The organism is Chthoniobacterales bacterium, from assembly GCA_035274845.1.
Lineage (GTDB): Bacteria > Verrucomicrobiota > Verrucomicrobiia > Chthoniobacterales > UBA10450 > AV80.
In genome coordinates, this window is record DATENU010000004.1 from 1 (window position 1) to 57,671 (window position 57,671).

Annotated in this window: 41 protein-coding genes (1 of these 41 running past the window's edge); 19 read left to right on the plus strand and 22 right to left on the minus strand. The window is 59.5% G+C overall.

Annotated elements, in window-relative coordinates; translation table 11 throughout:
- On the minus strand, window positions 1-3,945 hold a 3,945-nt coding region (locus VJU77_01180; GenBank protein ID HKP01948.1), incomplete at its 3' end, for a hypothetical protein.
- A gap of 23 nt (window positions 3,946-3,968) precedes the next feature.
- Between VJU77_01180 and VJU77_01185 the strand changes: the two genes are divergently transcribed.
- Window positions 3,969-4,127, plus strand: a complete 159-nt coding sequence (locus tag VJU77_01185; GenBank protein HKP01949.1) for a hypothetical protein — start codon at window positions 3,969-3,971, stop codon at window positions 4,125-4,127.
- A gap of 791 nt (window positions 4,128-4,918) precedes the next feature.
- Here VJU77_01185 and VJU77_01190 read toward each other — a convergent pair.
- Genes VJU77_01190 through VJU77_01215 form a run of 6 tightly spaced genes read right to left on the minus strand, consistent with a single transcriptional unit; the run spans window position 4,919 to window position 17,593 of the window.
- Window positions 4,919-5,728 (minus strand): outer membrane lipoprotein-sorting protein, encoded by an 810-nt coding sequence (locus VJU77_01190; GenBank protein ID HKP01950.1) that lies wholly within the window; start codon window positions 5,726-5,728, stop codon window positions 4,919-4,921.
- Window positions 5,729-5,777: 49 nt separating this feature from the next.
- Window positions 5,778-6,893: an ABC transporter permease gene (locus VJU77_01195; GenBank protein HKP01951.1), complete on the minus strand. Its 1,116-nt coding sequence runs from the start codon at window positions 6,891-6,893 to the stop codon at window positions 5,778-5,780.
- 1 nt (window position 6,894) lies between these two features.
- Window positions 6,895-7,653, minus strand: coding sequence for an ABC transporter ATP-binding protein (locus VJU77_01200; GenBank protein HKP01952.1), 759 nt, complete (start codon window positions 7,651-7,653; stop codon window positions 6,895-6,897).
- Window positions 7,614-8,588: a fatty acid desaturase gene (locus tag VJU77_01205; protein HKP01953.1), complete on the minus strand. Its 975-nt coding sequence runs from the start codon at window positions 8,586-8,588 to the stop codon at window positions 7,614-7,616. Before VJU77_01205 ends, VJU77_01200 begins: the two co-directional genes overlap by 40 nt.
- A gap of 1 nt (window position 8,589) precedes the next feature.
- The gene (locus tag VJU77_01210) at window positions 8,590-9,933 is read right to left on the minus strand and encodes a condensation domain-containing protein (GenBank protein ID HKP01954.1); all 1,344 of its coding nucleotides are present in this window, start codon (window positions 9,931-9,933) and stop codon (window positions 8,590-8,592) included.
- A complete protein-coding gene (locus VJU77_01215; protein HKP01955.1) occupies window positions 9,926-17,593 on the minus strand; it encodes an SDR family NAD(P)-dependent oxidoreductase in 7,668 nt (2,555 codons plus the stop codon). The genes VJU77_01210 and VJU77_01215 overlap by 8 nt, the downstream gene beginning before the upstream one ends.
- A 216-nt stretch (window positions 17,594-17,809) precedes the next feature.
- Between VJU77_01215 and asnB the strand changes: the two genes are divergently transcribed.
- Window positions 17,810-19,807, plus strand: a complete 1,998-nt coding sequence (gene asnB / locus VJU77_01220; GenBank protein ID HKP01956.1) for an asparagine synthase (glutamine-hydrolyzing) — start codon at window positions 17,810-17,812, stop codon at window positions 19,805-19,807.
- Between the two features lies 1 nt (window position 19,808).
- Here the strand turns inward: asnB and VJU77_01225 are convergent, their stop codons facing one another.
- A complete protein-coding gene (locus VJU77_01225; GenBank protein ID HKP01957.1) occupies window positions 19,809-20,573 on the minus strand; it encodes a hypothetical protein in 765 nt (254 codons plus the stop codon).
- 170 nt (window positions 20,574-20,743) lie between these two features.
- On the opposite strand from VJU77_01225, the gene VJU77_01230 reads away from it, so the two are divergent.
- A complete protein-coding gene (locus VJU77_01230) occupies window positions 20,744-21,313 on the plus strand; it encodes a hypothetical protein (protein ID HKP01958.1) in 570 nt (189 codons plus the stop codon).
- 45 nt (window positions 21,314-21,358) lie between these two features.
- Here the strand turns inward: VJU77_01230 and VJU77_01235 are convergent, their stop codons facing one another.
- Both VJU77_01235 and VJU77_01240 read right to left on the minus strand, forming a co-directional pair.
- Window positions 21,359-22,765: an amidase gene (locus VJU77_01235; protein HKP01959.1), complete on the minus strand. Its 1,407-nt coding sequence runs from the start codon at window positions 22,763-22,765 to the stop codon at window positions 21,359-21,361.
- A 44-nt stretch (window positions 22,766-22,809) separates the two neighbouring features.
- The gene (locus VJU77_01240) at window positions 22,810-23,694 is read right to left on the minus strand and encodes a hypothetical protein (protein ID HKP01960.1); all 885 of its coding nucleotides are present in this window, start codon (window positions 23,692-23,694) and stop codon (window positions 22,810-22,812) included.
- Window positions 23,695-23,798: 104 nt separating this feature from the next.
- Between VJU77_01240 and VJU77_01245 the strand changes: the two genes are divergently transcribed.
- The 4 genes from VJU77_01245 (at window position 23,799) to VJU77_01260 (ending at window position 26,381) form a co-directional block, all read left to right on the plus strand.
- Entirely contained in the window at window positions 23,799-24,479 is a 681-nt protein-coding gene (locus VJU77_01245) for an RNA polymerase sigma factor (protein HKP01961.1), read from the plus strand.
- Window positions 24,480-24,646: 167 nt separating this feature from the next.
- Window positions 24,647-24,880: a hypothetical protein gene (locus VJU77_01250; protein HKP01962.1), complete on the plus strand. Its 234-nt coding sequence runs from the start codon at window positions 24,647-24,649 to the stop codon at window positions 24,878-24,880.
- Complete coding sequence (locus VJU77_01255; protein ID HKP01963.1) at window positions 24,877-25,503, plus strand: hypothetical protein; 627 nt, start codon at window positions 24,877-24,879, stop codon at window positions 25,501-25,503. Before VJU77_01250 ends, VJU77_01255 begins: the two co-directional genes overlap by 4 nt.
- Complete coding sequence (locus VJU77_01260) at window positions 25,488-26,381, plus strand: S8 family serine peptidase (GenBank protein HKP01964.1); 894 nt, start codon at window positions 25,488-25,490, stop codon at window positions 26,379-26,381. The genes VJU77_01255 and VJU77_01260 overlap by 16 nt, the downstream gene beginning before the upstream one ends.
- A 444-nt stretch (window positions 26,382-26,825) precedes the next feature.
- Here the strand turns inward: VJU77_01260 and VJU77_01265 are convergent, their stop codons facing one another.
- Window positions 26,826-26,999, minus strand: coding sequence for a hypothetical protein (locus tag VJU77_01265; GenBank protein HKP01965.1), 174 nt, complete (start codon window positions 26,997-26,999; stop codon window positions 26,826-26,828).
- A 15-nt stretch (window positions 27,000-27,014) separates the two neighbouring features.
- Between VJU77_01265 and VJU77_01270 the strand changes: the two genes are divergently transcribed.
- The gene (locus VJU77_01270) at window positions 27,015-27,662 is read left to right on the plus strand and encodes a GTP-binding protein (GenBank protein HKP01966.1); all 648 of its coding nucleotides are present in this window, start codon (window positions 27,015-27,017) and stop codon (window positions 27,660-27,662) included.
- Between the two features lie 116 nt (window positions 27,663-27,778).
- Entirely contained in the window at window positions 27,779-29,674 is a 1,896-nt protein-coding gene (locus VJU77_01275) for a TRAFs-binding domain-containing protein (protein ID HKP01967.1), read from the plus strand.
- Here the strand turns inward: VJU77_01275 and VJU77_01280 are convergent.
- Complete coding sequence (locus VJU77_01280) at window positions 29,671-30,372, minus strand: hypothetical protein (protein HKP01968.1); 702 nt, start codon at window positions 30,370-30,372, stop codon at window positions 29,671-29,673. The genes VJU77_01275 and VJU77_01280 overlap by 4 nt on opposite strands.
- A 244-nt stretch (window positions 30,373-30,616) precedes the next feature.
- Between VJU77_01280 and VJU77_01285 the strand changes: the two genes are divergently transcribed.
- Window positions 30,617-30,868 (plus strand): DUF4190 domain-containing protein, encoded by a 252-nt coding sequence (locus VJU77_01285; protein HKP01969.1) that lies wholly within the window; start codon window positions 30,617-30,619, stop codon window positions 30,866-30,868.
- 26 nt (window positions 30,869-30,894) lie between these two features.
- Here VJU77_01285 and VJU77_01290 read toward each other — a convergent pair whose 3' ends face one another.
- The 3 genes from VJU77_01290 to VJU77_01300 are packed head-to-tail and all read right to left on the minus strand — an operon-like array spanning window position 30,895 to window position 36,920.
- Window positions 30,895-34,101, minus strand: coding sequence for a CHAT domain-containing protein (locus VJU77_01290; GenBank protein HKP01970.1), 3,207 nt, complete (start codon window positions 34,099-34,101; stop codon window positions 30,895-30,897).
- A gap of 48 nt (window positions 34,102-34,149) precedes the next feature.
- The gene (locus VJU77_01295) at window positions 34,150-36,258 is read right to left on the minus strand and encodes a CHASE2 domain-containing protein (protein HKP01971.1); all 2,109 of its coding nucleotides are present in this window, start codon (window positions 36,256-36,258) and stop codon (window positions 34,150-34,152) included.
- Window positions 36,255-36,920: a hypothetical protein gene (locus VJU77_01300; GenBank protein ID HKP01972.1), complete on the minus strand. Its 666-nt coding sequence runs from the start codon at window positions 36,918-36,920 to the stop codon at window positions 36,255-36,257. The genes VJU77_01295 and VJU77_01300 overlap by 4 nt, the downstream gene beginning before the upstream one ends.
- 121 nt (window positions 36,921-37,041) lie before the next feature.
- On the opposite strand from VJU77_01300, the gene VJU77_01305 reads away from it, so the two are divergent.
- Together VJU77_01305 and VJU77_01310 are read left to right on the plus strand one after the other, a co-directional pair.
- The gene (locus tag VJU77_01305) at window positions 37,042-37,245 is read left to right on the plus strand and encodes a type II toxin-antitoxin system HicB family antitoxin (GenBank protein ID HKP01973.1); all 204 of its coding nucleotides are present in this window, start codon (window positions 37,042-37,044) and stop codon (window positions 37,243-37,245) included.
- Window positions 37,246-37,247: 2 nt separating this feature from the next.
- A complete protein-coding gene (locus VJU77_01310) occupies window positions 37,248-37,460 on the plus strand; it encodes a type II toxin-antitoxin system HicA family toxin (protein HKP01974.1) in 213 nt (70 codons plus the stop codon).
- 400 nt (window positions 37,461-37,860) lie between these two features.
- On the opposite strand, the gene VJU77_01315 is transcribed toward VJU77_01310, so the two are convergent.
- Together VJU77_01315 and VJU77_01320 are read right to left on the minus strand one after the other, a co-directional pair.
- Complete coding sequence (locus tag VJU77_01315) at window positions 37,861-40,023, minus strand: response regulator (protein HKP01975.1); 2,163 nt, start codon at window positions 40,021-40,023, stop codon at window positions 37,861-37,863.
- The gene (locus VJU77_01320) at window positions 40,008-46,892 is read right to left on the minus strand and encodes a HAMP domain-containing protein (GenBank protein HKP01976.1); all 6,885 of its coding nucleotides are present in this window, start codon (window positions 46,890-46,892) and stop codon (window positions 40,008-40,010) included. The genes VJU77_01315 and VJU77_01320 overlap by 16 nt, the downstream gene beginning before the upstream one ends.
- Window positions 46,893-47,290: 398 nt before the next feature.
- Between VJU77_01320 and VJU77_01325 the strand changes: the two genes are divergently transcribed.
- From VJU77_01325 to VJU77_01340, 4 genes are all read left to right on the plus strand, one after another.
- Window positions 47,291-47,569: an RNA-binding protein gene (locus tag VJU77_01325; protein HKP01977.1), complete on the plus strand. Its 279-nt coding sequence runs from the start codon at window positions 47,291-47,293 to the stop codon at window positions 47,567-47,569.
- A 58-nt stretch (window positions 47,570-47,627) separates the two neighbouring features.
- Entirely contained in the window at window positions 47,628-47,846 is a 219-nt protein-coding gene (gene infA, locus VJU77_01330; GenBank protein HKP01978.1) for a translation initiation factor IF-1, read from the plus strand.
- Window positions 47,847-47,891: 45 nt separating this feature from the next.
- Window positions 47,892-48,065, plus strand: coding sequence for a hypothetical protein (locus tag VJU77_01335; protein HKP01979.1), 174 nt, complete (start codon window positions 47,892-47,894; stop codon window positions 48,063-48,065).
- Window positions 48,066-48,320: 255 nt separating this feature from the next.
- Window positions 48,321-49,007 (plus strand): hypothetical protein, encoded by a 687-nt coding sequence (locus VJU77_01340; protein ID HKP01980.1) that lies wholly within the window; start codon window positions 48,321-48,323, stop codon window positions 49,005-49,007.
- Between the two features lie 90 nt (window positions 49,008-49,097).
- On the opposite strand, the gene VJU77_01345 is transcribed toward VJU77_01340, so the two are convergent.
- The 5 genes from VJU77_01345 to VJU77_01365 all read right to left on the minus strand — a co-directional run bounded on the left by VJU77_01345 (window position 49,098) and on the right by VJU77_01365 (window position 54,374).
- Window positions 49,098-49,793: an amino acid racemase gene (locus tag VJU77_01345; protein HKP01981.1), complete on the minus strand. Its 696-nt coding sequence runs from the start codon at window positions 49,791-49,793 to the stop codon at window positions 49,098-49,100.
- Complete coding sequence (locus VJU77_01350; GenBank protein ID HKP01982.1) at window positions 49,790-50,365, minus strand: GNAT family N-acetyltransferase; 576 nt, start codon at window positions 50,363-50,365, stop codon at window positions 49,790-49,792. Before VJU77_01350 ends, VJU77_01345 begins: the two co-directional genes overlap by 4 nt.
- A 6-nt stretch (window positions 50,366-50,371) precedes the next feature.
- On the minus strand, window positions 50,372-51,199 hold the full coding sequence (locus VJU77_01355) for a hypothetical protein (GenBank protein HKP01983.1): 828 nt from the start codon (window positions 51,197-51,199) through the stop codon (window positions 50,372-50,374).
- A gap of 529 nt (window positions 51,200-51,728) precedes the next feature.
- The gene (locus VJU77_01360) at window positions 51,729-52,799 is read right to left on the minus strand and encodes a hypothetical protein (GenBank protein HKP01984.1); all 1,071 of its coding nucleotides are present in this window, start codon (window positions 52,797-52,799) and stop codon (window positions 51,729-51,731) included.
- A gap of 435 nt (window positions 52,800-53,234) precedes the next feature.
- Window positions 53,235-54,374 (minus strand): DUF4339 domain-containing protein, encoded by a 1,140-nt coding sequence (locus tag VJU77_01365; protein HKP01985.1) that lies wholly within the window; start codon window positions 54,372-54,374, stop codon window positions 53,235-53,237.
- A gap of 226 nt (window positions 54,375-54,600) precedes the next feature.
- On the opposite strand from VJU77_01365, the gene VJU77_01370 reads away from it, so the two are divergent.
- From VJU77_01370 to nadC, 3 genes are all read left to right on the plus strand, one after another.
- A complete protein-coding gene (locus tag VJU77_01370; GenBank protein HKP01986.1) occupies window positions 54,601-55,515 on the plus strand; it encodes a 5'-3' exonuclease H3TH domain-containing protein in 915 nt (304 codons plus the stop codon).
- Window positions 55,516-55,838: 323 nt separating this feature from the next.
- Entirely contained in the window at window positions 55,839-57,203 is a 1,365-nt protein-coding gene (gene guaD, locus VJU77_01375; protein ID HKP01987.1) for a guanine deaminase, read from the plus strand.
- On the plus strand, window positions 57,200-57,671 hold the 5' portion of the coding sequence (nadC, locus tag VJU77_01380; protein ID HKP01988.1) for a carboxylating nicotinate-nucleotide diphosphorylase. Its footprint extends 377 nt past the window's final position; only the first 472 of its 849 coding nucleotides appear in the window; its start codon is at window positions 57,200-57,202; its stop codon lies off the right edge, out of view. Before guaD ends, nadC begins: the two co-directional genes overlap by 4 nt.

The following is a 57,671-nucleotide window of genomic DNA, read 5'->3' on the forward strand; positions in this document are numbered from 1 at the left end:
ATTATTAAATGAGTCACTGACCCATCTTTTTACACAACGCCCCAGCGGATCGTACCCGAAGTACATCCAGTTCGAAGTGTTTTGATAAATCTTGCTCCAGATCGCCGTCGGCTGATTGAGCGCGTTGAAGCCCGCGGTCACGTACCCATCCTGCATGAGAATCCCGTTGCCCGGGAAAACCCACGGATTTGGAGGGCCTGTGTTAACGTTGTCGTCGTAGAATATGCCGCTTCCCCAATGGAGTGGATCGTAAGGGGGCGGGTGGTCATGGTCGTTGTCCCAGCTCTCGTACTGATTCAGCCCATTGCCATCGCGCCGCTTCATGTTCATCCACGCTGCGCGACTCGCCACATAGTTCAATCCCTTCCGATTTCCCAGCTCATCATACTGGAAACTGTCGGTCCGAACGGCTCCACTAGGCGTACCCTCGGGGTTGGCGGCGCGATAGGAGGCACCGGTCAATTGCCCCTCGTCATCGTACGCAAACCGATCCCCGCGTCCGTCCTCCATTTCGTTGTAATAGTTGTCAGTTCCCCGCTTCCAAGCCGTAATCCGGTCTCGGTTGTCCCGCCAATAATCCCGCTTCGCCAAGTCGTGGCCGGTTGCTACATTTCGATGCTGGACCGAGCCGATCATCCCGCGGCCGTCGTATCCGAAGCTGCTCATCACTCCGTTCGCGTAAACCTGGTAGTCCACTTTCCCATCCGCAAGGTAATAGTAATGAATTGGCTGTTGCCCTGAACTGTCCTGCACGAATTGGAGCTGTCCGCGCGCCGTATAATCACGACGCATCCATGTCCCGTTCGGATATTGCATGTGCGCCACTTCGCCGCTGGGATAGCGCAAATAGTTGATTTGCGCAGGCGCACTCATTCCGACCACGTTGTCATTTTCCCACAATACCTGGTCCGCGTCGTCGTAGCCGAATTGGATCGTGGAGACACTGTTCGCGATGCTGGTGAGCCGATTTGCGGAATCCCAAACCCGGGCAATTCCGGGGGCCAAGGGCGTCGAAGGATGGGCCTGTGGCTCCAGGCTGAAACTATTTGATACCTCCCGACCGCGCGCGTCATATTCAATCGTCTTGAGCTGGTACTTGCGTGTCTTCAACAGGTGCACCTGCCCAAACTCATATGCGGTAGCTTCGTAAGTGTTATCTGGAAAATACGTGCTCTGGGCCCGGCCCGTCAGGTCGTAGTAAAAACGGGTCTCCTGGTGCTCCACCACCTGATCGTCTTTAGTCCGATGAGTCGTTACCTTCGCTAATTTCTTCATCGGGCCCCAAGGCCAATATTCCAGATTGGTGGTTTGCTGGTGCTCATCAACAAACCGCCCGGGCTGGCCAAAAGCATCGTAATCGAGCCACTCTTGATACCGGCCGTCGGGGAACGTTACCTTCTTCTTATCTCCCGTCGGCCAGTAATCGATCGTGGTTGTGGGATAGACCGTTTGATTCCGCCGCTTCGGTTCGATTGTATCTTTGAGGCGGTTACGAGTGTCGTAAGTATAGGTAGTCACCCGGCTCAACGGATCGGTATACGTATGTTTCTGCCCGTTCTCGTCGTAGCTAAACCGGTGGGTTTCAATGTCGGCGCTGGCATACCAATTCCCGATGGGGAGGGAGCTGGGTTGAATCCACCCTGTCTGTTCGGTGACAATCCGATTCTCTAGATCGTGTTCTCGCGTTGTCGTCCGGCGCTCCCCAAGCGCGTTGAACACGGGCTCGATCTGAGCGCGCCATTCGTTCTTCGTGTGGGCGGAGGCAGGGTATTGCGGGTTTTGCCCCGGTAGCCCCCCGTCCTTTATCACGCGGTCGTATACCCAGTCCCACCGACGCGAGTACTGAGTGCCCGAACCATTCCAGTTAGGCGCGAAGAGCCACTCGGTACAAGACGTGCAACGCCGGTAGGAATCGTAGGTGTATTCCTTCCGATGTCCCATCTCATCAATGATAGCGGTGCAATTTCCGTCGGCATCGTACTCGTAGTGAACGGTGGGGTAGGTGCTACCGAGCGAGGCGTACTCGACCGTCATTACTTGCTGACGGCCATTGTACGTCATTCTGGTTGAGAACAGAGCGCCGCTCGCGCGCGCCCGCCCATCTTTCATTGTCTTTACCAGACCGGTCCATTCTGGATGGGAGTCACCCGGGCCATAATAGCTGTACTCCTTGAAGTCAGGGCCTGAGCCCGAAGGATTATCCACGCTATTGTATTCTCGGACAAGCTGGTGTTGCGCGTCGTAGACGTAGGTGTTGACGGCGTTACTAGGGAGGGTGTGGCTGGTGACCTGATTCCACTCATTGTAGAGGTAGTGTTCCGAGCTGCCGTCGGGATAAAAAATGTCCGTAACACGCCTTCGCCCGTCCCGAACGTACGTTGTTGGGAAGCCATTTTCATTCTTGGTGAAAAGAAAGTGGGGGTCCGGGTTGTGCATGATCGGGGCGAGCGGCGAAGTCCCTGCGGAGGGGTGGACCCGGTCGTACTCGTAATGGCCCCCATCCATGTAGTCGATCTGAGACGGGCTGCCACTGGCGTCTGCCCAGACGAAGTTGGTGTAATTGTGTCTGCCATCCCACGCCTTCGATGGCTCATTCCCTAGTTGCTTTCGGGAGATTGGCGACACGGTCCACGGGAAGGTGAAATTTGTCACTTTCATCAGTTCATAGCCCTGACCGGCACCGATTTCAGGATCGTTAGCGGAATGTCCAAAATAAAACTTCCGCATCCCGCCGATGCCGTTGTAGTCGAAGCGCTCGCCGCCGCAACCGCTCGTCCATTTAGACACCATAGCGCCGCTGTCGCTTTTCTCTTCGGCGATGGTTTCTGGGGTGTTGAAAAAGACGTTGTCAAAGTAACTTGGCGGAGGCGTCGGCCCTGGCCCATTACTAAAACAATAACCGCCGCCGTAATTGTACCTAATCTTCGTCATCGCTCCGGCAAAATGCGGGTCATAGGCCGTTTTCAGATTGGGCCAGGACGACTGTGGTTCGCCGGGACATGGCTCCGTATCGCCCAGGCAGTATCCGTAGGTGTAGACCGCACTCGTGGTTTGGCCTGGGTTTGGCTGATCTGGATAACTCACCGACGTCAGCACTTGATAACCGCCGACTGCGTTGTAACCGAAATTGACTTCCTGCCCAGCGGCATCACCGCCCGTCTCCACTTTTGCGATAAACGGCACTGTGTAGTCCGCATAGTTGTGCCAAGTCAGCGTCAGCCATCGGTTGTCTTGCTTTACTTTCTTGAGGTATCCTTGGTCGTATTCTAGTGTCGTTATTAGGCCATGAGGATCAATAACCTCTGTCGCTTGATAGTTTATCGGTCCTCCTGTAAAATGGACCGTGCCGCCGTCACCGCGACGTAGCCAGAAATCATATCCGTTGTAGTCCATCTCTGCCAGGTGATCGTGAACCGTTCTACCGAGCGCGGGCCAGTCCCTTTCACCACGTGCGGGATCATACGGTGGGCCCATCCGCAAGGGTTGCGCGCCTGGTCCAAAATTTACGCGGTATATCTTGAATTTGGTGGCGTGGCCATCGGGATAAGTGATGGTGATAGCCGTTATCCAGGTTCGTTGCAGTCCGCTTTCACCGTCGCCCAAGATTTCTGTGTCGTCGTACACGGCTGTCCATTTCCAGGAGTGCGACCAACCGGATTCCCCAAAGTCCACCGGCCACTCGGCCGCTTCATCGTTGTCGTCGCAATGAACTGAGTTCCAATAGCGGGTGAAATCGAGTCCGTACGTTCCGAGTGCACCGGGGACGTGCAGATCGTTAACAATGCGGGTGGCGTTGCCGCTGTGGGCATCATAGCTTCCGCCAGTCGTGACTTGGCCTTTGAGCGCACCGGTATTCCCTTCGGGATTCTGATCAGGCGTAGGCTCGGGCGCCGCTACGGCCAGAAGGCTTCTGATTCCCGTGGCGAACAAGAATAGGAGGGCCAAAACTGAAATAACGCGCGGTCTCAATGTCCACCTCCAGTCTCCTGTTCGGCCTCTATTACTGTTTCGATCGACGCTCGCACTACCGGCAGCACTGTCTTCATGCCCTGGCAGTAGAAGATGATGTGACTGCGATTTACTCCGTTCGCCAGTTGGGCAAGCACCAGGCAATCTCCATTCTCTGAAACCGTCAGAACCGCCCCGGGAGGATTGAGCGTCATCCCTCGGCCCGGCCTAACGTGAACGCTCTTGCCAGCGGCCCGCGGATCAAATTGCGCCCTCAGCCAGACTGGCTCGGTTCCCGTAACGTAAGCCTGGTCCAACTTGTTGGACCTGCGCTCGGGAATTTGAGGCGATTCGGATTCTTGTCGCCAGATTTGAACCTCGGGTTTGGACAGCTCAATTTCAGTAGCACTCGGGCCGACGGAAAGCGGAATTTCAATGATTGGCGGTGGGGGCGGAGGGACCGCTACTTCCGCTTGCGGAGCAGGGGCGTCTATTGGTTCGGCGGGAGTAACCTCTTCTTCGCCCTTGGGATTTAACGATTGCCATTCGACTTGTGGCGGCGCGGGCAGATTGTCGGGGTCGGGTGGTTCGGGTGGCATCACAGCCGGTATGGGCGGGAGCAACGGCGTCGGTTCTTGCGCTGGAGCATTCGCCCTCCATACGAAAAGGAAGAGAACGAAAAAACAATATCTAAGGTGAGAGATTCTTAACATAAGAGGTGATGGATTATTAGGCTGCGTTTCCGGGAAATTGCCCAGAGTCCGAAGAAGGAAATGGAGCGAGAGAGACACTCCCGACTGATGGGTCGGGACGGGAAATACGGATGGTCACAAAGGCCAACTTCCTGGGGAATTGGGGCTCACTGGCGGAGGGTTAAAGCAGAAGCCGCGTCAAGCTGGCAAGCTATTTCTTTCGGCCGCCGCTCGAATCCCTCCAGGCACGCTCCCGCGCTACCCTGCTTACCCGCAGCCTACTTCGCAGGGGCCTCGAGCTGTTTGAGACCCTCCGGTGTGAATTGAGCGTCCGCGTAACTGGGACCGCGCTTAATGCTCGACCCGGTTATGTGGGTGACGGAACCACGGGGCCCGGAAACCTCCAGATCGGCCGGGAGCGAGTCGCCTCCGTCGAGCAACATGCGGGTGATGTTGATGCGTCGAACGACTTTGCCTGAGCTGTCGTATTTCTCGATCTGGAGCGGCACCATCCGGCTTGGATCAATCCAGCTTTTCACACTCGCGTAAGAGGAGCTGGAGTCTTTATCGGGTTTCGATTCCAGAATCTGGCAGGCAAAGCGGCCCACGTTTTCCGTGCCGACGATCGTCTGCTGGCTCCAGGCGAAAGGACTATCGATGATGTCTTCGTAGGAAAGCTCGCTGCCAAAAAGGGGCTGACTCATCTCCCCCGCCCCAATCGATTTAAGAGTGTCGGGCAGCTTGAGGAGTGTCCCGGTGAATTTGTGTCCGGAGCGGTGGAGCAGCACCGATTCACCTTTCCGTTCTTTCGGAAAAAGAATCTGATAAACGATATCGGTGGTAGCGGCGGAAACCCGAGACTTGATCTGCACCTGGAGGGTATCGCCGCCGGCCTGCATCCGAATCCGCACGAACGACGAACCGCTCTCCTTGGCCCTGAGCTTGGCCGCCAGCTCCGAGCCATTTTCGGCCGCGCCGGCCAGGATCGGGAACGCGAGGAAAATTGCGGCGAAAATAAGGGATGTGACCCGCCTTCGCTGTGCTTCGGCGTGGCAGGCGTGTGAACGGTGACGTGTGACGTGTGACATGTTGTGACGAATGACAGTAACGCTCTGACGAGCCTTTTCTCCTTTTTCTTCAGCCATGCAAGGCGAGGCTCGGCGTCAGGCGCGAACTTCGCCAGGCCGGGTAGAAGCCGCTCAGGACGCCGACGCAGACCGAGATGCCAACGGCCATCACGATAAGATTGACGCTGAGGTCCGGCTCCAGCAGGCCCCGGATGGCGGGCGCGGATTTCATCAGCTGAACACCGACAACGCCCAGGCCCACGCCAATGATCCCACCGAGGAGCCCGAGCATGGCCGACTCCAACAAGATCATCTTCACGATCCGGGTTCGTCTCCAGCCGAGGGCCAGCAGAACCGCGATCTCCTGTTTTCGTTCAAATACGCTCATCAGCATGGTGTTCGTTACGCCCAGCACGCCGACGAGCACCGCCAGAAGCGACGTGCCCCAGCTCATGCCGTTGATCACGCGGTAGCCCTCCGTGTTCACCAGATGCTCGCTCGCGGGCTCGGCGTGGGCTTCCGGAATTTTTCTCGATATTTCGTCGCAGAGCTTCCGGATTCCCACGTCATCGGTCCCGGGAGCCACCCGCACGTCAATCGCGCTGATTTGGTCGTGGTTCCCGGTGATCTGCTGGAGCAGCGGCAGAGAAAGAATGATCGAGCCGTTCTCGACAAAGGCCCCGCCCTCGGCGATGCCGACCACAGCCAGCTCTTCCGTTTCGATCTGAACGGTGTCCCCCACTTTCTTTTTCAACACGTCCGCCGCGGAAGTGCCCAGAACCACAGCCCGCTCGTTCTGATCATTCGGCAGGCGGCCGGAAACAAGTTTCAGGTTACCCCAGGTGAACCCACCCCATTCGCGCCCCGATATCACCATCAATTCGGCTTTTTCGATGCTCATCAATTCCACCAGGCCCTGGCTCGTTCCGGCCAGGCCCGGCAGGTTCGCAATGCGATCGCGGGTCGAAGCCGGGAACGGCTTCGGAGTCAATGAACCGCGCATGTTGTGCACGACGATGTCGGTCCCGCGGGACTTCATGCCGGCGGTCCAGCTGGTGAGCAGCCCCCGGGACAAGCCGATCAACGCCACCACCGCGGCAATACCCACCGCGATGCCCAAAAGAGTCAATCCGGTCCGGACCGGCCGGCGTTGCAGACCGCGCGTGACTACGTTGAAAAATGTCATTTCAGGAACGCACGGGAAGATTCGATGGCTCACCGTCGAAAACAACCCGGCCATCTGTCATCTGAACGGCGCGCGAGGCTCGCCGAGCCACAATCCTATCGTGGGTAATCAGGATCATCGTCATGCGGCGTTCGCGCTGAAGATTGACCAAAAGATCGAGAATGAGCGCGGCGTTTTCGGTATCCAAATTCCCGGTGGGTTCGTCGGCCAGAAGGACCGAAGGCGAATTAGCGAGACTTCTGGCAATGGCGACGCGCTGACGTTCTCCACCGGAAAGTTTCGCCGGAAAATGGTCCACTCGCTTCTCCAATCCGACCGCGTTCAATAGTTCGCGAGCCCGAGCCGTCCGCTTCGCGCGCGACTCGCGACCTTCGAACATCGGAATCTGGACGTTCTCGATCGCGGTAAACGTGGGGAGCAGATGAAAGGATTGAAAGATGAAGCCGATCTCGCGGGCGCGGTAGGTCGAGGCATCATAATCGTCGAGCAACGACTTTCCCCGGTATCTCAGGGTTCCGGAACTGGGTCGATCGAGCGAGCCAAGCATCTGGAGCAAAGTAGTCTTCCCGCTGCCGCTTGGGCCAACAATCGCCACAAACTCGCCATCGCGAATCTGGAAATCCACGCCGCGCAAGGCCTGCACCTGGCCGTCGTCGTAATCCTTGGTGAGCCCGGCCGCTTCGAAGACAAACGGCAAGGCCGCGGGTGTTTCGTGATTACTCACGAGACCGGCTGCCCGTTCCGTGAGGCGTCGCGCCATTGAGCGCCGACGCGGGGATTGCCCAGGCTGCGAATCACATCCGGAAGCGCCTGCCGATAGCTGATGAAGGGAGCCACGTCGCCCGGCTCCTTTGGCTCCAGGATCGCGGTGAACTGCGGCAGGACGCGATGCGGCAGCCCGGCATTTTCATGATGCACGCCGTGATACGGCTCGTGGAGCAGCGTGTAAGCGAAGATCCGCCCGAGCCAGCTCTTCGGCACGATGCTGCGAGTGGAGCTGTTGACCGTGTTCCCCATCAGTCCCAGGTGTTCCACGTACTTCCGCCAGGTCTGGAGATTGGCCGCAATCATCGCCGGCGCCAGGTAAATCCAGACAAAATATTTCCAGACCCCAAAAAGCGCGACCGCCGTGAGGATCGCCGTCCAAGAGACGAAGGAGAGCGCGAGCTCGAACCAAATTCGGCGCCTTACCTTCCGGCTCCGAACCGGTGAGTTCTGCTCGAAGAAAACGCGAAAGAAGATAATCGGCGAATAGAACAACGCGACGGTCAATTCCAGGAAAGCGGACAGGCCGCGCTTCCAACGGGACATTCGGGGCAGGACGAAGGGCCAGAGCTCTGTGTCCTTCTCGGTGCCGAGATACATGTGGTGCCGCTGATGCACCACCCGGTAGAGATTGAACGGGAGAAAGCTGAAAATTCCGATAAGGACGCCATCGAATTCATTCAATCGCCGGCTCTTTCGCAGGAGGCCGTGGGAGGCTTCATGAAAGCCGATGAGCAATCCGTGCATGAGATGCGCAGCGACCAGGACCAGCGGTGCAGCTAACCAAAGCCATCCCTTCCAGACTGCCGCCCAGATTGCGATCTCACAGAGGGCAAGGAGGAAGACCAGCGTCTGAAAATCGACACTGTTAATGGGATGCTCCTCTCGCAGGGTCGGAGCTTTTTCGATCTCGAGGGCCAGGCTAACCATTTCAGCTCGTCAGGGCGGCAGTTTGACGTTCGGGAACGTGACAGACGTTTTCGAGCACCGTTCGGAATAAACGTCCCAGTTCTTCAATTTCAGGTTGGGAAAAAAGATTTTCGCGGAATAGCCAGACGACTTCGAGCTCATCGCCGCGTTCCGTAACTTCGCAGCCCAAATCGAACCGGGGCGTTCCGGTCGAGCGCATTCTTAGCTTCAGAGAAAGCCCGCGAATCTCGAAATCGGGCACGGGATGATTCTGCAAGGCGAACCGGACCTGAAAAATCGGGTTGTACTTTGGCGACGGACGCTCGTCCAGCGCGCGGACGAGCTCGGCAAACGGCACCGCGTTGGCAAACGAGTCGACCGTGGATTCGTGAACCGTTCGTAAATGCTCGGAGAACGGGCGGTCTCTTTCGACCTGAGCCCGCAGTGGCACAACCCCGGAGAAATATCCCATCGTCTCGCGAACATTCGGTTTCGTTCGATTTGCGACCGGTGTTCCCACGACAATGTCTTCGGCGCCGGTCCAGCGCGACAGCGTCACCTGAAACGCGGCCAGCAAAGTACTAAAAAGAGTGGCGCCACTGCGGCGAGCCAATTCCTTGACCGCTCCGCTGATCTCCACGGGCAGGAGCGCAACCAGGCGGCGCGGCCGAAAAACGACGTCGGATTCCTCCGGTATGCTCCACAGGCGCTTGATTCCGCTGAGGCGGGATTTCCAGAAAGCGATCCGTGGTTCCAGCTCGGCCGGTTGCCAGAAGGCCCTCTCGGCAGCGCCCCACGCGGAATAAGAAGTCGGAACGGACGGCAGTTTATCTTCTCCGCCCGCGCGCTGTTGGAGATAAGCGGCGCCCAGATCCTCAACCAAAACGCCCAGGCTCCAGCCATCCGCGATCGCGTGGTGAATCGCGAATACCATCAACTGGTCGTCGGGAGCACGGCGCAGAATGTCGAGTCTGTAGAGGGGACCCTGGAGCAGATCGAAGGGCTGGGAAAAGGTTTGGCGCTCGAGCTCTTCCATCTCGCCCGCGGACGTCTGCGGCGAAATGTCGCGAAACCGGATCACCGGCTGGCTGTGCTTCCGGATCAACTGCACCGGCCCGTTTTTTCCCGGCAAAAACGAAAGGCGCAAGACTTCCTGCCGATCCACCACTCGCTGAAAGATTGCCAAAGAATCCTCCTGCGAGATCAGCCCGCCAATATGAAGGACGCAGCAAATATGGTTCGAAATGTCCGAGGGCGGCGCGGGCGAGGTTTCCCACAGCTCGCGCTGGGAAAATGTCTGGGGATGGAGCTGCGCGTCGCCGCTCTCAATCCATTGCTTGAAACGAGCCTGTTTTCCCTCAGACATGCGAAATCGCCTCCACCGAAGGATCTCCTCCGCGGCCGCCAATCAGGCCGTCGATCTCTTCGTCCGAAAGAACGTCGAAATCGATCTCGTCCGCAACCCCGTTGACCTCGTTGGCGGTTTGAGGGGCAGCCATTGCGGGCGTGGCTGCGGTCGGCGCGCCACCTCCCAGGTGCGCCAGCATCAACGCCGCGATCTGTCCGATCGTGCGCGCTCGCATCAGGCTGGTCGGTGGAAGCGCGACGCCGATGGCGGCTTCGAGTGAGTTTTCAATTTCCACGCCCATCAGTGAGTCGAGACCGAGATCGGTAAGCGGTTGGTCGTCACGCAGCGTGTCCGGTTTCACGCGAAGAACGGAACCGACAACCTCCCGCACGGCCTGTGCGATCACTGCTTCCTTTTCCGCAGGCGCGGCCGACTCGATCCGGTTTCGCCAGTCACTGGTGACGCCGCCGCTGTCGTCGCCCTCGACCGCGGAAAAGATGCGCTCGTAGAGCGGGTTGGCTTGCGAGCCCCGGAAGAAACTTTTCCATTTCGCCCAATCAACGCGGATGGCGGCGACCTGGGTGCTGGCCGTGCGGAGGGACGATTCGAGAATCGAAATCACTTCGCCAGGGGACAATTCCGTGGTGCCCTGTTTGGCCAGGAACTCAGCGACGCGCTCATTGCGGGCGACGTATCCCTCACCACCGAGGACGCCCCAGTTGATCGTCAGCGCCGGCAGACCCAGCGCGCGCCGGTGGTGCGCGAGCGAATCGAGAAATGCATTCGCGGCTCCGTAATTGCCTTGCGCCGGATTCCCGAAAATCGAGGAGATCGACGAAAACATGACGAAGCAATCCAGCGGCATATCGCGCGTGGCTTCGTGGAGCAACCAGGCGCCGAGCGCCTTCGGGCGAATGACCGTGGCCATTCGATCCCGGTTCAGTTTCGCGAGCACGGCATCGTCTATCGCCATGGCGAGATGAAAGACACCACGAAGCGGCTGGCCGGCCTGGCGAATTTCAGCGAACAGCCGCGAAATGTCCTCCGTCGATCCGGCATTGGCTTTCACAACCTGCACTTCGATTCCGCGATCGCGCAGGCTCTGGACAAACGCCTCGGCTTCCGGCGTGGCCGCGCCGCTGCGACTGGAGAGGACGAGATGGCGCGCGCCAGATTGCGCCAGCCAGTTGGCCAGCACTTTGCCGAACCCGCCAAATCCGCCAGTGATCAGGTAGCAGCCGTCCGATTTGATCTCGAATTTCGGGGCGATTGGCTCGCCGCGCCGGGGCAGGAACGCTTCGGGGAAAGAGACGATGACCTTCCCGATATGCTTGCCGCCGGCCATGAGCCGAAACGCCGCATCCACATTGAAGGCCGGGAAGGAACGGAAGGGCAGAGGACGCAGCGCGCCCTGCTCCACCAGCCCGGAGATTTCTGCGAGCATCTCGCGGGTCAGCGATTCGTCGCCCGCAAAGACCGCGTCCATGGCGACGACGTGAAAGGAGGCGTTGCGCCGCAACGGCCGGAGCGGAATGCGCGAGTTCTGGTAAATGTCGCGTTTGCCGATCTCAACGAAGCGGCCGAACTCGGCGAGGCAGGACAGGCCCATGGGAATCGCTTCGCCGGCGAGCGCATTCAACACGACGTCGACGCCCCGGCGATCGGTAAGCTCCATGACGGCTTCCGCAAAATCACCGCGGCGCGAGTCGATGACATGTTTCACGCCGAGAGTTTTCAGGAGCTCGCGTTTCACCGTGCTGCCCGCGCTGGCGATGACTTCGGCCCCCAAATAATGGGCAATCTGGATCGCCGCCATGCCGACGCCGCCGGCGCCGGCATGAATGAGCACCCGCTCACCTTTGCGGACTCGCGCGACATTTTTCAGCGCGTGCCACGACGTCATGAACACGACCGGAATTGTCGCCGCTTCGTCAAAGGAAAGGTTGGCCGGAATCTTCCGCACGTTGCCCCCGCGCGCCGTGGTTTGAGTGGAGAGTCCGAACACGGCCAGGCCAAAGACGCGATCGCCCACCTTGACATGACTCACCTCCGAGCCCACTGCCTTCACCACCCCGCCCACCTCGTCTCCGAAGATTCGGGCATCCGGTGCTTCCCCCGGATAAAGCGCGAGCGCCTTGAGCACGTCGCGGAAATTCATGGCGGCGGCTTTAACATCGATCAGGACTTCGCCCGGAGCGCACTCCGGAGGAGCGAAGGGAACAAATTTCAGGGCGTCGAGATGACCGCGCTCGCGTGATTCCAGGCGCAAAGGGACACCGCGATCGAGATCGCGTTGGATCGAGGGACGCCCGCGATCGAATCTCTGGACGTAGCGCGCTTCGCCTCGGAGAGCGACTTCGCGATCGGCTTCGGTGCGCAGCAACTCGTTCCAAACCAGATCCAAATCGGCGGTGGAATTTGCCGGCGGGAGATCGATCCCGCGGCAGGTGCAGTTCGGGTACTCGTTTTGAATGACCCGCAGCAAACCAATAGCGGGAGCTTGCGTGACCGCCGTTGGTTTCTCGTCGCGTCCCGCCGGTTGCGCGCCGCGCGTCACCGCGTCGATGCGCAGTTTCGTTGTCGGCAGAACCGTTTCGAGCGCCTGGGCGAGGTGAAGGAGCGCGTCGGTCCCGAACAGGGCTTCATCATCGAAGCCTTCGTCGAGGTTCCACAGGTAGACGATCCGTTCCAAGTCGGCGTTGCCGATGAACGTTTCGAAAAGTTGCCGCCAGTCTCCGGGCGTTTCCGGTCGGATCGTGAAGCCGTCGACCTCCGACGAGCTGAAAGCAGCTCCGCGGCGAACAGTCTGGCAACGAGCGCCGGCCGCGCCCAGCCGGTCGGCCAATGATTTTCCGAAACCGCCCTCGTCCGCAAAGATGAGCCAGGATTTTTCCGCCGGAACCTGAGCGATGGACTCGGTTACGGCCGGAGCGTCGCCAGGCTTGCGTCCAAGAATTCCAATCTGGCCTTCGCCGTAGCGGCCCATCAGTCCGGGGAGCGAAGCGGTTTCGCTGAAGCCAGCCTCACGGAGAAGAGTCTCCCACTGCGAACGCCCGAGCAGCGGATGGACGCTGCGCAAATCGCGATCGGTGAACCGCCACCATCCGCTCGTCAGGCCGAAGACCGCTTCCGTCCAGAGCTGCGGCGTGGCCACGTCCATGAAGAAGAGCGAACCGCCGGGCGCTAGCAGATCGTAAAGGTTGCGCAGAGCGGCGCGCACATCGGCCGCGGCGTGCAGCACGTTCGTTCCGACCACGAAGTCGAATGAGCCGGGCTCAAAGCCCTGTTCGGCAGCAGGTTTTTCGAGGTCGAAAACCTTCGTCTCAACCTCGGGGAAGGCGGTAAGTTTTTGCAGCGCTGCCGGGAAGAAACCGGCCGAGACATCGGTGAAGGTGTAAGAGTGGAGACCGCGTTCGAGCGAAGGCAGAAGTTGGGCGGCCAGGCCGCCGGTCCCCGCGCCGACTTCCAGAATTCGCAACCCTCGGCCTTCGGGCAGCGCGCGCGCCCCTTCCTGCACTCCCGCGGCGATGGCCGCGAGCCAGTGACTCGTAAGCAGCCCGTCACCGTAAAACTGTTCGAGATGTTCTGCGCCCGCGCCGGCAAAGAGAACCTGGATCGCATCCTTTTCGCCGCGCAAGATTAAACCCAGCTCGGCGCAGGTCGCGGCGATCAGCAGAACTTCGGGCAAATGACCGGGATTCCGCTGGATGAAACCACGCTGCATTGCCGATGCGGAATCGGCCGCCTTTCCGAATGCCGCGGTCGGGCGATAGCCGCTTTCAGCTCGCTCCAGAAGGCCGCGCTCTTCCAGTTTCAAGATCAGCTGTTCGAACACCGGGCGCATTTGCTCGGCGACGCGCAAAGTGCCGGCGGTAATATCTACTCCTGGTTCCGCGCCCATCTCGCGGAGCCCGGCGCAAAGCAGGAGCGCGGCCAGATCATCCTGGGCAGCAATCACCCCGATCAACCGGTCACGTCCACGGACCGCAATCACGTCGTCCAGAGCTGCTTGCGCCACGTCCCGCAGGCGGCGCAGCGGCACAGGCTCCAAGGCGGCCGGTTTCGATGCCGCCGGTGTCCGCTCCCAATCTATATGGTACAGAACGTCGCGGGTGCCGCCCAAGGTATCGCGCCGCACGCCAGCCACGCTGATCGCGCGGAATCCGTCGATAAGGACGCACGGTTTTCCGGCGTCATCGTAGAGTCCGATCCGTCCTTCAACGAACTCAGAGTTACATTCGAGCACGCTGGCCCGGACTCGGGTGGATGCTCCGGGCGAGTGCAGGAAAAGAATGCGACCGAACCGCACCGGCAGCTTGAGCTGCGATCCGCGCGCCTCGACCGTCGCGCGCCCCGCCGAAAATACGTGCAAGGCGCCATCGAGCAGGACCGGGTGCAGCGGATATTCGCCCGCCCGTGAGGAACTCGCTTCCGAAAGCGTCACCCGCCCCGCCGAAATTCCCTGGGCCGCCGAGAGCTCGCGCACGGAACGAAACTCGTCGCCGTAACGCAGGCCGAGATCGTTCATATAACGATAGAACGCGTCGATATCGACCGGCTTCAGATTGTCGGCCGCGCGATTGCTTTCCGTCTCAAAAGTCGAAGTGGCAAAGCCGGATTCCGTGCGCTCTCCGCGCATTGAGCCCACCACATGCAACGACCAGGACGCGCCTTGATCGAAGCGGCTCTGAATCGTGAAAGTGCGATCGGCCGGCTCATACGAAATCTCGAGCTGAACCCCGGCGGCTGGGTCGGCGAGGATCAGCGGTTTGCGGATTTCAAAATCTTCGACCACGAACGGCTGACCTTCGAAAAGCTGAAGGCCGGCTTCCAGGATCAAATCGACAAATCCCGCCGCGGGAAAAATAACGTGGTTCTCGACCTTGTGATCTTTAAGGAACGCCATGTGCCGGCTATCGAGCCGGGCGGTCCAGGTGGGAGTCGCGCGCGGCAGGCGCGCGTCGAGCATCCCGCGTCCGCCCGCTCCGAGCCGGCTTTCGCGCCAGTCGGCAGCTTCGTTCCACCAGCGGCTGCGATCCCACGCGTAGGCGGGCAGTGAAAGGAGACGCCGCGAGGGCGTCATGGCTTTGAAATCGAGCGCCACTCCGGCGCGATGCAGATCCATTGCCGCCTCAAGCAGCGACTCGTGTTCGCGTTCCCGGCGCACCGAAGAGATCACAACCGGTTTCGCACCGTTCCGGCCGGCCAGACATTCCGCGATGGAATGAGCGAGGGCCGGATGCGCGCCGAGTTCCAACCAGATGTCTACGCCGAAGTCCGCGATCGCGTTGATCGCTGGGGCAAACTGCACGGGTTGCCGGACGCCACGAGCCCAATGGGTCGCGTCGCCCGCGTTCCCATTAAGACGGTTGCCGGTGACAGTGCTGAAGAGCGGAACGGTTTCGGGCTGAGGAGCAAGATCAGTCAGCGCATTTTCGAGCGCGTCCGCCGCCGGCTGCATCATCGCGTGATGAAACGGGTGATCGACCCGAACGAGCCGGGCGAAGACGCCCTGCGTCTCGAGTTCCGAAAAGATTGCTTCGATGGAATGGCGCGGACCGGCCAGGGTGAGCGAGCGCGGACCGTTGAAGGCCGCGATCGAAACCGTGGCGTCGTGCTTTTCGATCAGCGACTGAGCTTCCTGTTCGCCCAGTCCCACCGCGAGCATCCTCCCTTCGCCTCGCGCGCAACCCTCCATGAAGCGCGCGCGCAAAGCCGTGATGCGCGCGCCTTGTTCGAGCGAGAACAGACCCGCAACGCAGGCCGCCGCGATTTCACTGACGCTATGGCCGAGGACGGCGGAGGGATGCACGCCCCACGATTTCCACAGCTCGGCCAGGCCGACCTGCATCGCGAAAATGGCAGGCTGCGCAATCTCAGTGCGATGCAGTTGTGAAGCTTCTTCGGCGCGGCCGAGTTCTTCCAGAAGCGAAAAGGTCGCGACTCCTTGCAACGCCGCGTCGCATTGCTCGATGACGTGACGGAAGACCGGCTCATGCTGCATCAGTTCACGGCCCATGCCCCACCATTGCGGTCCCTGTCCGCTCATGATGAATGCGACGCGCGGCGCGTGCTCTGGCCGCGCCGTGAACGAAGTCCGGACTTTCACGCTGTCTTCCTTGATCGCGAAGGCATCGAGCTCCTGGATGAGTTCGGCGATGGAGCGCGGGACAAGCGTGAGCCGATGCGCATGGTGGTTCCGCCGGTGACCGAGGGTGTAGGCCAAATCGGGCAAGACGGGCGAATCGCCGTTGAGATTCACTCGCTCCGTCAGCCATGAAGCCAGCTTCATGGCATAACCGCGAAGAGCGTCTTCCGAGCGGGCGGAAAGCACAATCGGCCAGGCGCGGTCGTCCCAGAGATGTGAGTGATCCGCATGGGGAACCGGTGGCGGCTCGGTCAGGATAACGTGCGCATTGGCGCCTCCGAATCCGAAAGAGTTGATGCCGGCCAGGCGTTCACCATCCGTTTCCGGGAACGGCTCGAGGTCGGTCGGGACGCGCAGTTTGAGCTGATCGAAATCGATGTGTGGACTCGGCGAAGAGAAATGAACGCTGCCGGGAATTTCACGATGCTGAAGAACCAGCATCGCCTTCACCAGACCGGCGACACCGGCAGCCGTTTCAAGATGGCCCATGTTGGTCTTGACCGAACCAATGGGAAGCGGCGTCGAACGCTCCTGGCAGAGAGCCTCCGCGAGGGCGTGCGCCTCGATCGGATCGCCCACCGCCGTGCCCGTGCCGTGCGCCTCGACAAATCCGATTTGCGCTGGCGAAACCCCGGCATCTTTGCACGCGTCCTGGACGAGCCGGGCTTGTGCTTCCGCACTCGGAAGCGAGATGCCGTTCGTGTGACCGTCCTGATTGACCGCGGTTCCGACGATCACGCCCAGGATCGGATCGCCATCTGCGATCGCCTGGGAGAGGCGCTTCAGCAGCACCATGCCCGCGCCCTCACCCCGCACAAAACCGTTCGCCGACGCATCGAACGCCGCGCATCGGCCATCGGGGGAGAGCATCGAAGCCTGCGAAAATCCGATGAATCCGCCGGGCGTAATCATTACCGTTACACCGCCCGCAAGGGCCGTGTCGCCGCGCCCGGCCCGAATGTGCTCGCACGCGGCGTGAACCGCAGTCAGGGCCGACGAACACGCCGTGTCCATCGCGATACTGGGTCCTCGCAAATTCAGGCAGTAGGAAATTCGATTCGCGGCAATCGAGTGCGCGCTGCCGGTGGCGGTGTGGGGCGCGATCCCGAAATGGTCGAACGCCGTGCTTTGGATTCCCTGGTAATCGTTGTGCGAAATGCCGACGAAGACCGCGATGTCGCTCCCTTTCTCGAAGTCGAGGATAACACCCGCGTTCTCGATGGCTTCCCATGCGGTCTCGAGCAGCAATCGGTGCTGGGGATCAACGTAAGGCGCTTCCCGCGGCGAGATGCCGAAAAACTGCGGGTCGAACTTGTCGATCTGATCGAGGAACCCGCCGCGCTTAACAAACGTTTTGCCCGGGATCGCCGGCTCGCGGTCGAAGTAGCGCTCCACATTCCAGCGATCGCCTGGCACCTCGGTGACGGCGTCCCGACGTTCGACGAGCAGCTTCCAAAAAGATTCTGCGTCGTTAACGCCGCCGGGAAAGCGGCATCCGATTCCGATGATAGCGATGCGATCTTTGTGCATAAACAGCCTGCCGCCGTGAAGCCCGATGATATAACCTATTTTCTATGGCAACGAGCGAGAAATGTTCTGGAGCCCGGCCACGAGGCCGGTGGCACTGGCAGCCGATCCTCACGCGGCTATTGAGTTAACCTGTAGACAGGAAAATTCCATTAATTATTCGGCCCGACAGCGAAAAAACGATTATCGGGCCGGGGAACTTCGAATTAAGAGAACATTATGTGCGGCATTGCGGGAATGATCGATCTGGCGGGCCAGCGTCCCGTGCCCGAGGGAAGCATTCAACGGATGTCCCGGGCGCTGTTGCATCGCGGGCCCGATGAGGAGGGCTTCCTCATTCGGCCGGGACTCGGCCTGGCATCGCGTCGGCTGAGCATCGTCGGGTTGGCGGACGGCCAGCAGCCGATCTTCAATGAAGACCGGAGCGTCACGGTTGTTTTTAACGGGGAGCTGTTCGATTACGTCGAACGGCGGGACGAGCTCAGGGCGCGCGGACACCGGTTCGTCACTCATTGCGATACCGAAATCATCCCCCACTCGTGGGAAGATTACGGGGATCACATGTGGGAACACCTGCGGGGGCAATTCGCCATCGCGCTCTGGGATGAGAAACGACGGCAGCTCCAAATCGGACGCGATCGTTTCGGCATCGCGCCGCTTTTCTGGTCGCGGCAGGACGACTGGCTTCTTTTCGCATCCGAAATCAAGGGATTGCTCGCTTCCGGCATGGTCCCGGCCCGGCCCGATCGGCGCGGGATCGATCACGTCTTCACCTTTTCAGCGGTGCCCGGTCCGCGAACCTGTTTCGAGGGCGTCCAACTTCTCACCGCCGGGCATTGCCTGAGGATTACTCCCGCCAACGGGAACGGCGCGGGTCCGGTGGTGGAAGAGCGGGCGTTTTGGGAGATGGATTTTCCGGATCAGGGTTCGGAGGAACGGGGGGACGATCCGAAGCGACTTGTGGACGAATTCGAGAGGATCTTGCTCCAGGCGGTCGAGGAGCGATTGCGAGCGGATGTTCCAGTGGGCGCCTATCTTTCCGGCGGCGTCGATTCAAGCATGATCGTGGCGCTGGCCTGCCATCTTAAAGGGCCGGCCATCAATACCTACACCGTCCGCGTGCATGAACCCGAGCTCGATGAGCTCGATGCGGCCAGCCTTTCGGCGCGGCACATCGGCGCCAAGCCGCCGATCGTCCAGGATTTTCGCGACGAAGACGCGCTGGCAACTTATCCAAAATTGATCACCGCCGCCGAGGCACCGGTGATCGACACCGCCTGCGCCGCCCTTCTCCAGCTCTCCGGACGAGTCCACAGTTGCGGACAAAAAGTTGTGCTCACCGGCGAAGGTGCGGACGAATGGCTGGTCGGCTATCCCTGGTACAAGGCGGCGAAGCTCCTGGGGTATCTCGACCTGATTCCCGGTCTTGGGCTTAGTCATGCCGCCCGCAATGCCTATCTCCGCCTGAACAAGGTCCCTCATTTTCCCAACGCCTGGCGACGCGAAGTTGAGAATTCCGTCGGTGGACAGAACGCCTGGATCGACGCCTACGGAATGCTCGCGATTTCGAAGTTACGGTTCTACAGCGACTCAATGCACGAAGCGATCGGCCCGACGAATCCGTGGACTGAATTAAATTTCCCGCTGGAGCGCGCCAAGCGATGGGCGCCGCTTCATCGCGGGGTCTGGGTTGCCGCCCGTGTCCTTTTGGCCGGGCACCTCCTCCAGGCCAAGGGCGACCGCGTCGCAATGCATTCTTCCGTCGAAGTGCGCTACCCGTTCCTCGACGAAGACGTCTTCGATTTTCTGGCGAAGCTGCACCCAAGCTGGCGGCTGCGCGGGTTCCGGGACAAACACCTGCTGCGTCTGTTGGCGGAACGTTGGGTGCCGAAATCGGTGGCACGCCGCCACAAGGTGATCTTCCGGGCGCCTCTGGACAGCTTTCATATGGAACCGGAGCCGCCGTTTGTCGCGCAGCTATTGAGCGAGGAATCGCTGCGTAAGACCGGCTATTTCGATCCCGCCGCCGTGGCTCGCTGGCGGACCGACTTCCGCAAAATGCGGGCCGGTTCGCTGCCGCGCCTTTCGGTTGAGATGGGTCTGATGGCGGTCGCGGGGACGCAACTCTGGCACCATCTCTTCATGGGCGGCGGGCTGGCGGATTTGCCGCAGTGGTCCGCGGTGCCAACGCCTGCGGCGGTCGAAGCCGGCGCGTGACCTAGAGTTTCGCCAGGGTCTCCCGCGCGCGTTGTTTTGTTTCGGGATCGTCTTTCTCGGCGTCGGGCATTCCGAGGCCTTTGTTGATCAATTCCCGCGCTTCGTCTTTTCTGCCCATTTGGCCGTAAATCCGCCCGAGCTCGATGTAGTGCATGAGCCGTTTGGGATTAAGCTCGATCGCTTTTTTCATGTCTCGCTCGGCTTCCTCGAATGAGCCCTTCGGCAGCTGGCCGTAAACCAGTCCGGCCAGAAATCGCTTTGCTCCGCTGATCTCCGCCAGGACACGGTTCCATCGGCCGAGAATATGCCAGGCGTTGTCGTTGCGCGGATCGATCGCCAGCGCCTTGTCTACCGAATCCTTGATGCGGGGAGAGGCAGAGACTTGTTCTTTGGTGGGCAGGAACGGCAGCATTTTTCCGAGGGTGATCGCGGGCGCGAGCTGCGCGTCGCAGTCCTTTGGTCCGCAGGCCGCGGCTCGCTCGGAATAATCGAGCGCGAGGTGCCCAAGTCGCAGTTTTTCCTTGGTATCCTCCGCGTCTGTCATCAGATAGCGATATTGCCGGGCAATCCGGACGAGCAGGTCCGGATTCTTCGGTTCCAGCTTTTCGGCCGCCAGATAGAGCGGCAACGCCTCGCTCGCCTGGAATTTTCGGTCGAACACCCTGCCTTTGTCGATCAGGCTGTCGGCCGATTCCGCGGCGGAAGCGATCTTGACCAATAAGAGCACGAAAACAACGGCCAGAATGCGGTGGATTAGAGACTTCATCAAAGTACCTGCAGCAACAGTAGACGCTCTTGAGATTCGTTTGTGCGCGAATTCTTGGCCGGTATTCGATCGGGAGCGCTCTTATTCAGACGGTACATCGAGGCGCAATGTTCAATTCCAAATTCCTGGCCGGACGGGGCCAGCCACCGGCCCGCCCACGAATCACCTGTATGAAGACAAACATTACGAAAATTGGCGCGGCTTTGCTCGCCATTGGACTTTGCCTCGCGTCGCCCGGGGCCTTCGCGCAGACGACCACGACTGTGACGACATCGAACGGCGCTTTCACAGAATACGTGCCCAATTCGCAGACCGTCGTGGTTAGAACCGAAACCAATTCGACTCCGTTGCGCTACACCGTTACCAAGCAAACGACGATTGTGGATGAAGCCGGCGCGCCGGTGGCAATCGAACGGATTTCGCCCGGTAGCCAGCTCGCCGTCGATTACAGTGGCTCAGGGGAGCGCCTGGTCGCCTCGCGGATCGTGGTCCGTAAACCCGTCGCTGTGACTGCTCCGGTGACGACAACTGTCCCGGTGACCACCACCGCGCCGGCAGTGAGTGAAAAGCAAACCACCACGACGACGACAACGACGACAGCTCCCCTGACGCGTGAGGAAAAACACGCGGTTAAAGAGGCTCGCAAAGAGCGCAAGGAGGAAATGAAAGATGAGATCGAGCGCAAGAAAGACGCCTTGGAGAAGGCCAAGGATAAGCTCGATGATGATGACGACGATTAGTCGCCGTTTCGTTCGCGGATTTTGACAGTCTAGAAACCCGCGGATTTACCCCCGCGGGTTTTTCTTCGTCGTCCCAGGCGGCGCATTCTTGACCGCCGTACTTTCGCCCGTGCCTCTCGACCCTATCACCGCCTCGCGTCCATTCACCGCTTCTTCCACAATTCTCCCTGCATTCAAGAGCTGCGCTTCGGATAACCGCGGACCGACCAGTTGCAAACTGGTAAGCGGAACGCGGAATCGGTGGGTGGCCGGAATCGGCATCGCGAGGGCCGGGTTGCCGGCGAAATTCACGGCGACGGTGTTCTGGAGCTGAAGGACACGCGCGTCGAGAACGCCTATACCCAGGTTGAGCAAGGGAAGCAGCGGCGGCGCTTTTTGAAGGGTGGGTAGGGCGACGATATCGACCTTCTGGAAAACGTTATCCAGCGTTTGCTGCCATGCGCTCCGCCTCCTTAACGCCGCAGAGGTGTTCGTGAGTTGGCCAGCCGTGATGATGTTCTTCGTTCGAGCCGATACTCCGGGCGCCAGGAGAAGCCCCGCATTGGTCGATCCGGCACCGCCCGCGGCAACGGTGTTGCCGTCGGCCTTCGCCGCGTCCCATTTCTGGCGGAACTGATCGTCCAGTTGCACGATCTGGAATCCGGCCTTGGCCAATGCTTCGTCAATTGCCTTGTCGATCTCGGGATCAGTTCCTTGCAGCTTCAGGCGTCCAACCCGGATGCTGCTGCCGGTTGGCCTGGCCGCTTTGGCAGATGCATATCGGCCGGAAAACCCGTCCTGGAGAAGGTCCATTCCCTGCACGGTGCGAGCGATATCCTTTCCCATTGGGCCGACCGTATCCAGGTGTTTGGGCTCCACCGGATAGATGCCCTTGATTGAAATCAGACCGAACGTCGTTTTCAGACCGACGACGCCGCAGCAAGCGGCCGGGACCCGGATCGATCCTGCGGTATCGGTCCCGAAGGCTACGTCAGCCTCCCCGTTCGCCACTGCGACAGCACTTCCCGACGAGGATCCACCGGGAATCAGGATCCGCCTCATCGGATTCCTGGGGGTCCCGTAATATTCATTCATGCCGGAAGGCGCTACCGCGAATTCGGTCATGTTCGTCTTCCCAACAATCTGAACATTGCGCCGGTGTGCGATGGCCAGGCAGGCCGCATCCGCTTTCGCGGGCGCGTGGGTTGAAGCAAAAAAATTCGAGCCGGCAGTCGTCACGACTCCCTGCATGTCGATGTTGTCCTTGATCGCCAGCCGCAGACGTTTGTCATTCGCATCGGCCGGGAACCGCTTGATAAAGGCGCGATCGCCAGGGAGGTGGTGGGTAAACAGCGGCACCGCCGAACATCCGCTCAGCCAGCTCGCCAGGAAGACCGCGGTAATTCTAAGAAAAGGACTGAATTCTCGGACCATGATGCGCGCACTAAACAGCACGCCGTTCGGGCGCGCCACAACGGATTCGGAGCGCTAGCCAACAACGGCCGCCAGCCACGGCGCTATTGGTGATAGGCGCTGGCGATTTTGCCCGGATTATACGGCACCTGGCCCACGGCGGGCGCATAAACAAAGACCTTCCGGTCCTTCTTTTCGTCGACCGGCTCGAGAAGCAGGCCCTTGTAGCGGGGCTTCGTGCTGTATTCGATCAGGACGCGAGCAGTCCCATTGAATCCCCACATCTTGAGACCAGTTCCCAAAAAACCGCCCTTTGGAAAAATCTCGTCCAAACCGGCCATGGCGTGAAAGCAACTGATGGCGACTTTATCTTTTTGATACATCCGATCGTCAGCGCGGTATTGGATGGTTCCGCTTTCGAGCAACTCCTTGCGTTTAACCCCCAGATCGAAACCCGGCTTCCGAATTTCGTACGGGCCCCACATCGCGACCGCATTCTTCGCGCCCACCGCGAGTTTGATCGTGTCTTCGAGATTAAAGTTTCGGCCCTCCGAGATCGGACATTGATTTTTCGAGGCGAACAACCGGGCGCCCGGACCTTTAAAGACGCATAGGTTGGGATTCTCGAGAAAATCAGCCGGGAGCCAGCTGATGGTGAAGGCCTCAAATTCGCGATTCTTGTATTTTCCCTGAACCAGGCCCTCGGTTTCCTTGGGTTGTTTGTCGTCCGCGAACACTCGAATGACGGTGATGAAGGAATGCGAGAATTCGGGGTGATTTCCGTCGTCCTGGTAGGCGAACGGAATCATGAAATAGCGCTCGCTCGTCAGCGTGCCTTCGCCGAGCCGCGGAGCGATTGTGCCCTTGATTCGATCTACGATCTGCTTGTAGAGCGGCACATCGTAGCGCGAAAAATCGACATCGCGTTGGGCGAAGGCGAACCGCGGTATCAGGACAAGCCCAAGAAAAAGGATGATTCTAAAGTGCACGCCGTCGAAATTACCAAGCAAACAATTTGATTGGAAGAGCTTACTTAAACGACCGGTAAAATTATTGACGTTCCAGACGCCCGCCCCCATCCTCTTTTTCCTTTATGCCGGTCGAAGCTGTTTCGCGTCACGAGGAGGATCTCGCTTTTGTCCAGCGCGTCCTGGCGATTGACGCTTCCGCGGCCGCGGAGTTGCGCCGGCGCTACCACGGAAAGCTGGTCGGAGTCCTGCGCTCTCGAGGAGCCACCCAAACGGAAGCGGAAGATCTGGTGGCCGACCTTTGGACCGATTGCTTTGCGGCGCGCGAGAATCGCCCGACGCTGCTGAACAAATACCAGGGTCGTTGCGCGTTGGAATCGTGGCTTCTCACGGTCGCTACTCACCGTCTGGTCGATCTGAAACGACGACAGAGCTTTCGAGTCGAGGTTCCGGCCGCGACGCCAGAATCGCCCGAGGACTTCTTTGACCGCAGACCGCAGCCGGAAAAGCCGACTAGTGAAAAGCATCTTCTTCAGCTGCTTCGCCAGGCGATTCAGTCCGCTTTTGCGAAACAGGAACCGGAAGCCGTCCTCATGTTGAAGCTGGTCCATCTCCATCAGGTGAGCCAGCGCGAGCTGGCCCGCATGTGGGGATGGCATGAATCAAAGATTAGCCGCACCCTGGATGTCACTCGCCAGAACGTGGCGCGCATTATCCTCGCTGAAACGAAAAAGGTGGATCCATGGCTGGAGCTGCGCTGGGAGGATTTTGTGGAGCTTTGCGCGAGCTCTTCGGATGTTTTTTAGCGACGGAAAGATAATTTCGCAAAATGCGCCGCCTGATGAGTCTTAAAGGAGAGCTAAAACAACGGGATGCCGCCGGATGAATCTCATCGCGCCGCTCCCGCTCGTGGGCTCCCAATATGAACTGACACGTTTTTCCAAACTTATTTTGTTTTGACCGCTCTTTGCCTGTGAATGATGATTTCAAAATTCTGTTGGAGTTCTTCGACGGCGACGTCCAGGAAGTTGCCGGGCGCTCGGCGCCCCCGATTACAGGAGAGCTTCAAGAGAGAATTGCCAGATTTGTCAGCGGGAAGTGCACCGAGGAAGAGCGGACCGAAATGAAAAAACTGCTTCAGGAAAAACCGCATTTGATTCCGGCCTTGGTCGCTGAAACCAAGGCGCTCAGGCAACCTCCGGAATGAAGCCTGCCACTCGCGCCAATTTTCTGCCCGAGCCCCGCTTCGTTCCTCTGCGGCCCGCCCTCCAGGAACATCTCTCCAAGCTCGGCGCTGCGGTCACGCCGGATAATTTCCTGAGCATCTGCGACGAGATGCTGCTCAAGATTCTGCAGGAGACCTTTGCGCGAATCTCGGCCGACGAAGGCAGCATTTGGCTGCTGGACCCGGAGAAGGAAAATCTGGTGGTCGCTTACAATAGCGGGCCGAACTCGGATAAGATCATGGGGTTCAAGCAGCCAACCAGCAAGGGCATCATTAGCCTGGTCGTCGCCAGCGAGCATGCTTTCGTCGAGAACCAGGTCTATAAGAACGCCAAACATAGCGCCCTGCTCGACAACAAATTGCAAAAGACCACCTACGCGATGGTCGCCGTGCCATTCTATTTCCTCAATGAAGTGCGTGGAGTAATATCCTGCGTGCAGCTTCTCGACGTGGTGATCAAGGAAGGTGAGGCGTCCGCAACGGGAGAGACTCCAGCCGGCTTTGGACCGCCCGAGCTCAACGCCATCCAAACGATCGCGGCGGTGGTCAGAGACTTGATAGACTATCGGCTTCTCGGCACTGCTGTAGGATGGAACCGCCTCTAACCCCAGATCCAAGTCCCTTCCGTCTGGAGGAAGCGCGGCGTGCCCTGGCAAAAGGCACCGGCAAAGGCGTGCGCGTGGCGGTGATCGACTCCGGAGTTGAAATTGACCATCCGGCCCTGGCCGGCCTTACCCTGCTCCACGATCTCCAGGTCGTGGACGCGGGCGTTCAAATCGAAGTGAAACCCGGCGATGGCGTGGATGTCTTCGGGCACGGCACCGCGGTGACAAGCGTGATCAAACGCATCGCCCCGGATGCCGAGATCGGGAGCTTCCGCGTTCTCGGGGCGAATCTCGGTTCTCGCACGGTAATTATTCGCGAAGGCGTCCGGCAGGCAATCGATCACGGGTATCGCGTTTTGAATTGCAGTTTCGGCTGTGGCTTGGCGGAACACATTTTTCAATACAAGGAATGGATCGACGAAGCCTATCTCAAGGGGATCCACATTATTTCCGCCTGTAACAATTACGATTTCACCACGCCGGAATGGCCCGGTTACTTTCCAAGTGTGGTGACCGTGAACATGGCTCGCTTCGATGAGGATCACACTTTCTTCTATAAGCCGGGCCATCTCGTCGAATTCGCCGCGCGCGGGGTGGATGTGACTCTGCCCTGGAACAACCACTCGTCGAAGGAAGTGACTGGCAGCAGTTTTGCCGCGCCGATCATGAGCGGCCTGGTCGCGCGGCTGATTTCGGAAATGCCGAACCTTGCGCCTCTCGAGGCCAAGTCGATCCTCCATCGTCTCGCGCTTCCGTGGCGCAGCGATGTCATGGCGCCTAACGTTGTCTCAGGCGCCACTCCCGCGGCGGGCGGTGCCAAGGCTGGCAAACCTCCCCCTCAGGCGGCCCGGGCCGGCAAGCCTCCTCCATCAAGCTAAACACTCGGAACGCACCCGGGTCCGTTCCTCTTACTGATGGGAAAATCGCTTCTTTCGGTATCGATTATGTCCGGGCCTGCGGGGCCCGAATTGTTGAGACGGTTGGCGAAAGCTGAGACAAACGTTCGATGGGGATTACTCGCATCCCCGAAACAAGGTGAAAGTCCGGCGTCCAATTCAGGGTCAACCAGCCTGTTCGTTGAAGAGCTGGCCCTCCCGCGCGCGGAAGAGGGTCATGGTCCGGAGCGAATAGCAAAGCAGATCAGGGAAGTCGCTGCCAGAAACGGGGTCGATCATTTGCTGATTGAATGCGACGCCGACACTCCGGCAGTAGCTTTTGCCTCCCTCTTTCTACCGCAGGCGGAGCCAGCTCACTCTTTATCCGAGGCAACGAACTTAGCCGCGACTGTTTTTGCCATCGCTCCGGATGATTTGCTCGATGCGTTAATCCATCGACGGGACACCCCGGATTCTGTCTCGCCCTGCTTCATCGCCGAGCAGCTGGAGTTTGCCAGCATCGCTTTCCTCGACGGCGCTGACGATGATCCGGCCTTCAGGCTCGCCCGAGAAATCGTAACGGTCCTCAATCCAGGCGCTCAGGTATTTGAGCCTTCCCAACCCAATCTGGAACGAGTGCTCAAAGGCGCTGGCGATGTTTTTGATTTCGCCGCGGCCCTGGACGGTGCGGGATGGCGAAGGCTCATCGAGTCAGATTCTGCTGATGAAGCGCGCGGGGAGGTCCGGGCGTTTGCTTACCATGCTCGGAAGCCGTTTCATCCCGAGAGATTCTGGAATCTTGTTCAAGGAAGTTTCCCGGGAGTTTTTCGCGCGAAAGGGTTCTTCTGGCTCGCGAGTCGGATGGACCTTGTGGGTGGACTTAACCTGGCCGGCACCGAGTCTCATTACGCTTCCGCCGGCCAATGGTGGGCCGCTCGTGACAATCATGCCCGGGAATTCCAGATGCCGGCCCGCACCCGAAAGGAATGGAGGGAACCATTCGGCGATCGCCGCCAGGCAATCGCCTTCATGGGAGTTGGGCTCGACGCGGATTCATTACGAACGCAACTCGACTCCTGTCTCCTGACGGAGGCGGAATTGGCGGCGGGAACGGAGAGCTGGCACGAACTCGTCGATCCTTTCCCCTCCTGGTCATCGCATCACCACCATCATCATGATCACGGCGAGGAGTGCGACCACGAACACGATCACGAGCATGAGCATGAGCATGAGCATGAGCACGAGCACGAGCACGAGGACGAGGACGAGCACAGCCATCATTGACGATCACCGGTCGGTTGGCCGGCCTTGATCGTGGAGAAATTGCTGGTCAGCCCATTAGCGATCGGTTAATTGCATCGCAGCCGTCTCCCCGGTGAGGCGCACTGCTCGAAAACCTCGTGTCGGACCTGCCTGAAGTTAAGAACGCGCCCAGCGCCACCGTTGCCCTTCACGAACTGTGGCGGCGACGAACGGACTGGATCGAGGATATCCAGGCGGTCCACGCGTTCGTGAAGCGCGCTCTTTCCGCCGGTGAATTTCTCGCCGCCTACGACGCGGTTCGCGCGGCCCTGGAGGTTCATCCGGGAGACGACTGGCTCGAACAACGAATGGCCCTGTCTCTTGCCCAAATGGGCTCCTCCGCCCGCGCCCAGGCTATTCTCAACGCGCTGGTCGCCAAGGACCCACAAAATCGGGAGACGCTGAGCATTCTCGGCCGAACCTACAAAGACCAATGGTGCGCCAATCCCGCCAACGAGCAGTACCTCAGACAATCGTTCGATTGCTACAATCGCGCCTTCGAGGTGCAACCTGCCGAGTCGTACCCGGGAATAAATGCGGCCACGATCGCTTTCCTCCTGAAGGAAACGGATAAAGCCAACCGGATAGCCAGGACTGTCCTGGAGATTTGCCGGGAACAACCGGACGACTATTGGAAGCACGCCACCGTGGCCGAAGCTTTGGTTGTCCTGGGCGACGAAAAAGGCGCGAGGGAGGCGTATAAGGCAGCCGTCGCCGCGGAGAGCGACAATCTGCGGGCCTTTTCTTCCACCAGAAAACAAGCGCGGGTTCTCTCGCGGCATCTCTACGACCGGGCGGACGCTTTCGATGATTGTTTTCCCATTCCGAAGCTGGTCGTTTTTTCCGGCCACATGGTTGACGCGCCCGACAGGCGCACGCCCCGGTTTCCGCAGGCAAAGGAAGCCGAGGTCAAACAGCTCCTTGAAAAGCAGCTCGCCTCCATGAATGCGGGCATAGGATTCTCGAGCGCGGCTTCCGGCTCGGACATTCTTTTCCTCGAAGCGATGCTGGCGCGCGGTGGCACGATCCATCTCGTCCTGCCCTGGCCGGCGGAAGAGTTTGTTAAAACGAGTGTTGAAATAGCGGGGGGCGACTGGTCGGAGCGATTCGAAAAGGTCCTGGCCAAGGCGGCTTCGATCCGGGTCCTGGGAGAACTCTACATGCCGGGCAGTGCGACCGGGTTTGAGTACTGCAATCTCGCCATGAACGGCCTGGCTCGAGTTTTCGCACGATCCCTCGATTTGGAAATCACTCCGCTCGCGGTGTGGGATGGATTCGCGGGAGCTCCCGGCGGAACCGGCTCGTTTGTTCGTTACTGGCGCAACCATCGGGTGCCCGTAAAGGTTGTCCCGATAGCTACCCAACCGCCGTCGATGCTGAACAGCACCGAGACCTTCGAGACCGACGCCGCCGATCACGATGACGAATTTGAAGTCTGGGTGCGCGCCTCGGGACGGCAGGAGATCAAGGCGATCATGTTCGCCGATGTAGTCGGCTACAGTAAGCTGCCCGAGACCGTGATTCCAAGGTATGTCGCGCAATTCAACCAAAGAGTCTCACGGCTCATGGCGGACAGCCCGGCGGCGCCGATAAATGTCAACACCTGGGGCGATGGCCTCTACTTCGCCTTCAATGGGGTTGAAGATGCCGGTCGTTTCGCCCTCGACCTTCGAGATCTCGTCACCAAAACCAATTGGGTCGATTTGGGACTGCCGAAAAATCTGAGCATTCGCATTGCCCTTCACGCCGGCCCTGTTTACGTGAACTTCGATCCCGTCGTCCGCCAGATTAACTTTACCGGCGCCCATGTCAGCCGCGCGGCGCGGATCGAGCCGATCACCCACGAAGGCGAAGTGTTCACGAGCGAAGAATTCGCGGCGCTGGCGGCCGCCGATCAATCGAAAGGCTTCACCTGCGACCTCGTCGGCACCACCGCCCTGGCCAAGAGTTACGGGTTGTTCCGGATCTATAGCCTGGAACGCACGACCGATTAGCCCGGCGGCAAATCGCCGATTATTTCCACGCGTTGCCGGGTTCCGCTCACGGCTTCCGTCGTCGTGCGCGGCGTCACAATCTGAATGGTTCGGCCGTAGCGCGAAGGATCGATTTCGTGGGCTCGCTCAGTTTTCGTTCCAACCCAATGTTCACGCCGCTTCCGGACCCACGCCGTGCCGCCTTTCTTGTTGTTCTCGCGGCCATCCCAAAGAAGGAGCAGAACGTCGCTGCGTCGTGCGATGAAATCACCCATCTCAGCATAACGGTCCGCGCGAACCTGCCCGCCGCCTGCCTCGGACGAGCCGGAGGCGCCGGGCACTTCCCAGCTGGATTCCGCGGCCGCCAGCATTCGCCGAAACTCCTCGAGAGAGTCAGCGTTGGGAAAGTCTTGCTCGTATTCTTTCTGTGCCAGGGGCAGCGGCACCCGGAGTTTTGCCCCGCACGCCAGGGCAACTTCCGCGACCAAACGATCCGCGCCTTCGGCGAGTGGACTCAACAATTCAAAGGGCGCGTCCGGGTAGGCGGCACGAAAGCGTGAGAAGATGAATTGAAGTTGGGCGCGGATCTCCGGCACGGCCGCGGGCAGAGGATCGCGGTGTCCACTCACGCCAAAGATCAGCGGGGTTTTGCCGGCGTCTGTCTGCAAATGCTTCTCCCCGCCCATGAGTTGTCTTAACAGATACGCTGACGAACCCACAAGGGGGCGATTGCGCTATTTCTTCGCGTCGAAGGTGCAGCGACGTCGCTCTCATCGAGCGTCGTAGCGCTCGATCCACCATCGAGGGCGAAGAGAGACTGGTGGATCGGCCGCTACGCGGCCGATGAGTGCGGCGCGACTTCACGAGGCAGGGTCGAAAGTGCAGCGCCGTCACATTCCCTGCAAACCACCGGTTCCGGCGCGTCATAACGGGTCCATGATCGAATCGCAAATCTCTCCTGAAATGGCGCAATCGTCGGAAGAGGAGCTCTCTGCTTTACCCATCTGGGCATTTACGCTGGGGATCTTTGCTCTCCTTACCTTTGGCCTTACCGCCGTCCCTTCGATAATCTGCGGACACCTCGCGCTGGCCAGATCGAGAAATACCGGCAAAACCTCGCTCGCCAAATCTGTGGCGGCGATCGGTCTTGTTATCGGATACGTCGGCGCGGCGATCCTGGGAACGTGGGTCGTTGTCCTGGGGAAATATATCTGAGCCTAAACTCCGCCAAGAGCCTGCGGCTAGCGCCAGTCGCCCATCAAAATGAAGGGCGCCCAGTAAAGCGGACGCGAATACTTGGGATTCTTGAGCAGCTTGATCTCAGCACCCTGGAGCGCTTCTGCTTTGGAGGCGCCGGCGGCAAGCTGGCGGTAGAATTCGACCATTAGTTCTTTCGTGCTTTCGTCGCCAACGCTCCACAAACTGGCGAGGACGGTAGTAGCTCCGGCGCTCGAAAACGCTTCAGCCAGGGTCGTGATCTCGCCGCCATCGGGTTCCTTGTCACCAAGGGCTGACTCGCAGGCGGACAACGTCACGAGCGTGACTTTCTTGAATGGCAAATCCCAAACTTCGCCGACCGTGAGATGGGATTGCTCCGTGTTCGGAGAGGCCGCAAGCTGGATATAGCTTTCCGACGGAGTGGTCGCGTTTAGGATCCCGTGAGTGGCGAAATGCACGATTCGTTTGTTCAACCGTTGCTCGGTGCTCAACGCCACCTTGGTCACGTCGCCACCGGAAAGAACTTCGGTTGAAGGAAACACCTGGGCGATGGCTTTTACTTCGCTTTCCGCCGCTGGCAGATTGGCGCCCGTCGGGTTGCCAAACGCCACCATCCCGTCGCGCGATTTTTCTTCATCGGGGAGTTGCACGACTTTCATCACGTCAGCCGCGGTCAGGTAAACGATTTGCTTGTCTTCGACAAAATATCTGGTCGAGCCGTCCGGCATCTTTTTTGCCAGGGCCTGCATCGGCAGATAGAACAATAATTGATTTGGAATGAAGGCAGCGACCTTCATCGGTTCCAGGTCCGATTCGATCGGAGCGATGAGGGAATCGTATAGACTCATCAGGTTCTTGGTCAGAGGCGCGCCGGACTCGCCGCTAATTATCTGTTTGCGCAACGTCTTGATTTTCTTCCAAAGCTCCTCCGGTTTGGCCGGCGCAATGACGATCTTGACGTTCTCCTTGCTGACCAGAAAGACGTAGAGCTGCTCGCCCAGCGGCGCGTATTGGATCAGCATCACGCCGGCCGGGATGCTCCGCTGGGTTTCCTTGAGCGCCTTCGGATTGACCGTCATGAACTTCTCGTAGTTTGGGTTCGAGGCCTTGATCTGCTCGACGACTTTCCGGAACTCTCCCTGGGTCGTGGCTACGACCTGTTTCAAATTTTCTATCTTCGCTTTGTCCCGGTCCGCCTCCGGTTTGCTCTGCTCAGCCTGAAGCTGGGCGTTTGTGGTCTGGAGCCTTGTCTCCAGGCCGTTGGCGCGGTCGAGGAGAGCTTGCAGGCCTTTGTCGCCGCTCTTCATGCTCGAGAGGCGCAGCGATTCCTGGAGTTTCTTCGATTTCGCCCGGTTAAGGTAATCGAAAGCCTCGTCGACCCGGTTCAGCTTGAGCAAAGCCCGGACGATCCGCTCGTACGGGCGATAGTTGCGTTTCACGTCGGCAAAGGACGTTTCCGACGCCGCTGTCGCCCGGATGCTCTCGATCAGCTTGACCGCTTCCTTATACTCCGTGAGCGCTTTATCATTCTCTCCGCGCGCTTCGAAAATCTCGCCGCTGATTCCGAGCGTGCCGATCCGATCGTTTACCGAGCCGGTCTTGGCATCGGCGGCCTGGGCTTCGTCGATCAGCTTTTTGGCGTCGTCGAGCTTATTCTGTTTCAGGCGAATGGAGGCAAAGGTCCGGACCGAACCGGAGAGCGCTCCCAGATTACTGGTCTTTCGAGCCAGGACGACGGCTTCATCCGCGTACTTTGCTGCTTCGTCCAGCTTCTCCTGGTCGCGCGCGATAACGGCGAGAAAGTTGGTGGCGTTTACGACGCTATTGATTTTGTGAGCGGCGGCGAAGATTTGCCGCGCTTGCTCGATAAGATGCCGGGCGCCATCCAGGTCGCCTTTTTGATAGGCCAGGTCGGCAGCCTGGACAATGGATTGGGCGGTCCACTCGTCCTGGCCCATGCTGCGCTTGAGCGTGATCGCCTCGTTCAATTCCTTCAGGGCGGTATCGATCTCACCACTGTCCGCATGGAGCGACGCCATGTCGCCCAGGACGCGAGCGCGAACTCGCGCGCGGAACAGTTCGAAGAGGTTGAGGTAACCGCCCTTGGGAAGATCGTCGGCCACCTTGAACGCCTTTTGCCCGAAGGAAAAAGCGGTCTTCAAGTCTCCTTCTTCCTGGCTGATCTCCGCGAGATTCATTAACGCCATGGCCTGGGACATCGCGTCGAGCGCGATTTTCATGTCGCGAGTCTGCGCCTGCTTTTCCTCGTGCTTGGCCAGCTCCTCTTTCGACATCTTCGGTTTTTGCTCGGCGGAAAAGTATTTGTCTTCATCGAGCGCCTTTTTCCGCACCGCCGCGGATGACTCAATACTCACGAGGGTTTGTTGAAAGTAATCGCGCGCCTTTTTGAGATCGCCGATGTTGTAGGCGTACATCCGCGCGAGTGAGCTCAGGCTCTCGTCCAATTTGCGCTCGGCCATTTCGACCGGGAGCGCCTGGCGCAAAGCAAGCGCCTCCAGGCCGTGCTTCTCCGCCTTTTCAAAGAGCGCCAGCTCGGCTTCCGCGCTGGCCACTCTTTCGAGCGCAGTCGCGATCTGCGCATTTTTTTCATCCAGCTCGTCCTTGGGGGCGGAGACCTTCTGTAGATAGGCCATTTCCGCGCGTCGGATCTCCAGCTCCTGCTCGCAGTACTTCAGCAGGTTCTCGGAGTCATAATTGTCGCGGGCGATCGTCTCGAGCATCGTGATCGCGTTATACCGGTTGAGATAACGGAGCTTTTCCCAGCCGTGCATCAGTTTCTGGAGAATCGCCTTCTTAGCCTCGTCGGCCGTGGCGAGCTGGGCCCTCTCGTCCTTGATCTGATCGTCCACCTTTCCGTCGAGCTCGACGGCGGTGACGCGCAAATATTCCTCCCAGTACCGCTTCGCGGCGAGATGACTCTCGTCCTTGAGCTTCGCGCTGGTCGCGAACCAGGTGGCGGCTTCGTCGAATTTGGAGGCATCGAAGGCAAGCCATCCGATATCGGACGCGATTTGCATCGCATTCTTGTCAGCCTCGGCCCGTTCCTTGGTGTTCTCCGGCAACGCTGCCCGGTCGGCGTCGGCCTTCTTGAATTGCGCCTCCAAGGTCGCGCGATCCGGCTTTGGTTTCTCATGCGCGTCCATCGGCCAATGGATCGCCATGATGGCGAGGACAATGGCAATAAACGGAAAGCGAGTGAGACTCTTCATGGCACAACCAACAACGCTGCTCTGGTTCATCTTTGCAGAAGAAGAAAATTATTTTGTGGTGAGGTGATAAATGCCGTTCCAATCCGCCGGCGGATTGCTGGCCAGTTCCCGGCAGCGTTCGACCATGATGGCGCTTGTTTTGTCCTGCCGGCTATCACGCAAATCCGCAAACATTCCTTCGGCGGTGAGGAAACTGCCTCGTTCGTATTCGACAAAAGCCTGGTTATACCGTTCAAGCGTCTCATCAAAATGATCCGGGCTGTGGGGATGCTTCACTTCAAGCAATTCCAACGGAGTTGATTTTCCCTTCACAATCGCCCGGTCGACCACCCGGACTTGGGGCGGATGGGATAGCTTCACATAAGCTTCGCGCGTTATGAGAAAGAGAACGCCGTAGTATTTCGTGAGGGATTCGACGCGCGCCGCGGCGTTGATGAGGTCGCCCACCAGTCCGTAATCGAGGCGTTGGGCGGAACCTTTGTTCCCGATCAGCGCCGTCCCGCTATGCAGAGCCACCCCGTATCCAAACAGCGCTTTCAACTTTGGCTCGAGATTAGTCCGCAGCTCTTCCATTCCCGCGATGAGACTAAGCGCGGCCCGAAAAGCACGATCGGCCGCGTCCGGTTGCGCGTTCGGAGCCCCCCAATAGCTGAGAAACTGGTCGCCGAGAAAATGTTCCATGCTGCCGTCCTCGGCCAGGATCGCATGCGTCTGGGTTTCAAAGACCTGGTTGAGAAGCTTGAACATGCCGCCAGGTCCGAGCAATTCGGCGATCGATGTCGAATTGCGCAGGTCGGTGAGCAGAACCGTAATCTCGGCCTGTTGCGGCTCCATCGATCCAGGGTTCTTCAGCACCTGCTCCATGATGTGCGGGGAAAAGTAGAGACTCATGGTCGAACGAAGCTTGAGGCGCTGGATGAACTCGTGGCTTTGCCTTCGCCCAAGTTCGACAAAGGTGACCAGGCTCCAGACGACGTTCGCGGACATCAACCCCGGAACCCATCCCGACTTCAAAATCAGGAATGCGCTCAAGGCGCAAAGGGCCGCCACGCCCGCGATCCAAAACAGAAGAAGGGCCACCGTGCCGCGGAAGAAGGTCGCGACCGCTCCCAGGATAATCAGGGCAAGCACACCAGCAGCATCGATCCAGGCTGGGGTCCGCCGGAGCCAGGCACGCTGGATAAGATCGTTCAGCGCCGTGGAATGAAGGACAACCCGCGGCTGGTTTGCTGCGATCGCAGTCGTCCCCATATCACCCAGCCCGGCGCCATAATACGCGACGAGGACGATCGCATTCGCCAACGGTTGGGCGTTGCTCGGGTGACTTGTTTGATAAAGAGCGTCGAGCTGCTCGACATTGTAATGGCGAAAGGTCCCGGACCCCCTCCCCGTCCAGGGACTTCGGTAGTTCAACAGAATCGGCGCCAGCTTCAGCTCCCGCGGCTCAACCGTCGTAAAATCGCTCGATAACTCCTCCCAGCGCAGCGCGCCCGGCTTCACGATAGTGACTCCCTCCCAGGCGATGTCGCGCCACGCCAGATAGCAGGCCAGCGCCAGCGACGGTTCATACTTATCCGAGCCGGCCGGATGAGCATAATCATAACGACGCAACACGCCGTCGCCGTCAGCCTGCACATTGATCAAGCCGGCCGGCAGCACTCGTTCGCGAAACGGAAAGGACCGGATCCGTTCCTCGCTTCCGGCTTCGGGCGACGGCAGCAGCGCCTCGGCGAAAACGATCGCTCGGTTTTGCCCTTTGATCCGTTCCACTTCCTTGAGAATCGGATCAGCCATGGCTTCGTTGCCGCGGCCAAAGACCACGTCGAACGCCACGACCTTCGCCCCCATCTCAAACGCTTGTCGAATAACGTTCGCCGCATTTTGATACTCCAACTCCAGCGTCGGCACCTTCCGCAAGTCCGCTTGCGTAACGTCGACATGAACAATGCTCGGGTCGGCCGGAGGCGCCTGTCCGCGCTCGTATCTCCAGCGCAGAATCTGGCCAAACCAGCGCATCTCCAGTCCTTCAAGCGGATTTCCCGCCAGCAGAATCCAGAGAGCAGCCCCGCCGCAAAGGGCGAGGAGAAGAGGCCAGGGCGATCTCAGCCAGACCTGCTCACCGGAGGGCTTTTTCCTGGCCGAATTGCCAGGCATCATTTTTTGTCTGCGCCTTCGCTGGAAAGAACCAGCACTCCCGGACGATCCGCGGCGAAATTTGCGCCCTGCGCAAACTGGCGCCAGGGAAAAGCAGTTCCGCGAAATACGCCGCCCACTTCCGGCTCGCTCACCGGCGCCGGATTTACCTTCTCTCTTTCACTCGTGATGCGCCCGATGAGCTCCTTCAGCTTGCCGGTTTGCAGGGCGAGCACACGCTCGTCCAGCTTGGGGTTCTGCATCGCGTCCACCAGTTTCTTTGCTTCCGCGATTTCTTTCGAATTAGCCGAGAGGAATAGGACATAAAAATCGAAAGGCCCGCTGGCTCCGGACCAATCCCATTTCACCGGCCCCGTCGGCAGGAGAATTTCTTCAAAGTCGCCCGGGACCTCCGAAAGTTGTGGCCGCCAACCGTTGGCCAGTTTTCCATCCTTCGTTATAGCCGCCACGAGCACCGTGCATTTCTCGCTCGCATCGACATAGGCGCGAACGGTCCGGCCGGAACCGGGAGGCGCGGATACTTGGAAAAGCTCTTCTTTCTCCGGAGGGCCCGGCTCGAACAGGGAAACACAGAACCGCCCATACGGCTTTTCTTCATCGACCGTAACGGCGGCAAAAACGCTTGCCGCCGCCATCAGCGAAAAAACGGAAAGAAGAAAACGCATCCTCACAGCCCCAGAATAAACGCCAAAACGCCGAATAATTGCACGCAGAATATCAAAATTCTCCCCTGTGCTCCAAGAAGACGCTCAGTGACTTCGGGCGAGCTCATGTTACACTCTCCTGATGAGCGTGAGATACCCGATCGTGCTCCACAAGTCGGAGGAGGGCTACGCCGTCAATTGTCCGGCCCTCCCCGGCTGCTGGTCGCAAGGCGCAACGGAAGACGAAGCGCTGGACAACATCCGCGACGCGATTCGCGAATATCTCGCTGCGATCAGGGACACCGCTCCCAGCGAAGCGCTTCGTGAAGTTGAAGTGACTGTTTAATTGTGCCGAAGATTCCCGGCGTCAATCACCTCCGCGCCATCCAAGCGCTGGAGAAAGCCGGCTTCAAAATCGTTCGACAAGGCAAACACGTCGTCATGACCAACGGTCAACGCTTCGTCACGATTCCGCGGCACAATCCAGTGAATGCGCTCACCATGGGCGGGATCGTCAAAGACGCGGGTCTCACCGTCGACGAATTTCGTGCGCTGCTGTGATTCCTACCGAAAACTCGTCCCGAAAGACGCGGCGTCATTAACAAGGTAGCTGCTTATGCAGTCGCGGCGTGGAGAAGCAGGATGCGGGCGTTGATGACCATGGCGTCAGACGAGATGTTCGTATCGCTGTCAACCGACGACAACGCGACTGGCCCGAATTTAACTCCGCCAGTCTTGGTATACTTCCGCGTTCCATACAAAGGGCACGAGCGTTTGCCGCTTCTTACTAGCAAGGACCGAGTTCACGTTCGTGGCGAAATCGAACAAATTAACGGACAAGGAGGTATTCAGCTCAGAAACGTCGTTGTCGACGTGGTGAAATAAACAGGTGCAACGATCGGCGTGACCGCCAGATGCGCAGCCTAGGTGACCACTGACCCAAAACAGTCGCCAGGCAGTTCTACGAGTTGTCCGCCTGCTGAATGAGCGCGTCCAACCGGTTCAGATCCACGGGTTTGATCAGATGGTGATTGAACCCGCCGTCATGGCTGCGCCGGAGATCCTCCTCCATTCCAAAACCGGTCAGGGCGATACCGAAAATGGGGTGATCATTCCTGAGTTTCTGCATGAGCTCGATCCCGCTGCCGTCCGGCAAGCCAATGTCGCTCACCAGGACATCGAAATGCTCGTGCGCCGCGGCCTCCAGAGCCGATTGGACACTGTTCGCCGTCTGGACGTGATATCCGCGACGCCTGAGGAGCTGGGTAAGGGATCGATTGGTGTCCTCATGGTCATCCACCACCAAAACGCGCATCGATTTCCGGGCGGGCGGAGTGGCCGCAACGCTGCCGCTGCCCGCGTCTGCGTCCCGCTCGGCGATGGGGAAAAAAGCCGTGAAGGTAGCGCCCTTGTCTTTGCCCTCGCTTTCCGCGGTGAGCTTTCCGCTGTGGGTCTCAACGAGCGCTTTGCTGATCGCGAGCCCAAGGCCCAGTCCACCCAGCCGGCTCCGGTCGCCCTGCTCAAAGGCGTTGAAAATCTTCGGCAACGTTTCCGCGTCGATCCCCATTCCGTTATCGGAAATTTCCACGCGCAACTGCCCCTCCTCGTTCCGCGTCCGAATCTCGAGGCGTCCGCCGGCGGGCGTAAATTTCACCGCGTTCTTGATCAGGTTCCAAAAGATTTGCTGTAACCGGGCCGGATCGGCTTTGAGAGAGACTCTCTCCGCCGCGAATTCGGTCCGTAGCGAAAGCCCTTTCTTGTCGATATCCGCCTGGCAAATTTCAAGGGCGCTGCGAAGCAGGACATGCGCATCGACCATCTCCAGGCTTAATTGCACCTTGCCTTTGCTGATCCGGGTGAGATCGAGCAGGTCGTCGATCAGCCGCGCTTCGAGCTCAACGTTGCGCCGGATCATCTGGAGCGAGGCGCGCAATTCGTCAGGCAAATCGGCGGTGTGTTCGAGGGCGTAGACGGACGTCAGGACTGGCGTAAGCGGTGTCCGCAGCTCGTGGCTCAGCATCGCCAGGAACGAATCCTTGGCGCGATTCGCGCGCTCGGATTCGGCACGGGCTTTTTGGGCTGACTTGTAGAGGCGGGCATTATCGAGCGCGAGTGCGGCCCGGTGCGCCAGTTCTTCCGCCAGGGAAAGTTCCTCCGGCCCGCAGATTCGGCCCGGACTCGTATTGATCATCACAATCGCGCCCAGAACGCGGTCCTGCGCCCGTAGCGGGACGGCGATAAAGGACCGGGCAGACAGGGAACGAAGCCAGTCTCGATCGGCCTTTTCCGTAAAGACTTCACGCAACTCGCCATTGTGAACGTCGCAGACCATCTGCGATTTCCCGGTACTCAAGACGTGCGCCCCGGTTTTTTGGGCGGCTGCGCTCGGCGGAAATTCCTCAGCTAATTTCTGCAGGGCCGGCTCATCGGCCGAATCACGATGCGCGACGGCGACGTGATGCATCGCACCGTCTTCTTCGGCGGCCAGAACGACACAAAAATCGGCAACCCGTGGCACGACCAGCGCAGCCAGGTTGCGAAAGGTCTCCTCGTAATCGAGCGAGCCGCCGAGGACGTTGCTGGCATCGGCGAGAAAGGCGAGCCGTTCCTGGCGCGCTTCGGCTTCCGCGCGGGCCGCCTGTTCGCGAATGAGTTTCTCGCGCTCCTCCGCCTGCCGCTTTACCTGCTCGGTTTTTTTGAAGAGGTCGACGAACACCGCGATCTTCGCCCGCAGGATTTCCGGGACGACCGGGGTGAGAATGTAATCGACCGCCCCGATCGAGTAACCACGCGAGACGTGCGTTTCGGTGTCGTTCACCGCGCTGATGAAAATGATCGGCGTGGTCTCGGACCGCGGGCGCTGCCGGATCAGCGCGGCGGTTTCGAAGCCGTCCATTACGGGCATGTTTACGTCGAGCAGGATCACCGCGAAATCCTGTTTGAGCAGGCAACGCAGCGCTTCCTTTCCCGAACGCGCGCAGACGATATTCTCATTCAGCTCGGCGAGGATCGTCTCATAAGCCAGCATCTTGTCGGGCCGATCGTCGACAATCAGGATGCTGACCCTCTTCTCGGTCGCTTCCTTCGTGCTGGGATCTCCGGGCATGGTCAGCGGTGCAGCCAATTGCGCAGCAGTGTGAGGAGACGTTCGCTATCCACGGGCTTGGAGATGTAATCGCTCGCTCCGGCGTCGATGCATTTCTCGCGGTCCCCCTTCATTGCTTTCGCGGTGAGGGCGATGATCGGCAATTGCTCAAACCCGTACATCTTCCGGACCGCGCGAATGGTTTCGTAACCGTCCATCTCCGGCAGCATGATGTCCATCAGCACCAGGTCAGTCTCCGGCTCGGCCTTCAACAATTCCAGCGCGGCCTTCCCGGTCTCAGCCGAATGCACCTCCATCTTGTAGCGCTCGAGCATGCTCGTCATCGCGAAGATATTCCGAATGTCGTCATCCACGATCAGGACTTTCTTGCGGGCCAGGATTTCGTTCGGATCGTTCAAGCGCCGGAGCATTTCCTGTTTGTCCTCCGGCAACGTCGCCGCGTCGCGATGGAGCCAGAGCGCCGTCTGGTCGAAAAGCCGCTCGGGACTGCGGACCGTTTTCACGATCGTCGTCTGGGCGATTCGATTGAGTTTCTCTTCCTCTTCCTGCGACAGATCTTTGGCGGTGTAAACGATGATGGGCAGATGCTCATGTTCGTCACGAATCTTCTCGATCAACTCGAAGCCCGACATGTCGGGCAGCATTAGATCGAGCACCACGCAATCGACCGGTTCGCTCCGCAACATCTGGAGCGCCGCGCTCCCGTCCGAGGCTTCCACCACTTTGGCCGTCGAATTTCCGACCAGTTCCCGAATACTGGTGCGCTGGCTTTCATCGTCTTCGATGACGAGCAGCTTCTTCGCCTTCGTCTGGTCCAATTCATTGGCCTTCTCGAAGATCTCCCGGATCTGACCTTCGTCGATCGGCTTGGTGAGAAATCGCAGAGCGCCCATCCGCAGCACATTCTTCGGCTCTTCCCGCGCCGAAATCACGAAGACTGGAATGTGACGGGTCGCCAAGTCGGATTTCAGCCGGTTCAAAATGTGCCAGCCGTCCATGTCCGGCAGGCTCAAATCAAGCGTGATCGCGGCCGGCGAAAATTCGCGCACCAGATTGAGCGCTGATTTTCCCCGCGGCGTGACCACGGCCTTGAAGCCGTTCTGCCGCGCGACGTCGAGCAGCCATTGCGCGAAATCGCGGTCGTCCTCGATGATCAGGACTGATTTTTCGTGCGGCAGAATATTGGCCCGGTCGTCATCGAGCGTAAATTCCATCGGGGGCGGCTCCGCGATTTCGTGTGGCTCCTCCTCCGCCGCCGCCGCCGGCATGACTTTCGCCGCCGCGCGATCCATTGGTGAGACGCTGTAATTCTGCGGCAGGAACAGCGTGAAGGTGCTGCCGCGGCCCTCGGAACTTTCCACGCGGATTTCGCCGCCGAGCACGCGCGCCAGTTCCCGGCTGATCGCGAGACCGAGTCCCGTCCCGCCGTATTTCCGGCTCGTGCTCCCGTCCGCCTGGAGGAACGGCTCAAAGATCGTTGTCTGTTTATCCATCGGGATGCCGATGCCGCTGTCGCTGACCGCAAAGGCCAGGACCGATTCGGCGCGGTTGAGGCTCTGGTTATCCGGCGACCAGCCACCGTTGGCCGGCGCGAGCCGCAGATTCACGTAACCGCGCTCGGTGAACTTGAACGCATTCGAGAGCAGGTTCTTCAACACCTGGTCGAGCCGCTGAGCGTCGGTCTGCACCGCGCGAGGCACGCGTGGATCGACCTCGATGTTGAAATTCACTCCCTTGCCTTCCGCGACATGACGGAACGTGCGCTCCATCGTCTGGCGCATTTCCTCGAATCGCACTTCGCCGACGTCGAGCGTGACCGTGCCCGATTCGATCTTCGACAAATCGAGAATGTCGTTGATGAGCCGGAGCAGGTCTTTGCCCGAGCCGCGAATCGTCCGGGCAAATTCCACCTGCTTCGGAGTCAGGTTGCCGTCCGGATTCGAGGAGAGCTGCTCGGCCAGAATCAGCAGGCTGTTGAGCGGCGTGCGCAACTCGTGGGACATGTTCGCGAGGAACTCGCTCTTGTAACGCGACGTAATCGAGAGCTGCTGCGCCTTGCCTTCGAGCGCCTGGCGCGCCTGCTCGACCTCGCGGTTCTTCCGCTCCACTTCTTCGTTCTGCTCGAACAACTGGCGCGCCTTTTCTTCCAGCTCCTGGTTGGTCTGCTGCAATTCCTCCTGACGGCTTTGCAATTCGGAAGCGAGCGACTGCGATTGCTTGAGCAGATCTTCCGTGCGCGTGTTCGCTTCGATCGTGTTCAAGACGATCCCGATACTTTCCGTAAGCTGATCGAGAAACGCGTGGTGCGTCGGGTTGAACTGCTCCAGCGATGACAATTCCATGACCGCTTTCACCTGGCCTTCGAACAGGATCGGCAGCACCACGATGTTCATCGGCGCGGTTTCGCCCAGGCCCGAGCTGATCTGCACGTAATCGGGCGGGACGCGGGTGAGAAGAATGCGTTCTTTCTCGAGAGCGGCCTGGCCGACGAGGCCTTCGCCGAGCTTGAACCGCGTGTTCACCCCTTTGCGTTCGCGATAGGCGTAGCTCGCGAGAAGCTGGAGCTCCGGCTCTTCGATCGACCCGTTCATCATGTAGAACACGCCTTGTTGCGCGGAGACGACCGGCGCCAGCTCGGACAAAATTAGCCGGCCGACCGTCAGCAGGTCGCGCTGGCCTTGCAGCATCCGGGTGAATTTCGCGAGGTTGGTCTTGAGCCAGTCCTGCTCGTCGTTCCGCAACGTCGTGTCCTTCAGGTTGCGAATCATCTCGTTGATGTTGTCCTTCACGAACGCGACTTCGCCCTGGGCATCGACCTGGATCGATCGCGTCAGGTCGCCTTTCGTCACCGCCGTCGCCACGTCGGCGATCGCGCGCAGCTGTGAGGTCAGATTGCCGGCGAGCTGATTCACGTTGTCGGTGAGATCGCGCCATGTTCCCGCGGCACCCGGCACGTTCGCCTGGCCGCCGAGTTTTCCTTCGACGCCCACTTCGCGCGCCACGCTCGTGACCTGGTCGGCGAAAATGGCGAGCGTGTCGGTCATGCCGTTAATCGTGTCGGCCAACGCGGCGATCTCGCCTTTCGCTTCCACGAGCAGCTTTTGTTTCAGGTCGCCGTTCGCGACCGCCGTCACAACTTTCGCGATACCGCGCACCTGGTTGGTCAGGTTGCCGGCCATGAAGTTCACCGAGTCGGTCAAATCTTTCCACGTGCCGGCGACGCCCTTCACAACGGCCTGGCCACCGAGACGTCCTTCCGTGCCCACTTCGCGCGCCACGCGGGTCACTTCCGACGCGAACGAGTTCAGCTGATCCACCATCGTGTTGACGGTGTTCTTCAGCTCAAGAATTTCGCCTTTAACGTCGACGGTGATTTTCTTCGAAAGGTCGCCCGTCGCGACCGCCGTCGTCACCGCCGCGATGTTTCGGACCTGCGTCGTGAGGTTCGACGCCATGAAATTCACCGAGTCGGTCAAATCTTTCCACGTTCCGGAAACGCCTTCCACGCGCGCCTGGCCACCGAGCGCGCCTTCCGAACCCACTTCGCGCGCCACGCGCGTCACTTCCGACGCGAACGAACGAAGCTGGTCCACCATCGTGTTGATCGTGTCCTTCAGTTCGAGAATTTCTCCGCGGACGTCGACGGTGATCTTCTTGGACAAGTCTCCGTTCGCGACCGCGGTCGTAACCTCGGCAATGTTTCGCACCTGGCCGGTCAGGTTACCGGCCATCGAATTCACCGAATCGGTCAAATCTTTCCACGTCCCGGCGACGCCCTTCACATCCGCCTGACCACCCAGCCGTCCTTCCGTTCCCACTTCGCGCGCCACGCGGGTCACTTCCGAAGCGAACGAGCTGAGCTGGTCCACCATCGTGTTGATAGTGTTCTTCAGCTCCAGGATTTCTCCCTTCACGTCGACGGTGATCTTCTTCGACAAGTCGCCGTTCGCGACCGCCGTCGTGACTTCGGCAATGTTACGCACCTGGCCAGTCAGGTTACCGGCCATGAAATTCACCGAGTCGGTCAAATCCTTCCACGTGCCGGCGACACCCCGCACGTCGGCCTGACCGCCGAGTTTTCCTTCCGAACCCACTTCGCGGGCCACCCGCGTTACTTCCGAAGCAAACGAACGCAGCTGGTCCACCATCGTGTTGATCGTGTCCTTGAGCTGCAAGATTTCGCCGCGGACATCGACGGTGATCTTCTTGGACAAGTCGCCGTTCGCGACCGCGGTCGTGACCTCGGCAATGTTTCGCACCTGGCCGGTCAGATTGCCCGCCATCGAGTTCACCGAGTCGGTCAAATCTTTCCACGTGCCGGCGACGCCCTTCACGTCCGCCTGGCCGCCCAGTCGTCCTTCCGTTCCTACTTCGCGCGCCACCCGTGTTACTTCCGCCGCGAACGAGCTGAGCTGGTCCACCATCGTATTGATCGTGTTCTTCAGCTCCAGAATTTCGCCCTTAACGTCGACCGTGATCTTCTTCGACAAGTCGCCGTTCGCGACGGCCGTCGTGACCTCGGCGATGTTACGCACCTGACCGGTCAGGTTACCGGCCATGAAATTCACCGAGTCGGTCAAATCCTTCCACGTGCCGGCGACACCGCGCACGTCGGCCTGGCCACCGAGCCGTCCTTCCGTGCCCACTTCGCGCGCCACGCGCGTCACTTCCGCCGCGAACGAGGAAAGCTGATCGACCATCGTATTGATGGTGTTCTTCAGCTCCAGGATTTCGCCCTTCACATCGACGGTGATCTTCTTGGACAAGTCGCCGTTCGCGACCGCTGTCGTCACTTCCGCGATGTTGCGCACCTGGCCGGTCAGGTTACCGGCCATCGAGTTCACCGAGTCGGTCAAATCTTTCCACGTGCCGGCGACGCCCTTGACTTCGGCCTGGCCGCCCAGGATTCCTTCCGAACCCACTTCGCGAGCAACGCGCGTCACTTCCGAGGCGAACGAGCTCAGCTGGTCCACCATGATGTTGACCGTGTTCTTCAGCTCGGCGATTTCGCCCTTCACATCGACGGTGATTTTCTTGGACAGATCGCCGTTCGCGACCGCCGTCGTGACGAGGGCGATGTTGCGCACCTGCGCGGTGAGGTTGCCGGCCATGAAATTCACCGAGTCGGTGAGATCTTTCCACGTCCCCGAAACACCACGCACTTCGGCCTGGCCGCCCAGGATTCCCTCGGAACCCACTTCGCGCGCGACACGCGTCACTTCCGATGCAAAGGAGCTCAGTCGATCAACCAACGTGTTGATCGTGTTTTTCATTTCCAGAATCTCGCCTTTAACGTCGACCGTGATCTTCCGAGACAAATCGCCATTCGCGATTGCCGTCGTCACCTCGGCGATATTTCGCACCTGCGCGGTGAGGTTACCCGCCATCATGTTCACGTTGTCGGTCAAATCTTTCCAGGTGCCGGCCACGCCACGCACGTCGGCCTGACCGCCGAGCGCACCTTCCGAACCCACCTCGCGGGCCACGCGGGTCACTTCCGAGGCAAACGAGCGGAGCTGGTCCACCATCGTGTTGATGGTGTCTTTCAGTTCCAAAATTTCTCCGCGCACATCGACGGTGATTTTCTTCGACAAGTCGCCGTTCGCGACCGCTGTCGTCACCTCCGCGATGTTTCGCACCTGGCCGGTCAGGTTACCGGCCATCGAGTTCACCGAGTCGGTCAAATCCTTCCACGTGCCGGCTACGCCCTTCACGTCCGCCTGGCCGCCCAGTTTTCCTTCCGTGCCTACTTCGCGGGCCACGCGGGTCACCTCCGACGCGAACGAGCTGAGCTGATCCACCATCGTGTTGATCGTGTTCTTCAGCTCGAGAATCTCGCCCTTCACATCCACGGTGATCTTCTTCGACAAATCGCCGCGCGCGACCGCTGTCGTCACGTCCGCGATGTTACGGACCTGGCCGGTCAGGTTTCGCGCCATGAAATTCACGGAGTCCGTCAAATCCTTCCACGTGCCGGAAACGCCTTCGACGCGCGCCTGGCCGCCTAGAATTCCTTCCGAACCCACTTCTCGCGCCACACGGGTCACTTCCGAGGCGAACGAGCGGAGCTGGTCCACCATGACGTTGACCGTGTCCTTCAGCTCGAGGAACTCGCCCTTAACGTCGACCGTGATCTTCTTGGTCAAGTCGCCGTTCGCCACCGCCGTGGTGACGGTTGCAATGTTACGGACCTGCGCCGTCAGGTTGCCGGCCATCAGGTTGACGTTCTCGGTCAGATCCTTCCAGGTGCCGGCCACGCCTTTCACCTTCGCCTGACCGCCGAGCTTTCCTTCCGTGCCCACCTCGCGCGCCACACGTGTTACTTCCGAGGCGAACGCGCCCAGCTGGTCCACCATCGTGTTCACCGTCTTCGCTGTGCGCAGGAATTCACCCTGCAACGGCCGGCCTTCGATCTCGGTCGCCATGGTCTTCGACAGGTCACCCTTGGCCACCGCGCCGATGACGCGCGCCATTTCGCTCGTCGGATGCACCAGGTCGCCGATCAGGCCGTTGACCGACCCGATCGCCTCCGCCCAGCTCTCCGAGACATCGCCGATCGACGCCCGCTGCGAAATCCGGCCTTCCTTGCCGACTACCTGCCCGATCCGGTCCAGCTCCCGCGCCAGCCGTTGGTTCAATCCAATCACGTCATTGAACGTGTCCGCAATCTTGCCGGCCATGCCGACCCAGGCGTCCGGCAGCCGGACGGAAAAATCGCCGCGCTTGAAGGCGGTCAACGCGCTGAGCAGTTGCTTTTGGTCGAGGCCCTCACCGTTGAGGGTAGAGCCATTACCTGCTTTCGCGGGCGGTGCGGCTGGGGTTTTCGGCTTCGATTTCTCGAGGTCGACCGCCGGGCGCGGCGGTGGAGATTTTTGTTTCGTTTTCATAGGCGTTCAGGCTTGAAAAGGATCACGGGAAAATGGGACCCCGTCGCGGGGCAGCTTCGGAAGGTAAATAGAGCAGCAAAAACGGTGCTGGCGACAACCTGACGTTGCCTCCGCCGAAGTTCGTAGAGCAGGGCCGGTCACAAAATTCCGGGCCTTATCGAGGGCCGTTGTTGAGATTCGATTTTGGTAGGGTGAAAAGGTGTAAGATTTTACGGAATTCTCTCGGGAAGTATAGCTTGCGTTTCGGGGAAAGCCGCCGAGAGTCCCCGACTATTGGATTAAGTTCTGTTTTGTTCGTTGCGTGGTAGATCGTCAGCTGAGATTTCCTCAGGGGTGATTTGAAACCCGGTTCCCGGGAACGGCTCTGTAGCTGGCAGGTATGGCTCCAAAAAATCACAATGAAACTGTACGTAGGTAATCTCTCTTTTGAGACCACTGAAAACGATCTCCAGGATCTTTTCGAACAACATGGCAAAGTCACGGACGTCGCCCTCATGATGGATCGCGCAACCGGCCGCTCCCGCGGCTTTGCGTTCGTCTCCATGGCTGACTCGACCGAAGCCAACGCGGCGGTCGGCGCCCTCAACGGCAAGGAAGTCCAGGGACGCACCCTCACCGTCAACGAAGCCCGGCCTCGGGAAGAGCGTCCGCGCCAATTTTCGGGAGCACGTCGCTAACCCGGCAATTTGAACCGGCTGGCCGGTGCTCTAAACGGGCGCCGGCCTGCCACTCTCCATGGACTCCAAAAAAGCAATCGAACTCGAGGGTAAGATCATTTCCGTCCTGGCGGGGACCATGTTCCGCGTCCAGCTGGCCAATGACCATCTTGTCCTGGCGCATATCTCTGGAAAAATGCGCAAACGTTTTATTCGCCTAACCACCGGCGATCGGGTAAAACTTCAAATGTCCCCCTACGACGTCGATAAAGCGCGGATCGTTTACCGGCTCGGTTAAGTAGTCGTAAGGGGTAACGTCGGCGGCCACGTGAAAAAAACAGCTATGATCAAACGAATCCTGGTCCGATGTCCCGCCACGGCGAAGCTCACCGCCACTGGCCTCACGATCGATGAAGAGCTCTACGCGGACACGCCGCTCAAAAATCACAAGTTGAGCTGCCCGCATTGTCAGCAGGTCCACGCCTGGACCAAAAAAGACGTCGTCCTCGCGCGGTAGTTTTTGGAGACGGCTCTTCCTTGGAGACGGCCTGCCCTCAGGCCGTACCGTTAAGTGCAGCGGCGCTCCATCCCCCCGGCCCCTCCTTGGAGACGGCCCGCCCTCGGGCCGTTGAATGCAGCCGCGCTCCCTCCCCCCGGCCTGATGGCAGGCCGGCTCCAAGGAACATCGCGGCGCGCTTGACATTCCGCACGCTGGCTCGTTACCACTCGCGTCGTGACTTCCCCTGGTGGTAATCGCCGAGAACTCGACTCGATGGTCGTCGAGATCGAGCTGACCCTTTGCAGCATCATCCAAGGCGTTGCCCTTTACTTTCTCGTCGAGAACGCCCGGATGGTCCTCTCGAGCAATAATTCAGCGGCCTGGCCCTACGTCGCCACCGGCCTTCTCATCATCCTCCTCTTTTGGTCGCGCTCCCTCATTCACACTCTCACCCTGATCCGATGGCCGCTCGAGTTCGTGCACAACTTTTTCTACATCACCTGCACCCTCATCGAAGCGATCGCCTTCACTCACCTGAACGACCCTTACCTTTGGTTCGTTCTCACGGCCGTTTACGCGTTCGTGGTCTGGTCGCTGTTTGTTTACGATCTGCGCATCGTCAGGCTTCGCCGGAAAGACAGCGCGGGACCCGTCGGCAGCCGGCTCTATGCCTTGGTCAGCAAAGATCAGCGCCTCAACATCACCATCATCATCCCGGTGATCTTTCTCTTTAACGCCGGCAGCGCCTTCGCCATTCACGCGAACCCGGAATTCTTCCTTAACCATCAGGGACACCTGATTCTGATCGGCCTCCAGGGGATCGGGCTCCTCTTTTATCTGGCCTCCGTGATTCGCGCCTTCATTCAATGGGTGCCGTTGATCTCGGACACCCGCCAGGAATGGCGCGCCAGCACCGCCACCGAAGGTGGATCGAGCGCTCCGCCGCTCGATGCGAGCTAATCCCCGCTTGGCCAACCCGACGAAACATCGCGCGACGGAGCGCCCGATCCACCAAACGCATCGCGCGACGGAGCGCCCGATCCACCAAACTTACGAGAACATCCGGTCGATCGCCGCCTGGGCGTGAATCCTCGTCGTATTAAGAAACGGGATGCCGTTATAAGCTTCTTCCCGCAGGATGAGCGGCAATTCCGTTCCGCCGAGAATCAGGCCTTCAATCCCCGCCTCCCGCGCCAGGCGATCGACAATTGCGAGCAAGCCGGCCCGGGTTTCCGGCAGAAAAATTCCGGGCACCAGTTCGTTCATGTATCTGTCGTGAATATAATCCTGCTCCGCTGGGTCCGGGGCGATAATCGTCAGGCCTTGCCTGGAAAAGACGTCGGAATAAAACCCGGCGCGCACCGTGAATCGGGTCGCGAAAAGACCGACACGTTTTAGCCTTCGCGCCTTCGCTGCCTCGCAGGTGGCGGACACGATGCTGATTAACGGGAGCGGCGATTGCCGCTCCAGTTCGTCGAAAACGATATGGGGCGTGTTCGCGCTCACAATTGCAAAATCCGCACCCGCGCGCTGGAGCTTCTGAAGCGCCGCGAGGAGATAATCGGCCAGCGCCTTGAGGTCGCCCGCCTCGAGGGCCTTTACGGCCCGGCGCATGTCGATGCTGTTGATCAGGATCGGCGGGTAGCTGCCATCCGGCTGTCGCTCCCGATAGAGCGCGATCAGGGTCTCGTAGTAATCGATCGTCGATTCAGGCCCCAGCCCGCCAATGATTCCCAGCTGCTTCATGGTTCGTCGAACGTACCTTCATACCGCATCTCGTTCGTCGGCACGAACCCCATGCGCTCATAGAGAACCCGCGCTTCGTCCGACGCATGCAGTACGAGCCGATCGAGCCGTTCGCTTCCCGCCCAGCGAACAATCTCCTCCATCAACAACCGGGCCAGTCCGCGCCGTCGCCACTCAGGCTCGGTAAAAACATTGATCACGATCGCTTGCCGTCCCTTCGCGAATCCGCGCTCGCGCGACCAAGGAGCGGCGGTGTCTACACCGCCGACCAAACCAACGGCGGTTTCAAACCGCCGGTCCGTGAAGGGGTGCGGCGCCACCTGCCGTCGCTGCACTCCTACCCCGCCGGCGATTATCTCCGGCTTGTCTCTTGGAACTCCCAGCCAACCGACGTATTCCCCGCTCGCCAGCCCGCGTTCCAGCCAGCCTCGCGCCTCCTCGACAAAATCCTCGAAGACTGCTGCCGAAAGCTCTCCCATATCCTGGAACATCCGCGCCCGATGCCGAGCGATGATGGCGGCATCTTTTACCCGCGCCTGCCGGACAAGAAATGAGACGCCGTCGTCTGTCATGCAACATTACTTTTCGCTGATGGCGTCCCGCTCCTTCTCGGCTTTCACGGCCTCGATGATTTGCCGAAAATGCTGCTTCTGTTCAGTCGAGAGTGGCGCCTCGCCAATCGCAGTCATCGCTTCATCAAAATCGAGGCTCTCATTCTTCAAGAGGGCCCTGAACAAATGATCGCGAAGTCCAACGTCAGCTTCCTGCAGAACCGGCATAACTTTTTCGGAAGGCGAATTCGAAAAAGGCGCCTCGTAATCGGCAGCCAACGGCTCGCGGATGGAAGGCGCCTGCTCCTGAATCCAAGAGAGCATCTCTTCCGCGTTCGCCCAGCTAAAGCGAAATAAGCGTCCTAGCGCTTCGTGCCAATACTTTGGTGGAAACTGAATGATCCAGGAGGCTATGGCCCGCGGCGTAAAGACTGTGTCGCCTGTTTCCTTTTCGTCTCCAAGGGTGAGATTATGAAACGCTTCCGCCAAGGCCTCCGCCCTTTTGTTCTCGGGCAAACTCTCGATGAACTTCGCTGCTTCTTCTTTTGAATCAGAGTACAGGTTGCAAACGATCGAGCCGACCGCGGGACCCATATCTTCATCTTCAACATGAGCCAGTGCGTAGGAAATCGCAGCGGCGCGGTCGTTCTCATACCATCCCTCCATAAAAAACTTACGAATCTCCCAACCACCCCATCTTTGTGCCCGATCAATCCATTCTTTTGCCGCTTTGGGATCGGCTGTTGCCCAGATTGAAACCACCTCGTCAACGTGGAGGTATCTGCCGCGGCCGAATTCATCGATTGCCTCTTTATGATCGTCGATGAAATGGGCGACCGCGGGAGCGTCGATCAACGCCCATTCGATCAAGACGTCCGGAACATAATCGCGTTTGCCAGTCAACCGATCCTGCAAACTAAGAGTCAGTTCTGCCATTAACGGCATGGCAAAGCCAGGGGCGGAATCGACGGCCGCGCCGAGCGCCAGTCTGAGGGATGCCTCGTCTCTTATCGCACTGATTGCTTTGGCGGCGGCTTCGGGATCAAACTGAACCAAAAGTTTGTAGAACCCAGAAACCGCTGCCCTCCGCCGCGGGCCGTCCGGCATCGCCGCCAGTTCAGCTACCCATTTTTCCCGGGCAGCGCCGGGCGCGGACCGCAAGGCCTCATAAAACTCAGCGAACGGCAGGGCGAAGATATCGGCAACGACCGGTTGCTGATGGGAAACCAGAGGAGCGCCGCTCGGTGTCGGTGACGGAGCAAGCGTCGAAGCACCGGAATTGGCGCGCATCTTCTCAGCAAACGCTCTTTCTTCGACGGCGCGTCCGGAGAAAAAGGCTGCTACGACGATGAGTAACAGCGCCAGGGCCGCGAATAGCCGAGATCTAGTCGCCATTGTCACCCTCCAACAATACTTTTCGCAAATACGCCTTTTGCTCGTTTGAGATCGAAAAATCATCTACGGCTTCGATTGGGTCCGAGTAATCCCTTCGAAGAGTTCGGACGACCTTTCCAAGCGTCTTCTCCCGCAGCTCTGGATTACCGATCGTCCAGGCGAGCTTGAATACGTCGTCGCGTGGGGCCGACATCCTGGCGTTGCACAAGCTCACGATGGCAATTTCCCGACTGTTCCGGTCGAGCTGATCGAACCAGGCTGTCGCGGAAATGGTATCGTCCGCCAGCCACCGTTGCGCGACTGGGCCAATGCTTTCTTTCCAGAGTTCCGCAGGCAAACTCACCATCCAACGCGCTACTTCATCGGGAGGACGTTGATAATCTGGCGGCCGATCGAGATTCGGATTGATAACTTCCGGGTTCGTAATGTCCGCGACGTTTTTCAATGCAGCCTTCGCCTGTTCGGGTGGTAACAACAAAATCAACTTGCTCGCGTCCTCTTTGGCTGGGCGGACAAAGTCATAGACCAGCTCATTGATCGCTGGCTCGAAGTTTGGTTTTCGTTGATTCGCAACTGCATAATCAATTGCCGCCGCGTGATCGACATGCCCCCAACTTGTGAGAAATGCGCGGAAAGCTTCTTTAGTCTGACGCGACGTGTCTGCTTCAAGCCAGATCTTGGCAGCGGTTGGGTCGATCTCGCCCCAATTCTTCAGCAGCGAAGACACCCGCGGATCTTCTTCGTCGGGGGGCTTTTGCTCTGCCCTGATAGGATGCCCTTCGATAAACTTGCTTGCTGCTACCGGATCGACCCGACTCCAGTTCAAGATCACATCTTCTCGCCCCCACCCCCGCGCGGGGTAGCGCATTTGGGCCAGCGCCACCGCGACGTCCTGCCAGATGGATTCTGGTGCCGCTCTTAGTAAGGCGTCCTCGCCCACGTCTCGCATGAATAGATTGGTCGCTTGAGAAAGCGCCTCGAGAGCAGCGTGATGATCAACTTGAACCAGGCTCTTGTAGTACGCAGTGACGGCGGCGTGCTGGCGCGGACCGCGCGGCATTTGTTCCAGATCGCGGGCCCAAGCCAGAAGCTGTTCGTGCGACGCCGCTTTGAAGACATCGTAGAGTTCGGAAAACGGAACCGTCGCGATGTCGCGGATGATGATGCGATTTTGTTCCGATGTAGGGGGCGGTTTGGATTGCGATGAAGAATCGGGCGAAGACTGACTCGATTGGGACGCGATGGAATCTGCGAGTGCGGCGTCATCGACGGAGCGCCGGCCGGTTTCAAATCCGCCAATCGCCAGGATGACAGCCGCGGCGGCGAAGATCACGAGCTGTGCGCGCTTTGAAATCGGGAGGGTTGCGGCGTGGGGCATGGCGGTTCGGAATTATCCTCCAAGTCGCTAATCGCGTCGACAATTACGGCGTGCCCCGGCCAAGGCGGGCGGAATTACGTCCCTCCCTGAATGGGGTACGGCGACTGAGCGCCGTCGCTACAGGCGCGAGCTGATTTCTTTGTTGTCCCGCCGGCCCAGCCGCGCCTTGGCGTCGTAAAAAAGAACGATAAACGATGTCGTGAGGAGTGGCCGTACGAGAAGATTGATGACGGCCGACACCACATCGGACGCGATCATAAGGGCGTCGGGTGTTTTCGCCTGCGACAACGATTCCATGAGGGCCATGGCCTGTTCCGGGCTGGTGGCGCCGCTGAGGCGAATGAGCGCGAAAGGAAATTGGACCACCATGAGGGCTACCAGGAGCAACAGCAGCCAGAGCGAAAGGACGATCAGGCCGCGATACATCGGCCGGTCGAAGCGGGGCGCACCCAGGTCACAACGCGCGAGTTCCTTGCTTTCGCGCAAGGCAAGGAAAACGCCTTCGTCGCCGAGCGCCGCGGTTTGCTCCCAAAAGAGAAAGTTAATGATGAGCCGCACGTTCATGTAAACCATGAAAGCGCCGATCATCAGGTAAACGGTCACGCTGACGAGCGAGAGCCCGGTGTTGAGCACCGCGAGCATCGCGGTCAGCGGGATGAAGAACCAAAAGAAATAGCTAAAATATACCAGTAGACCGGCGCCGAGCATGCGGCCGTAGCGCTCGATCGCGGCCGCGAATTGGGCGGCAATCGAGCGGCGCCGGCCGCGAACGACGTCGTCGGCCACGAATTGAAAGCCGGCGGTCGAGAGGGGCCAGAGCAGGATCACGAGCAGAAACATGAACCAGCACAGCGGCGGAATCGTCACCGTGGGCAACGGTTCACCCGAAGTAAGGTCCGGCAGCGGGACTCTCGGAAAGTTCCATTGCAGAATGAACATCGGCACCGCCGTGAACAGGCCAAAGAGGAGGAAACGCCAGAAACCGCCGCGATAGATGCGGAACGTTTCGCGAAAGATCTCCCGCCCGGTCCGGCGGCGCACAATCAGGTCGGGCGGCGCTGCCGACTCAGACAGCAGCGGCGTGTCGGCGGCAAAGAACTCGGGAAATTCGCCGGCGGGAATCCAGCGCTCTTCGCCCACGCGCCGGAGTTCGTTTGAGCGGATCAGACGCCCTTCGCGGCGCCAATCCCGCAACTCGTCTTCATCGACGGGGCCGTACTCCTTTCCCTCCACCCGCACCATCCATTGGTCTGGCATTGGGCAATTGATAAACGTGAATCGATTTGCTCGCCACACCCAGTGTTACCCGTGCTGATTGACCGCGGATTACGCGGACGGCACGGATAAAGGCAACTTCTTCCCATTTCTTCGATCCGCGGCATCCGCGTAATCCGCGGTTATTTCCTTCTCATTCCAATCGTCACGTTCGGAAAGCGCGAGACCCCGGCTCGACAGCGTCTCGCCCTACCATAAGATTCACCGCGTGAAGCTTCTTCTCGTCGACGGGCATTACTACGTTTACCGCTCATTTTTCGCGATCCAGAACCTGTCGAACTCCCGGGGCGAACCGACGAACGCGATCTTCGGATTCACGAAGACGCTCCGGTTGATGGTCAAACATCTCCAGCCGGAATTGGGCGCGGTCTTTTGGGACGAAGGTTTGCCCGAAAAGCGGATGAAGCTCCAGCCGGCCTACAAGGAAACGCGGAAAGAAATGCCGCAGCCGATGGTGCCCCAACTCGATTACATCCAGAGTGAGTTGACGGCGCTGCTCGGGTTCAAAAATATCTCGCTGCCCAACACGGAAGCGGACGATCTGATGGGCTGCTACGCCATGGCGGCCTGCAAACAGAACATCGAGGTCGTGCTGGCGACCAACGACAAGGACCTCTACCAGCTTGTCGGGCCGTGCGTGAAAGTTTACTCAACGGCGAAAGCCGACCTCGTTTCGCCCAAGGACGCGTTTGCGCTCCTGGGCGAGCCGGAAGTGACCACGAAATGGGGCGTCCCGCCGGCTTTGATCGGTGATGTCCTCGCGCTTTCGGGCGACTCGGTGGACAACATTCCCAGCGCCGGCTTCGGCCGAAAGACCGCCGCTAAATTGCTGATGGAGCACGGCAACCTTGACCGGCTCCTGGCGAATCTCGACAGCATAAAAAGCGACAAAACCAGGGAGAAGCTGATCACCGGCCGGGAGCAAATCGGGCAAAACCGGAAGATGGTGGAGCTGGACTGCGACACGCCGCTCCCGGTCCCAATCGATGACCTGCGGATCAAACCGGACTACCCGGCGCTGCTTGCCGCGCTGGAGAAGTGCGAGTTCAAATCGCTGATCCAGGAGGTTCGGGACGAAGCGGCCAGAGTGGGGACCGTGAAGCAGGGGGAGCTGCTACTGTAGGTGGATCGTGCGCTCCGCCGCGCGATGGGAGGTGGCTTTCCTCGCAGCAACCGTCGCCCTCACCGAGCGACGGAGCGCTCGGTCCACCTACCGCCAAGAGTGACGTCGATTCCCAAAGCGGCCCACAGGGCCGCTGCTACAGAAAAAGCGGGAAAATCTCATAATTGGCCATAAAAATTTCGAACGGCAGCGGTGCGCCGGTGTCAAAATAGACAGGTTAAGGCGATTCGGGCGGCGGCACGTTTCTCGTATTTGTTGTTTCTCCTGCGTGCGCTGCCCGAATCCTTTTTTGGCTTCCTTCTCCCCTCCCAAGCTGGTGAGTTATGGCTAAGCTTCCGGCTGTGATCGAACAGGAACTTAACGCCTTCGGAATCCGCGGCTTCCTCATTGACGCCCCGGATTACGGCTCCCTGCGCAGCCATCGGGACGGGGCGATCATTGTGGCCAACGGCCGGATCGTGGAAGTCGGCGCCTATGACGATCTGCGCAAACGGCAGCGGCCGGTTACGGTACGGTGGCTCGAACGCCCCAACGTGGTCATTTTGCCGGGATTGATCGACTGCCACACTCACCTTCCCCAATACTCGGCCGTGGCGCGCGGTGAGAGCCAGTTGCTACCGTGGCTGCGCGAAAACATTTTTCCGGTCGAGCACGATTTCACGGGCCCGAAAGCGCGCCGGGAAGCGCCGCTCTTTTTCCGCGAGCTGGCCCGAAACGGCACCACGACCGCGATGGTTTACGCCGCCATCTACGAGGACAGTTGCGAAGTCGGATTCGAGGCGGCGGAACAAAGCGGTCTGCGCGTGATCCTCGGCAAAACGATGATGGACCTGGGTTCCTACGGGCAGTTACAACCCAAGAAGATTCTCTCTGTCTCGTTGATCGAGAGCGAACGGCTTTGCCGGAAATGGCACGGCGCGGCGAATGGGCGGCTCGAATACGCTTTCAGCCCCCGGTTCGCCGTTACCTGCTCGGAGAAACTGATGCGGAGCGCCGCGGAGCTCGCCCAGCGATTTGGCGCCTACCTCCAAACCCACCTGGCTGAGAACCGGGAGGAGATTGAAAAAGTGCACCACCTCCACATGGCGGCGCGCGATTATACTGATGTCTACGAAAAGTGCGGGCTCCTCACGCCAAAAACCATGCTCGGCCATTGCATTCATCTCAACGCGCGCGAAATCGATGCGATTGCCGCCGCGCGGTCCGCCGTCGCCCATTGTCCCACCTCGAATCTCTTTCTCGGAAGCGGCCTGCTCAAGCTCGATGAGCTTTTGAACGCGGGCCTGGCGATCGGGCTCGGTTCCGATGTGGCAGCCGGGCCGGAGCTCAACATGTGGCAGGTCATGCGCGGCGCAATCGACGTGCAGAAAGCGAGATGTATTGCCGAACCTCACCTTCCCCGGCTCCGCCCCAGCGAAGCCTTTTATCTCGCCACGAACGGCGGCGCGCGAGCGCTGGGGAAATCCGCGGCGATCGGCACCCTCGATGTCGGCAAGGAAGCTGATGTGCTGGTGGTCGATCTGGCCGCGCTTCTTCCTTACGGAACCACTGAGGTTCCTCTCGCCGACTTGTCGACCGAGGACATTCTGGCGCTTTGCATTTACCGGGGCGGACCGCATGTGACCCTGGAAACCTTTGTGCGCGGCAAGCGCGTTTACCAGGCGGCGAATTCCGCCGCAGCAATATGATGGACGCGACGCCAGACCCTATCTCAATCGCGCTGCGTGAGGACGTGGCGGATGGCGATACGACGACGGAGTTCTTTGTTCCGGAAGGTTTGGCCGCGCTCGGCCGAATCGTCGCGCGGGAACGGGCGATCGTGGCCGGAGTGGAAACTGCGGCCGAGGTTTTTCGACGGGTGGATCCGAAATTGACTGTCGAGGTAAAGCAGCCGGACGGGACTCCGCTGAACGGTGGTGAGACAATCCTCGAAGTGCGCGGCGCCGCCCGCTCCATCCTGACCGGAGAACGGGTCGCGCTGAATTTCCTCCAGCGTCTCAGCGGCATCGCCACCCTGACTCGGCAATTCGTCGAAGCCATTGGCAAATCCCGGGCGAAGATCCTCGACACGCGCAAGACAACCCCCGGCTTGCGCGCCCTCGAAAAGGCCGCGGTCGTGGCCGGCGGTGGCGCCAATCATCGTTTCAACCTCAGCG

Excerpts from the sequence above, each read along its gene's own strand:
- VJU77_01185 (HKP01949.1), top strand. The coding sequence starts at position 3,969 with ATGTCCACCTCCAGTCTCCTGTTCGGCCTCTATTACTGTTTCGATCGA.
- VJU77_01190 (HKP01950.1), bottom strand. The coding sequence starts at position 5,728 with ATGTCACACGTCACACGTCACCGTTCACACGCCTGCCACGCCGAAGCA.
- VJU77_01195 (HKP01951.1), bottom strand. The coding sequence starts at position 6,893 with ATGACATTTTTCAACGTAGTCACGCGCGGTCTGCAACGCCGGCCGGTC.
- VJU77_01200 (HKP01952.1), bottom strand. The coding sequence starts at position 7,653 with ATGGCGCGACGCCTCACGGAACGGGCAGCCGGTCTCGTGAGTAATCAC.
- VJU77_01205 (HKP01953.1), bottom strand. The coding sequence starts at position 8,588 with ATGGTTAGCCTGGCCCTCGAGATCGAAAAAGCTCCGACCCTGCGAGAG.
- VJU77_01210 (HKP01954.1), bottom strand. The coding sequence starts at position 9,933 with ATGTCTGAGGGAAAACAGGCTCGTTTCAAGCAATGGATTGAGAGCGGC.
- VJU77_01215 (HKP01955.1), bottom strand. The coding sequence starts at position 17,593 with ATGCACAAAGATCGCATCGCTATCATCGGAATCGGATGCCGCTTTCCC.
- asnB (HKP01956.1), top strand. The coding sequence starts at position 17,810 with ATGTGCGGCATTGCGGGAATGATCGATCTGGCGGGCCAGCGTCCCGTG.
- VJU77_01225 (HKP01957.1), bottom strand. The coding sequence starts at position 20,573 with ATGAAGTCTCTAATCCACCGCATTCTGGCCGTTGTTTTCGTGCTCTTA.
- VJU77_01230 (HKP01958.1), top strand. The coding sequence starts at position 20,744 with ATGAAGACAAACATTACGAAAATTGGCGCGGCTTTGCTCGCCATTGGA.
- VJU77_01245 (HKP01961.1), top strand. The coding sequence starts at position 23,799 with ATGCCGGTCGAAGCTGTTTCGCGTCACGAGGAGGATCTCGCTTTTGTC.
- VJU77_01255 (HKP01963.1), top strand. The coding sequence starts at position 24,877 with ATGAAGCCTGCCACTCGCGCCAATTTTCTGCCCGAGCCCCGCTTCGTT.
- VJU77_01260 (HKP01964.1), top strand. The coding sequence starts at position 25,488 with ATGGAACCGCCTCTAACCCCAGATCCAAGTCCCTTCCGTCTGGAGGAA.
- VJU77_01285 (HKP01969.1), top strand. The coding sequence starts at position 30,617 with ATGGCGCAATCGTCGGAAGAGGAGCTCTCTGCTTTACCCATCTGGGCA.
- VJU77_01290 (HKP01970.1), bottom strand. The coding sequence starts at position 34,101 with ATGAAGAGTCTCACTCGCTTTCCGTTTATTGCCATTGTCCTCGCCATC.
- VJU77_01295 (HKP01971.1), bottom strand. The coding sequence starts at position 36,258 with ATGATGCCTGGCAATTCGGCCAGGAAAAAGCCCTCCGGTGAGCAGGTC.
- VJU77_01300 (HKP01972.1), bottom strand. The coding sequence starts at position 36,920 with ATGCGTTTTCTTCTTTCCGTTTTTTCGCTGATGGCGGCGGCAAGCGTT.
- VJU77_01305 (HKP01973.1), top strand. The coding sequence starts at position 37,042 with ATGAGCGTGAGATACCCGATCGTGCTCCACAAGTCGGAGGAGGGCTAC.
- VJU77_01320 (HKP01976.1), bottom strand. The coding sequence starts at position 46,892 with ATGAAAACGAAACAAAAATCTCCACCGCCGCGCCCGGCGGTCGACCTC.
- VJU77_01325 (HKP01977.1), top strand. The coding sequence starts at position 47,291 with ATGAAACTGTACGTAGGTAATCTCTCTTTTGAGACCACTGAAAACGAT.
- infA (HKP01978.1), top strand. The coding sequence starts at position 47,628 with ATGGACTCCAAAAAAGCAATCGAACTCGAGGGTAAGATCATTTCCGTC.
- VJU77_01335 (HKP01979.1), top strand. The coding sequence starts at position 47,892 with ATGATCAAACGAATCCTGGTCCGATGTCCCGCCACGGCGAAGCTCACC.
- VJU77_01340 (HKP01980.1), top strand. The coding sequence starts at position 48,321 with ATGGTCGTCGAGATCGAGCTGACCCTTTGCAGCATCATCCAAGGCGTT.
- VJU77_01345 (HKP01981.1), bottom strand. The coding sequence starts at position 49,793 with ATGAAGCAGCTGGGAATCATTGGCGGGCTGGGGCCTGAATCGACGATC.
- VJU77_01350 (HKP01982.1), bottom strand. The coding sequence starts at position 50,365 with ATGACAGACGACGGCGTCTCATTTCTTGTCCGGCAGGCGCGGGTAAAA.
- VJU77_01360 (HKP01984.1), bottom strand. The coding sequence starts at position 52,799 with ATGCCGCGCGGTCCGCGCCAGCACGCCGCCGTCACTGCGTACTACAAG.
- VJU77_01365 (HKP01985.1), bottom strand. The coding sequence starts at position 54,374 with ATGCCAGACCAATGGATGGTGCGGGTGGAGGGAAAGGAGTACGGCCCC.
- guaD (HKP01987.1), top strand. The coding sequence starts at position 55,839 with ATGGCTAAGCTTCCGGCTGTGATCGAACAGGAACTTAACGCCTTCGGA.